General features: G+C 72.6%; 35 protein-coding genes. 22 read left to right on the top strand and 13 right to left on the bottom strand.

All coding sequences use genetic code 11. The features are described 5' to 3' along the window. The first annotated feature begins 164 nt into the window (after window positions 1-164). Window positions 165-1,208: a TerC family protein gene (locus J1M44_RS02055; protein ID WP_144824070.1), complete on the top strand. Its 1,044-nt coding sequence runs from the start codon at window positions 165-167 to the stop codon at window positions 1,206-1,208. A gap of 245 nt (window positions 1,209-1,453) precedes the next feature. After that, entirely contained in the window at window positions 1,454-2,713 is a 1,260-nt protein-coding gene (locus tag J1M44_RS02050; RefSeq protein WP_002855667.1) for a TerC family protein, read from the top strand. 53 nt (window positions 2,714-2,766) lie between these two features. Here the strand turns inward: J1M44_RS02050 and J1M44_RS02045 are convergent, their stop codons facing one another. Both J1M44_RS02045 and J1M44_RS02040 read right to left on the bottom strand, forming a co-directional pair. Further along, window positions 2,767-4,233: an alpha/beta fold hydrolase gene (locus J1M44_RS02045; RefSeq protein ID WP_206480465.1), complete on the bottom strand. Its 1,467-nt coding sequence runs from the start codon at window positions 4,231-4,233 to the stop codon at window positions 2,767-2,769. 32 nt (window positions 4,234-4,265) lie between these two features. Continuing rightward, window positions 4,266-6,899 (bottom strand): DEAD/DEAH box helicase, encoded by a 2,634-nt coding sequence (locus J1M44_RS02040; RefSeq protein ID WP_144824067.1) that lies wholly within the window; start codon window positions 6,897-6,899, stop codon window positions 4,266-4,268. A gap of 42 nt (window positions 6,900-6,941) precedes the next feature. Here J1M44_RS02040 and J1M44_RS02035 point away from each other — a divergent pair, with 42 nt between their 5' ends. Further along, a complete protein-coding gene (locus tag J1M44_RS02035) occupies window positions 6,942-7,865 on the top strand; it encodes a methyltransferase domain-containing protein (RefSeq protein ID WP_002855662.1) in 924 nt (307 codons plus the stop codon). 30 nt (window positions 7,866-7,895) lie between these two features. Here J1M44_RS02035 and J1M44_RS02030 read toward each other — a convergent pair whose 3' ends face one another. Further along, window positions 7,896-8,576 (bottom strand): MBL fold metallo-hydrolase, encoded by a 681-nt coding sequence (locus J1M44_RS02030; protein WP_002855661.1) that lies wholly within the window; start codon window positions 8,574-8,576, stop codon window positions 7,896-7,898. A 114-nt stretch (window positions 8,577-8,690) separates the two neighbouring features. Here J1M44_RS02030 and uvrA point away from each other — a divergent pair, with 114 nt between their 5' ends. The 11 genes from uvrA (at window position 8,691) to secG (ending at window position 21,577) form a co-directional block, all read left to right on the top strand. Further along, entirely contained in the window at window positions 8,691-11,675 is a 2,985-nt protein-coding gene (uvrA, locus tag J1M44_RS02025; protein ID WP_144824063.1) for an excinuclease ABC subunit UvrA, read from the top strand. Window positions 11,676-11,715: 40 nt separating this feature from the next. Then, window positions 11,716-12,387, top strand: coding sequence for a lysophospholipid acyltransferase family protein (locus J1M44_RS02020; protein WP_144824061.1), 672 nt, complete (start codon window positions 11,716-11,718; stop codon window positions 12,385-12,387). Then, window positions 12,380-14,305 carry an excinuclease ABC subunit UvrC gene (gene uvrC / locus J1M44_RS02015; protein ID WP_206480464.1) on the top strand — a complete coding sequence of 642 codons (1,926 nt, stop codon included), beginning with the start codon at window positions 12,380-12,382 and terminating at the stop codon, window positions 14,303-14,305. Before J1M44_RS02020 ends, uvrC begins: the two co-directional genes overlap by 8 nt. Next, window positions 14,302-15,198, top strand: a complete 897-nt coding sequence (rapZ, locus tag J1M44_RS02010; protein WP_206480463.1) for an RNase adapter RapZ — start codon at window positions 14,302-14,304, stop codon at window positions 15,196-15,198. The genes uvrC and rapZ overlap by 4 nt, the downstream gene beginning before the upstream one ends. Beyond that, window positions 15,195-16,241 carry a gluconeogenesis factor YvcK family protein gene (locus J1M44_RS02005; RefSeq protein ID WP_144824056.1) on the top strand — a complete coding sequence of 349 codons (1,047 nt, stop codon included), beginning with the start codon at window positions 15,195-15,197 and terminating at the stop codon, window positions 16,239-16,241. Before rapZ ends, J1M44_RS02005 begins: the two co-directional genes overlap by 4 nt. A gap of 31 nt (window positions 16,242-16,272) precedes the next feature. Continuing rightward, complete coding sequence (whiA, locus tag J1M44_RS02000) at window positions 16,273-17,238, top strand: DNA-binding protein WhiA (RefSeq protein ID WP_206480462.1); 966 nt, start codon at window positions 16,273-16,275, stop codon at window positions 17,236-17,238. Between the two features lie 149 nt (window positions 17,239-17,387). Next, window positions 17,388-18,014, top strand: coding sequence for a superoxide dismutase (locus J1M44_RS01995; RefSeq protein WP_010078719.1), 627 nt, complete (start codon window positions 17,388-17,390; stop codon window positions 18,012-18,014). A gap of 71 nt (window positions 18,015-18,085) precedes the next feature. Beyond that, the gene (gene gap / locus J1M44_RS01990; protein WP_002855649.1) at window positions 18,086-19,096 is read left to right on the top strand and encodes a type I glyceraldehyde-3-phosphate dehydrogenase; all 1,011 of its coding nucleotides are present in this window, start codon (window positions 18,086-18,088) and stop codon (window positions 19,094-19,096) included. A 106-nt stretch (window positions 19,097-19,202) separates the two neighbouring features. Then, complete coding sequence (locus J1M44_RS01985; protein WP_206480461.1) at window positions 19,203-20,450, top strand: phosphoglycerate kinase; 1,248 nt, start codon at window positions 19,203-19,205, stop codon at window positions 20,448-20,450. Between the two features lie 2 nt (window positions 20,451-20,452). Beyond that, window positions 20,453-21,244: a triose-phosphate isomerase gene (gene tpiA, locus J1M44_RS01980; protein WP_145031685.1), complete on the top strand. Its 792-nt coding sequence runs from the start codon at window positions 20,453-20,455 to the stop codon at window positions 21,242-21,244. 81 nt (window positions 21,245-21,325) lie between these two features. Then, the gene (gene secG, locus J1M44_RS01975) at window positions 21,326-21,577 is read left to right on the top strand and encodes a preprotein translocase subunit SecG (protein WP_002855646.1); all 252 of its coding nucleotides are present in this window, start codon (window positions 21,326-21,328) and stop codon (window positions 21,575-21,577) included. 93 nt (window positions 21,578-21,670) lie between these two features. Here the strand turns inward: secG and J1M44_RS01970 are convergent, their stop codons facing one another. The 5 genes from J1M44_RS01970 to tkt are packed head-to-tail and all read right to left on the bottom strand — an operon-like array spanning window position 21,671 to window position 29,171. Next, entirely contained in the window at window positions 21,671-22,612 is a 942-nt protein-coding gene (locus J1M44_RS01970) for a glucose-6-phosphate dehydrogenase assembly protein OpcA (protein WP_145031683.1), read from the bottom strand. Next, window positions 22,609-24,171 (bottom strand): glucose-6-phosphate dehydrogenase, encoded by a 1,563-nt coding sequence (gene zwf / locus J1M44_RS01965; RefSeq protein WP_002855642.1) that lies wholly within the window; start codon window positions 24,169-24,171, stop codon window positions 22,609-22,611. The genes J1M44_RS01970 and zwf overlap by 4 nt, the downstream gene beginning before the upstream one ends. Next, window positions 24,161-25,762, bottom strand: coding sequence for a glucose-6-phosphate isomerase (locus J1M44_RS01960; protein WP_206480460.1), 1,602 nt, complete (start codon window positions 25,760-25,762; stop codon window positions 24,161-24,163). The genes zwf and J1M44_RS01960 overlap by 11 nt, the downstream gene beginning before the upstream one ends. 55 nt (window positions 25,763-25,817) lie before the next feature. Continuing rightward, window positions 25,818-26,936, bottom strand: coding sequence for a transaldolase (gene tal / locus J1M44_RS01955; RefSeq protein ID WP_060774941.1), 1,119 nt, complete (start codon window positions 26,934-26,936; stop codon window positions 25,818-25,820). 60 nt (window positions 26,937-26,996) lie between these two features. Then, window positions 26,997-29,171, bottom strand: a complete 2,175-nt coding sequence (gene tkt, locus J1M44_RS01950) for a transketolase (protein ID WP_206480459.1) — start codon at window positions 29,169-29,171, stop codon at window positions 26,997-26,999. Between the two features lie 262 nt (window positions 29,172-29,433). Here tkt and J1M44_RS01945 point away from each other — a divergent pair, with 262 nt between their 5' ends. Beyond that, window positions 29,434-30,417 carry a heme o synthase gene (locus J1M44_RS01945; protein ID WP_002855638.1) on the top strand — a complete coding sequence of 328 codons (984 nt, stop codon included), beginning with the start codon at window positions 29,434-29,436 and terminating at the stop codon, window positions 30,415-30,417. Window positions 30,418-30,504: 87 nt separating this feature from the next. On the opposite strand, the gene J1M44_RS01940 is transcribed toward J1M44_RS01945, so the two are convergent. The 3 genes from J1M44_RS01940 to J1M44_RS01930 are packed head-to-tail and all read right to left on the bottom strand — an operon-like array spanning window position 30,505 to window position 33,302. After that, on the bottom strand, window positions 30,505-31,521 hold the full coding sequence (locus tag J1M44_RS01940; RefSeq protein ID WP_060774944.1) for a COX15/CtaA family protein: 1,017 nt from the start codon (window positions 31,519-31,521) through the stop codon (window positions 30,505-30,507). Window positions 31,522-31,563: 42 nt separating this feature from the next. Next, on the bottom strand, window positions 31,564-32,340 hold the full coding sequence (locus tag J1M44_RS01935) for an ABC transporter permease (RefSeq protein WP_206480458.1): 777 nt from the start codon (window positions 32,338-32,340) through the stop codon (window positions 31,564-31,566). Next, complete coding sequence (locus tag J1M44_RS01930; RefSeq protein WP_227448474.1) at window positions 32,337-33,302, bottom strand: ABC transporter ATP-binding protein; 966 nt, start codon at window positions 33,300-33,302, stop codon at window positions 32,337-32,339. Before J1M44_RS01930 ends, J1M44_RS01935 begins: the two co-directional genes overlap by 4 nt. 140 nt (window positions 33,303-33,442) lie before the next feature. Here J1M44_RS01930 and J1M44_RS01925 point away from each other — a divergent pair, with 140 nt between their 5' ends. The 5 genes from J1M44_RS01925 (at window position 33,443) to J1M44_RS01905 (ending at window position 38,066) form a co-directional block, all read left to right on the top strand. Further along, on the top strand, window positions 33,443-34,138 hold the full coding sequence (locus J1M44_RS01925; RefSeq protein ID WP_269601035.1) for a helix-turn-helix transcriptional regulator: 696 nt from the start codon (window positions 33,443-33,445) through the stop codon (window positions 34,136-34,138). 76 nt (window positions 34,139-34,214) lie between these two features. Beyond that, window positions 34,215-35,687: a Fe-S cluster assembly protein SufB gene (gene sufB / locus J1M44_RS01920; protein WP_049158418.1), complete on the top strand. Its 1,473-nt coding sequence runs from the start codon at window positions 34,215-34,217 to the stop codon at window positions 35,685-35,687. Between the two features lies 1 nt (window position 35,688). Then, window positions 35,689-36,927, top strand: a complete 1,239-nt coding sequence (gene sufD, locus J1M44_RS01915) for a Fe-S cluster assembly protein SufD (protein ID WP_206480457.1) — start codon at window positions 35,689-35,691, stop codon at window positions 36,925-36,927. A 46-nt stretch (window positions 36,928-36,973) separates the two neighbouring features. Continuing rightward, on the top strand, window positions 36,974-37,738 hold the full coding sequence (gene sufC / locus J1M44_RS01910) for a Fe-S cluster assembly ATPase SufC (protein WP_036315253.1): 765 nt from the start codon (window positions 36,974-36,976) through the stop codon (window positions 37,736-37,738). Between the two features lies 1 nt (window position 37,739). Next, window positions 37,740-38,066: a metal-sulfur cluster assembly factor gene (locus J1M44_RS01905; RefSeq protein WP_002855327.1), complete on the top strand. Its 327-nt coding sequence runs from the start codon at window positions 37,740-37,742 to the stop codon at window positions 38,064-38,066. A gap of 108 nt (window positions 38,067-38,174) precedes the next feature. Here J1M44_RS01905 and ypfJ read toward each other — a convergent pair whose 3' ends face one another. Next, the gene (ypfJ, locus tag J1M44_RS01900; RefSeq protein WP_206480456.1) at window positions 38,175-39,098 is read right to left on the bottom strand and encodes a KPN_02809 family neutral zinc metallopeptidase; all 924 of its coding nucleotides are present in this window, start codon (window positions 39,096-39,098) and stop codon (window positions 38,175-38,177) included. A 39-nt stretch (window positions 39,099-39,137) separates the two neighbouring features. On the opposite strand from ypfJ, the gene J1M44_RS01895 reads away from it, so the two are divergent. Next, window positions 39,138-39,281, top strand: a complete 144-nt coding sequence (locus J1M44_RS01895; RefSeq protein WP_446724867.1) for a hypothetical protein — start codon at window positions 39,138-39,140, stop codon at window positions 39,279-39,281. Window positions 39,282-39,410: 129 nt separating this feature from the next. Beyond that, window positions 39,411-41,009 carry a ribosomal protection-like ABC-F family protein gene (gene abc-f / locus J1M44_RS01890; protein ID WP_060774949.1) on the top strand — a complete coding sequence of 533 codons (1,599 nt, stop codon included), beginning with the start codon at window positions 39,411-39,413 and terminating at the stop codon, window positions 41,007-41,009. Between the two features lie 30 nt (window positions 41,010-41,039). On the opposite strand, the gene J1M44_RS01885 is transcribed toward abc-f, so the two are convergent. Further along, on the bottom strand, window positions 41,040-41,939 hold a 900-nt coding region (locus J1M44_RS01885), incomplete at its 5' end, for an SURF1 family cytochrome oxidase biogenesis protein (RefSeq protein WP_241252699.1).

Raw genomic sequence — 41,939 nt, 5'->3', positions numbered from 1 at the left:
TAGCGTGAGTCACGAGCGGGCTTCCTTCCGCGGATGAGTGGATGTCGCAATTCCCATCCTGCGGGGCGGAGCCCGCTCGTCTCATCTCAGCCCGTGCCTCGTGTCAAGAACCTCATGACCCACAACATCTAGACTGGCGCGGCCCTCACGAAAGGAACCCCTCCATGGACGTGCTCAGTCCCGTCTTCGAGACCACGACCCTTGTGGTCCTCGGCGTCATCCTCCTGCTCGACCTGCTGTACGTCGCGCGCCGCCCCCACGAGCCCTCCATGAGGGAGGCCGGCCTGTGGATCGGGTTCTACGTGGCGCTGGCGCTGGTCTTCGCGGGGCTGCTCTTCGCCCTGGGCGATGCGCAGCACGGCACCGAGTTCCTGGCCGGCTGGGTCACCGAGTACAGCCTCAGCGTGGACAACCTGTTCGTGTTCCTCATCATCATGGCCAAGTTCCAGGTGCCCCGCCGCTACCAGCAGGAGGTGCTGATGGTGGGCATCATCATCGCGCTGATCGCCCGCGCGGTGTTCATCGCGGTCGGCGCCGTCGCCATCGAGCACCTGACGTGGGTGTTCTACATCTTCGGCGCCTTCCTGCTCTGGACCGCCTGGCAGCAGCTCAAGGACGACGGCGAGGACGAGGAGTCCGAGCCGGGCGTCGTGGCCCGCCTGACCCGTCGCCTCAACGTGGCGCCGGACTACGACGGCAACCGACTGCGCACCACCGTGGACGGCCGGCGCATGTTCACCCCCATGGTGGTCGTGTTCATCACGATCGGCCTGACGGACGTGATGTTCGCGGTGGACTCCATCCCGGCGATCTTCGGCCTCACCCAGAACTGGTTCATCGTCCTGACCGCCAACATCTTCGCCCTCATGGGCCTGCGCCAGCTCTACTTCCTGCTGGGTGGGCTCATGGACCGTCTCGTGTTCCTCAAGCACGGGCTCGCGTTCATCCTCGCCTTCATCGGCGTCAAGCTCGTCTTCCACGCCCTGCACGAGAACGAGCTGCCCTTCATCAACGGCGGTCACCCGGTGACGGCCGTCCCGGAGATCTCCACGTTCGTCTCCCTCGGCGTCATCGTCGGCACCCTGGTGCTGGCCACCGTGGCGTCGCTGGTCTGGGGCCGCACCGAGCGGGCGTCCGACTCCCCGCTCACCGGCCAGGTCCAGCGCATGGACGACTACGCCGATCGGGCCCGCCGCGACGACCGCTGACCCGCCGCCCGCGCCAGCCTGCCCGACGACGCCCCGTTCCGCCCGCCGCGGAGCGGGGCGTCGTCGTGCGACGGGGTAGACTGACCGGCGACGTAGGGGAGTATCCCGAACACTGTGGACGTCAGCACGCCGCGGCCGCCGGGAGCGCGCCGCCGGCCGGACACAGGGGCCTGCACCGGAGAACCCACGGTGGGGCGGAGAGACTTGCGGCGCAGAACCGACCCCTGACGCCGAAAGGTGACCCTGTGGAAATCAATGGACTCACGTGGGGCTTGACGATCGCCCTGATCGTCGGACTCCTCGCATTCGACTACTTCGCCCACGTGCGCAAGGCGCACACGCCGACCATCAAGGAGGCCGCGGTCTGGTCGGGCGTCTACGTCGGCCTCGCGCTCGTCTTCGGCCTCGTGTTCTTCGCCTTCGGCGACACGCAGCACGCCGTGGAGTACTACACCGGCTACCTGCTGGAGAAGGCGCTCAGCGTCGACAACCTGTTCGTGTTCCTCGTGATCATGGCCAGCTTCCGGGTGCCGCGCGAGTACCAGCAGAAGGTGCTCCTGTTCGGCATCACCTTCGCGCTGATCTCGCGCACCCTGTTCATCCTGCTCGGCGCCGCCGTCATCGCCGCGTGGTCGGACGTGTTCTACCTCTTCGGCCTGTTCCTGCTGATCATCGCCGGCGGCCAGCTCAAGGGCGAGATGTCCGGCGACGCCGAGGGCGCCCAGGACGAGGCGGACAACGTGATGGTCCGCCTCGTCAAGCGGTTCCTGCCCGCCTCCGACCAGTTCGACGGCGAACGCCTCTTCACGACGGTGGACGGCAAGCGCCTCATGACGCCGATGCTGCTCGTGATGATCGCGATCGGCGCCACGGACATCCTCTTCGCCTTCGACTCCATCCCCGCGATCTTCGGCGTGACCCAGGAGGCGTACATCGTCTTCACCGCCACGGCCTTCTCCCTGATGGGCCTGCGCCAGCTGTACTTCCTGATCGACGGCCTGCTCGACCGCCTCGTCTACCTGGCCTACGGGCTCTCCGCGCTGCTGGCGTTCATCGGCGTCAAGCTCATCCTGCACGCGCTGCACGAGAACAACCTGCCGTTCATCAACGGCGGCGAGAACGTGCCGGTGGCGGAGATCCCCACGAACCTCTCGCTCGTCGTCGTGGTGGTCATCCTGGCCATCACCGTGCTCGTGTCCCTGTACTCGCCCAAGGGCCAGGCCCTGCGGGCGCTGCAGAACGCCGAGAAGTACTCGTACCGGTACTCGAAGCTGGCCGAGGACGCCGACCCGGCCGAGCGCGAGCGCGCCGCCGCCCTGATGGACCGCTGGACGGCCCGGGCCGAGGCCCTGGACCAGCGCTGGCGCGACCAGCTGCTCGAGCACAAGGACGCGTGGTCGGCGATCATCCGCACGGCCCACGAGACCCGGTTCGCGGATCCCCGTGACGACGACGCGCGCGGGGTCTCCGAGCAGATCGTGCGGCAGGACGGGCCCACCGTCTGAGCCGATCACGGCGCCGGGGGAGCACTCCGCCGGCGCCCGGGCCCCCGAGCCGGTCAGTCGACCGGGTCGGGGGCCGTCGTCGTCCCGGCGCCGTCCGGCGTGGTCATCGCCAGGAGCCGGTCGAGGATCGCCGGCCCGTCGTCGGCGATGCCGTCGTGGTGGAAGGCGCCGGTCTCCCACACCCGCAGGCCGCGGACGCGCCGCGCGGTCTCGATCGAGAGGTCCCGGTCCACGTACACGTCGTCCGCGTAGACGGCGGCGGCCACGGGGACGGTGTTCTGCGCCAGGGAGGCCACGTCGTAGAGCGGGCCCCACTGCGTGCGCTCGGCGAGCAGCCGCGCCGTGCCGGCCAGGGGCCGCAGCCGGGGGTCGACCTCGACGGACCAGGGCATGACGTGCTCGCCCGTGGGCAGCGGGACCGCGGTCACCTCCGGGTCGAAGTCCGGGTGCTCGGCGAGCATCCGGGACGCCGACCAGCCGGTGTCCGCCCGGCCGTCGGCCAGGTCCGCCGGCTGCGCGTAGATCGCCTCGTGCAGCACGGTGTAGAGCGGGTTGACGAGGCGGTCGTCCTGGTCGGCGACGGCGGCCAGGAACGTCTCGGACAGGCGCGGCGCGGGGCCGGTGCGGTCCACGGCCTCGGCGAGGACCCAGTGCAGGCGGTCCACGCGGGTGTTGCCGCCCAGCAGCATGCCCAGGGCCTGGGCCCGTCCCACGGTGAGCGGCCCGCCGCCGGGCAGGGGGACCGGGGCGCCCGCGGCCTCGGCGGCGCGGATCAGTCCCACGGCCTCCGACCACGCGTCGCGGTCGGCCGGGTGCCGGTCGAAGAACTCCTCGGCGCGGGCGCGCATCCGGGCGTAGGTGGCCCGGTAGACCCGGTCGGCGTGGCCGGTGAGCGGAGCGAGGCCGCCGGTCACCAGGCTGCGCTGCAGGCCCTCCGGGTGGAAGGAGAGGTAGCTCAGCGTGCAGAACCCGCCGAAGCTCTGGCCCAGCGTGGTCCACGGTCCGGCGCCGAGGGCGAGGCGCAGCATCTCGGCGTCCCGCACGATCGAGGGTGCCCGCAGGTGCACCAGGTGCTCGGCGCGGGCCTCGTCCGTGGCGAAGGCGCCCGGGGCGGTCAGGGTCGCCACGGTGGCCGGGGTCGAGCGCCCCGTGCCGCGCTGGTCCAGCAGCAGCACGCGGTGGCTCTGGGCCAACGCCCCGAGCCAGCCGCTCAGGCGCGCCGGGCGAGGCCCGGCACTGCCGGGGCCGCCCTGGAGGTACAGGGCCCAGGGACGCTCGCCCCCGGGGTCGTCCTTCGCCCGGATCTCGCGGGCGAAGACGGTCAGCGTGCCGCGGCCGTGCGGCCCGACGCCGGTGCCCGCCGCATCCTGCGCCTCGGCCTCGGCGAGGCCCAGCGCGTGGTCGATCGGCACCGTGAACCAGTGGTCCACCGTGACGGTACCGTCGTAGAGCTCGGTGCGCTCGCCCACGCGGTGGCGGGCCGGTTCGAGCGGGGCGAAGCCGCGCGGGTCGCCCGCCACGGGCCGTCCTGCCGCCCGGGCGTCCCCGGCGCTCACAGGCCCCACCCGGACTCGGGCGCGCCCACGGAGACCACCCGGATCACGGGGTGGCCCGCCTCGTCGGAGGCGTCCAGGTCGACCACGGCGTTGATCCCGTGGTCCAGGTCCCCGTCCGGGTCCTTCAGGACCTGCCGCACCGCCCACCAGCGCGGGCCGGCCAGCTCCAGCGGGGCGGCGACGTCGGGGGCCGCGGCCACGCGGAACAGCTCGGGGCCACGCGCGGCGGGGCCGTCGTCGATGTCCTCGTGGTCGTCGAAGTAGGCGTCGAGGGCGTCGGCCCAGTCGTCGGCGGACAGGTCGCCGGACAGGCGCGCGAGCGCCTCGTCCCGCTCGTCGCCGAACATGCGCACCCGCTGGAACATCGCGTTGCGGACCATCACCCGGAACACGGGCTCGTTGTCCGTCAGGCGAGGCGGCGCCGGCGGCTCGAGCGCCTCCATGTCCCGGCGCAGCTCGTCGATGTCCCCGGCCACCAGGTCCTCCCACTCCTCCAGGAGGGACGAGTCGGTCTGCTTCACCATCTCGTCGAGCCAGTCCAGCAGCACCTGGAGCTCCTCGGTGCGGGCCGCCTCGGGCACCGTGTGGCGCAGCGCCTTGACCGCGTCCGTGAGGTAGCGCAGCAGCACGCCCTCGGACCGGGCGATCCCGTAGAACCGCACGTAGTCGCCGAAGCCCATGGCCCGCTCGAACATGTCGCGCACCACGGACTTGGGGGTCAGCTCGAACTCGGCGAGCCACGGAGCGTCCTGCCGGTAGAGCTCGAACTGCTGCTCGAGGAGCTCGGCCAGCGGCCGCGGGTGGGTGATCTCGTCGAGGGCCCGCATGCGGTCGTTGTAGTCCATGCCCTCGGCCTTCATGGCGGCCACGGCCTCGCCCTTGGCGTGCTTGACCTGGGCCGAGAGCACCTGGCGCGGCGGGTCGAGGGTCGCCTCGATCACGGAGACGACGTCGAGCGCGTGGTCGGGATCGGCCGGGTCCAGCAGGTCGAGCGCGGCGAGGGCGAAGGGGGAGAGCGGCTGGTTGAGCGCGAAGTCCGGCTGCAGGTCCACCGTGAGGTCCACGGTGCGGCCCTCGGCGTCCGGCTCGGGCAGACGCTCGACGACGCCCGTGGCCAGCAGCTCCCGGAAGATCCCGAGCGCGCGGCGCATGAGCACCGCCTGGCGGGCCGGGGTCTCGTGGGTGCCGCGCAGCAGGCGCCGGACGGCGATCACCGGGTCGCCGGGCCGGTCGAGGATGTTCAGCAGCATGGAGTGCGTGATCCGCATGCGGGAGACCAGCGGCTCCGGCTCGGCCGAGACGAGGCGCTCGAACGTCGCCGGCCCCCACGAGACGAAGCCGGCGGGCGGGGTCTTGCGCTTGCCGGACTTCACGGACTGCTTCATGCGCTTGGCCCGCTCGGCCTCGTCCTTGACGTTCGCGAACTTCGCCGCGGCCTTGCGCTCGGCCGCCTTGTTCTCGATCACGTGCTCGGGGGCCTGGACCACCACGGTGCCGGAGGTGTCGAAGCCGGCCCGGCCCGCCCGGCCGGCGATCTGGTGGAACTCGCGGGCCTGGAGCAGGCGGGTCTTCTCGCCGTCGAACTTGGACAGCGCGGTGAGCAGCACGGTGCGGATCGGCACGTTGATCCCGACGCCGAGCGTGTCCGTGCCGCAGATGACCTTGAGCAGCCCGTCCTGGGCCAGCTTCTCCACGAGGCGGCGGTACTTGGGCAGCATGCCCGCGTGGTGCACGCCGATGCCCGCGCGGACGAGGCGGTTCAGGGTGTGCCCGAAGCCCGCGGAGAAGCGGAAGCCGGCGATCCGCGCGGCGATCGCCTCCTTCTCCTCCTTGGACGTCACCGAGATCGAGGACAGCCCCTGGGCCGTCTCCACGGCGTCCAGCTGCGAGAAGTGCACGATGTACACCGGTGCCTGGTGGGTGCTCACGAGCTCCTCGACCTTCTCCTGCAGCGGCACCTCGGACCACTCGAACGTCAGCGGGATCGGCCGCTCCGCGTGGGCGACGACGGCGACCTCGCGCCCGGTGCGCTCGATCAGGTCCGCCTCGAGGCGGGTCGTGTCGCCGAGGGTGGCCGACATCAGCAGGAACCGGGCCTGCGGCAGCTCGAGGAGGGGGACCTGCCAGGCCCAGCCACGGGAGGGGTCCGCGTAGTAGTGGAACTCGTCCATCACCACGGTGTCGATCTCCATGCCCGAGCCCTCGCGCAGCGCGCGGTTGGCCAGGATCTCGGCGGTGCAGCAGATGATCGGGGCGTCACCGTTGACGGTGGAGTCACCCGTGACCATGCCCACATTCTCCGCGCCGAACACGTCCACCAGCGCGAAGAACTTCTCCGAGACGAGCGCCTTGATCGGCGCCGTGTAGTAGGAGACGGCGTCGTGGGCGAGTGCGTCGGCGTGTGCAGCCAGCGCCACCAGGGACTTGCCGGAGCCGGTGGGCGTCGCCAGGATCACGTGCCGGCCCTGGACCAGCTCGAGGGCGGCCTCCTCCTGGGCGGGGTAGAGCGTGATGCCGCGGTCCTCGGTCCAGGCCGCGAAGGCCCCGAAGACGTCGTCGGCGTCCGGGGTCGGCGGGAGCGCGTCGATGCGGTCGGTCAGCGAGGGCGGGTTCGTGGCGGGAGAAGTCATCGCTCCCAGCGTATCGGCCGCTCCGCGCGATACGGTGCCGCCATGAGTCAGATCGCGCCTGAGAGCCCGCACCCGGACACCGACGCCGTCGTCGGGGACGTGACCGGACGACAGGGCGGGGGGTTCACCTGGGATCCCGCGCAGTACGAGGGCTTCGCCGAGCATCGCGCCCGCCCCTTCCACGACCTGGTGGGGCGCGTGCGCGCCGAGGCGCCGCGCGTCGTGGTGGATCTGGGCTGCGGCCCGGGGACCCTGACCCGGACGCTGGCCGAGCGCTGGCCGGACGCCGAGGTGATCGGTCTGGACGACTCGCCCGCGATGCTCGAGCGGGCCCGGGAGCAGGCGGCCCGCACGGGCGCCCCCGCCAACCTGCGCTTCGAGGCGGTCGACGCCTCGCAGTGGCGCCCGTCGCGGGCGACGGACGTCGTGGTGTCCAACGCGATGCTCCAGTGGATCCCGACGCACCGTCGCCTGATCCGGCGCTGGCTCGGGGACCTCACGCCGGGGGCCTGGTTCGCGGCGCAGATCCCGCGGCCCTACGAGCAGCCCTCCCACGCGGCGATCGTGGCGCTGGCCGAGGACCCGGCCTTCTCCGAGCCGCTGCACGGCGTGGCGACGACCCGCACCGTGGCGCCGCCCGAGGAGTACACACGGCTGTTCCTCGAGGCGGGGTGGTCCCCGGTCGTCTGGGAGACGGAGTACCAGCAGGTCCTGACGGGCGAGGACCCGGTGTTCCGGTGGACCTCCGGCGCGGCCCTGCGACCGAGCCTGCAGGCCCTGGCCCGCTGGGACGCCGAGGAGGGCTCCGCCGAGGGCGCCGGGCTGCTCGAGGCGTTCGTGGACCGGTACCGCGCCGCCATGCGCGAGGCGTACCCGCCTGTGCCCGGCGTCACAGCCGACGACGGCGGCCCGGTCACGATCTTCCCGGCCCGGCGCCTGTTCATGGTGGGGCAGAAGCCGGCCTGACGCCGGGCCCGGGGCCGCCCGGGCGGGCCGTCACCAGCCGCGCTCGGCCCACTCCGGCAGGTGGGGGCGCTCGGCGCCCAGGGTCGTGGAGGCGCCGTGGCCGGGGTGGACCACCACGTCGTCGTCGAACGCGTCGAAGATCCGTTCCGTGACGTCCGTGAACAGCTGACGGAACCGGCCGTCGTCGCCCTCGGTGTTGCCCACCCCGCCCGGGAAGAGGGAGTCGCCGGTGAAGAGCACGGCCGGCTCGTCCGCCTCGGGGCGGCACACCAGCGCGATCGACCCGGGCGTGTGGCCGCGCAGGGCCACCACCTCGAGCCGGAGCCCGTCCGCCCCCACGATGTCCCCGTGGCGCAGGCGCACGTCGGGGGCGACCCCCGTGTCCTCGGCGATCGCGTCGGCGTCGTCCTCGCCGGCCGCGGTGCGGGCCCCGGTCAGGGACGCCAGCGCCGGCAGCGCCCGCACGTGGTCCCAGTGTCGGTGCGTGGTGACGATCATCTCGAGGCGCGGCTCGCACGGGGTGTCGCCCGCGGCCGAGGCGATGAGGTCGCGGATGGCCTCGGCCTCGGCGGCGGCGTCGATCAGCACCTGCGCCCCCGTGGTCTTGGAGGTGAGCAGGTACACGTTGTTGTCCATCTCCGACACGGAGCAGGTGCGCACCGTGACGGCGGGCAGATCGTGCAGGAGGCGGTTCCGGGCGGTCTCGGGCATGCGCAACAGTGTACGGACGGGTCGGCGACGCGCCAGGGCGGGCCGGGCCGGCGGTCGGTTCGCCCACAGGCGAGACCCCGGTGTCGTGTCCGCGCCCGCCCCTATGCTGGCCGCGTGCCCAAGAACTCCTCCACCACCGTCTCCTCCGCCGTCGAGACCCATGCCGGCGGCCTCGCCTCCGGCCCCGGCGGCGCGCGCTCGGGCGAGCGGGACCGCATCGTCGTCCAGGGCGCCCGCGAGCACAACCTGAAGGACGTGGACGTCAGCTTCCCGCGGGACGCCATGGTCGTGTTCACGGGTCTGTCCGGCTCGGGCAAGTCCTCCCTGGCCTTCGACACGATCTTCGCCGAGGGCCAGCGGCGCTACGTCGAGTCGCTCTCCTCCTACGCCCGCATGTTCCTGGGCCGGGTGGACAAGCCGGACGTGGACTTCATCGAGGGCCTGTCCCCGGCCGTGTCCATCGACCAGAAGTCCACCAACCGCAACCCGCGCTCCACGGTGGGGACCATCACGGAGATCTACGACTACATGCGCCTGCTCTGGGCGCGCGTCGGGGTGCCGCACTGCCCGCAGTGCGGAGAGCCGGTGAGCCGGCAGACCCCGCAGCAGATCGTGGACCAGCTCGAGGAGCTGCCCGAGCGCACCCGCTTCCAGGTGCTCGCACCCGTCGTCCGCGGCCGCAAGGGCGAGTTCGTGGACCTGTTCAGGGACCTGTCCACGCAGGGCTTCGCCCGCGCCGTCGTGGACGGGGAGACCGTCCAGCTCTCGGACCCGCCCGTGCTGAAGAAGCAGGTCAAGCACACCATCGCCGTCGTCGTGGACCGCCTCGCCATGAAGGAGGGCATCCGCCAGCGCCTCACCGACTCGGTGGAGACCGCCCTGAAGCTGGCGGACGGCCTCGTCGTCGCCGAGTTCGTGGACGTGGAGCCGGTCGCCGAGAAGGCCAAGAAGAACACCGCGGAGTTCGGCGGGCGGGACGCCGAGGGCAACCCCCGGTACCGCTCGTTCTCCGAGAAGCTCTCCTGCCCCAACGGGCACGAGCAGACCGTGGACGAGATCGAGCCGCGCTCGTTCTCCTTCAACAACCCGTTCGGCGCGTGCCCCGAGTGCACCGGCATCGGCTCCCGCCTGCAGGTGGACCCGGACCTCGTCGTCGCCAACGACGAGCTGTCCCTGCGCGAGGGCGCCGTCGTGCCGTGGTCGCTGGGCAAGTCCACCTCGGACTACTGGCTGCGCGTGCTCGGCGGGCTGGGCAAGGAGGTGGGCTTCTCCCTGGACACCCCGTGGAAGGACCTGACGGAGGCGGAGCGCGACGCCGTCCTGAACGGCAAGGACTTCAAGGTGGAGGTGACGTTCCGCAACCGGTTCGGCCGCGAGCGCCGCTACACCACGGGCTTCGAGGGCGTCATCCCCTACGTGATGCGCAAGCACGGGGAGACCGAGTCGGACGGCGCCCGCGAGCGCTACGAGTCGTTCATGCGGGAGATCCCGTGCCCGGCGTGCCACGGGGCTCGCCTCAACCCCACGGTCCTGAACGTGCTCGTGGGCGGCCTGTCCATCGCGGACGCCACCCGCCTGCCCATGCGGGAGGCCATGGGGTTCTTCTCGGGGCTGCGGCTGACGGACCGGGAGCGGCAGATCGCGGACCAGGTGCTCAAGGAGATCCTGGCCCGGCTGGCGTTCCTGCTGGACGTCGGCCTCGAGTACCTCAACCTGGAGCGGCCGGCCGGCACCCTCTCCGGAGGCGAGGCCCAGCGCATCCGCCTGGCCACGCAGATCGGCTCCGGGCTGGTCGGTGTCCTCTACGTGCTCGACGAGCCGTCCATCGGCCTGCACCAGCGGGACAACCGCCGCCTCATCGAGACCCTCCTGCGCCTGCGGGACCTCGGCAACACCCTCATCGTCGTCGAGCACGACGAGGACACGATCGCCGAGGCGGACTGGATCGTGGACATCGGTCCCCGCGCGGGCGAGCACGGCGGCGAGGTCGTGCACTCGGGCTCCCTGGCGGATCTCAAGGCGAACACGCGGTCCGTCACCGGCGACTACCTCTCCGGCCGCCGCTCCATCGCGGTGCCGGAGCGGCGTCGCGTCCCGGAGAAGGGGCGCATGCTGACGGTCCGCGGCGCTCAGGAGAACAACCTGAAGGACGTCTCGGTGGAGGTCCCGCTCGGGGTCCTCACGGCCGTGACGGGCGTGTCCGGCTCCGGCAAGTCCACGCTGATCAACGAGATCCTCTACAAGGTCCTGGCCAACCGGCTCAACGGCGCCAAGCTCGTGCCCGGCCGGCACCGGTCCGTGGAGGGGCTCGAGCACCTGGACAAGGTGGTGCACGTGGACCAGAGCCCCATCGGGCGCACGCCGCGCTCCAACCCCGCCACCTACACGGGCGTGTTCGACGCGATCCGCAAGCTCTTCGCGGAGACCCCCGAGGCGAAGGTCCGGGGCTACCAGCAGGGCCGGTTCTCCTTCAACATCAAGGGCGGGCGGTGCGAGGCGTGCGCGGGCGACGGCACGCTGAAGATCGAGATGAACTTCCTGCCGGACGTCTACGTGCCGTGCGAGGTGTGCCACGGGGCCCGGTACAACCGGGAGACGCTCGAGGTCACCTACAAGGGCAAGAACATCGCCGAGGTCCTCGACATGCCGATCGAGGAGGCCGCGGACTTCTTCAGCGCGTACACCCGCATCTCGCGATACCTGGACACGCTCGTCGACGTCGGCCTGGGCTACGTCCGCCTGGGCCAGCCCGCCACCACGCTCTCGGGCGGCGAGGCCCAGCGCGTGAAGCTGGCGGCCGAGCTCCAGAAGCGCTCCAACGGCCGCACCATCTATGTGCTGGACGAGCCGACCACGGGGCTGCACTTCGACGACATCCGCAAGCTCCTGCACGTGCTCCAGTCCCTCGTGGACAAGGGCAACACGGTGCTCACCATCGAGCACAACCTCGACGTGATCAAGAGCGCGGACCACGTGATCGACCTCGGTCCCGAGGGCGGCTCCGGGGGCGGCACGATCGTGGCCACGGGCACGCCGGAGGAGGTCGCACGCGTCGCGGAGAGCCACACGGGCCGGTTCCTCGCGGAACTGCTCGCGTAGCATGGACCCCGCCCACGCAGGACGAGGACGAAGGAGTGCCATGGCGACGTCGGAGCCCGTGCGCAGGAGCGCCGCCGCGCTGCTGCGGCTCACCTGCCGCCCCGAGGTCGTCGGCATGGAGCATGTCCCCGCGCGGGGCCCCTTCGTCATGGCCTCCAACCACCTGTCCTTCTTCGACTCGGTGATCCTCCAGGCCCTCGCCCCCCGCCCGGTCCACTTCTTCGCCAAGGAGGAGTACTTCACGGGCACGGGCCTGCGGGGCCGGGCCCGGCGGCGGTTCTTCGAGTCCGTGGGCTCCGTGCCCGTCCGCCGGGACGAGCAGGCCGCCTCCGTGGCCGCGCTCGAGTCCCTCGTGGGCCTGCTCGAGTCCGGCCAGGGCGTCGGCATCTACCCGGAGGGCACCCGCAGCCGTGACGGCCGCCTCTACCGCGGCCGCACCGGTGCGGCCTGGCTGGCCCTGGCCACCGGCGCCCCCGTGGTGCCCGTGGGCCTCGTGGGCACGCAGCACCTCCAGCCGCCGGACACCAACGGCTTCCGTCCCCACCGGTTCTCCGTGCGCGTGGGCGCCCCCCTGGACTTCGGCCACCCCGGGCGTCGTCACACCCTGCCGCAGCGCCGCGACGCGACGGCGGCGATCATGGACGCCATCGGCGCGCTCTCGGGGCAGGAGCGCGTGGACGCGTACAACGCCACCCCGGGTGCCCGTGGCTGATCCGGCCTCCTACCGCCCGGCTCCGGGCGAGATCTCCACGTCCCCCGGCGTCTACCGCTTCCGCGACGCGGACGGACGCGTCGTCTACGTCGGCAAGGCGAAGAACCTGCGCGCGCGCCTGAACTCCTACTTCCAGGACCCGGCTCGGCTGGCCACCAAGACCCGGACCATGGTGTTCACGGCGGCCGCGGTCGAGTGGACCGTCGTCGGCTCCGAGCTGGAGGCCCTCCAGCTCGAGTACACCTGGATCAAGGAGTATCGCCCCCGGTTCAACATCATGTACCGGGACGACAAGTCGTACCCGTACCTGGCCGTGACCATGAACGAGCAGTTCCCGCGGGTCCAGGTGATGCGCGGCGACCGGAAGCCCGGCGTGAAGTACTTCGGCCCGTTCCACCCGGCCAAGGCGATCCGCGAGACCGTGGACCTGATGCTGCGCGTCTTCCCGGTCCGCACGTGCTCGGCGGGCGTGTTCAAGCGGGCCCGCGCCCAGGACCGCCCGTGCCTGCTCGGCTACATCGGCAAGTGCTCGGCGCCCTGCGTGGGCCGGATCAGCCCGGCGGACCATCGCGCGCTGGCCCAGGACTTCTGCGACTTCATGGCCGGGGACGCGAACCGGTTCATCGGCGAGCTGGAGAAGGCCATGGCCCGCGCCGTCGAGGAGCTGCGCTACGAGGACGCGGCACGGCTGCGGGACGACATCGCCGCGCTGCGCCGCGTGTTCGAGCGCAACGCCGTGGTGCTGCCGGAGAACACGGAGACGGACATCTTCGCCCTGCACGCGGACGAGCTGGAGGTCGCGGTGCAGGTGTTCCACGTCCGGCAGGGACGCATCCGCGGCCAACGCGGCTGGGTCATGGAGCGCGTGGAGGAAGTCGCCGAGCCGGAGATGGTCGCGCACCTGCTCCAGCAGGTCTACGGCGACCTCGAGGGGTCGGAGCGCATCCCGCACGAGATCCTCGTCCCGGTCGAGCCCGACGACGCCGCACAGCTCACCGAGTGGCTCTCGGGCCTGCGCGGATCCCGGGTCGCCGTGCGCGTGCCCCGGCGGGGCTCGAAGGCGGACCTCATGGAGACCGTCCGGGAGAACGCGGAGATGGCCCTCAAGCTGCACAAGTCGCGGCGGTCCGGGGACCTCACCACCCGCTCCGCCGCCCTGCGGGAGCTGCAGGAGGCCCTGGAGATCACCGAGCCCCTGCTGCGCATCGAGTGCTACGACATCTCCCACTCCCAGGGCACCAACGTGGTCGGCTCGATGGTCGTCATGGAGGACGGGCTGCCGAAGAAGAAGGACTACCGCCGCTTCAACGTCACGGGGGAGGCCGCCCGGGACGACACGGCGTCCCTGCGCGACGTCCTGCGGCGTCGTTTCGCCCGGCTGGCCAAGGAGCGCGCGGAGGGCGCCCCGCTCTCCGGTCAGGTCGAGGGGGACGATCAGGAGTCGGGGCGCCGCTTCGCATACCCGCCCTCGCTCGTGGTGGTCGACGGCGGCCCGCCCCAGGTGGCCGCGGCCGCGGCGGTCCTCGAGGAGCTCGGCCTGGACGACCTGCCCGTGGTCGGGCTGGCCAAGCGGCTCGAGGAGGTGTGGCTGCCGGGCGACGAGTTCCCGGTGGTCCTGCCGCGCACCTCGGAGGGCCTGTACCTGCTCCAGCGCATCCGCGACGAGTCGCACCGGTTCGCGATCGCCGGCCACCGCAGCCGGCGGTCCAAGGCGATGACCGTCTCCGCCCTGGACGGGATCCCGGGTCTGGGCCCGGCCAAGCGCACCGCGCTGCTGAACCACTTCGGCTCCGTCGCCGAGATCCGGGCCGCCGGCGTGGACCGGCTGACCGAGGTCGCCGGCATCGGGCCGCAGCTGGCCGAGGCCGTCCACACGGCGCTCACGGCCGACACGCCCGCGGATACAGTGGAGCCATGACCGAGGAGACCCTCCAGCCGGAGAAGCCGCCGACGTCGGAGGTGCTCGTGATCGCCGGCATGTCCGGCGCCGGACGGACCACCGCCGCGCACGCGCTCGAGGACCACGGCTGGGACGTGGTGGAGAACATGCCGCCGGCCCTGTTCGGCACGCTGGCCGAGCTCATCGCCCGCTCGCCGGAGGCGTTCCCGCGCCTGGCGATCGTGGTGGACGTGCGCTCGCGCTCCTACTTCGAGGAGCTGCACGCCGCCCTGCAGCACCTGGCCAACAGCGGGGTGGAGTACCGCACGGTGTTCCTCGATGCGGACGATCACGTGCTCCTCCGGCGCTTCGAGGCCGGCCGCCGCCCCCACCCGATGCAGGGCAACGCCCGGCTGCTGGACGGCATCCGCGCGGAGCGGGACGTCGTCGAGCCGCTCAAGGCGCGTGCCGACGTCGTGGTGGACACCACCGAGCTGAACGTGCACGGCCTGGCCACGGAGATCACCGAGCTGTTCACGGAGTCCGGCCCCGTCACGCTGCGCCTGACCATCATGAGCTTCGGGTTCAAGTACGGCGTCCCGGCGGACGCGAACTTCGTGGCGGACATGCGCTTCATCCCCAACCCCCACTGGGTGCCGGCGCTGCGCCCGCACACGGGCACGGAGGCCGCGGTCGCGGACTACGTGCTCTCCCGCCCCGGTGTGGAGGACTTCCTGCGCACGTACGTCGCCATGCTGGGGCCGGTGTTCGAGGGCTACCGGCGAGAGAACAAGCACTACGCCACGCTCGCCATCGGCTGCACGGGCGGCAAGCACCGCTCCGTGGCCGTCGCCGAGGAGCTCGCCCGGCGCCTGGCCCAGGTGCCCCACGTCACGGTGCACGTCCAGCACCGGGACATGGGGCGCGAATGACGTCCCCGCTCACCGGCCAACTGCCCCTGCCGCCCGGGATGGGCTCGGAAGGGCGCGGCGTGGGCGCCGGCATGTCCCGCCCCACGACCCGGGTCACCGCCCTCGGCGGCGGCCACGGCCTCTCCGCGTGCCTCGCGGCCCTGCGGCACGTGGCCGGGCACCTCACGGCCGTCGTCACGGTGGCGGACGACGGCGGCTCCTCCGGCACCATCCGCCGGGAGATGGCGGTGCTGCCGCCCGGCGACCTCCGCATGGCGCTGGCCGCCCTGTGCGACGACACCGACTGGGGTCGGACCTGGGCCCACGTCATGCAGCACCGCTTCCGCTCCACCGAGGTGCCCGCCGAGCAGGCCACCCTGGACAACCACGCGCTCGGGAACCTCCTGATCGTCGCCCTGTGGGAGCTGCTGGGCGACCCGGTGGACGGGCTGCGCTGGGCCGGCGCCCTGCTGCGGGCGCACGGCGAGGTCCTGCCGGTCTCGCGGGTGCCGCTGACCATCGGCGGGGACGTGCTCAGCGCCGGTCCGGACGGCCGGCTGCGCACCCGATGCGTGGAGGGCCAGGTGGCCCTCGCGGTCGCCGCGTTCGAGGGGCGCGTCACCGACGTCCGCCTGAGCCCGTCCGACGCCCCCGCCACCCCGGAGGCGCTCTCGGCGATCGAGCTGGCCGACTGGGTGGTGCTCGGACCCGGCTCGCTGTACACGTCGGTGCTGCCGCACCTGTTGATGCCGGAGGTGCGCTCGGCGCTCGCCGCCACCACCGCCCGGCGCCTCATGGTGCTGAACCTGCGCACGGGCGACCAGGAGACCACCGGCCTCGCCCACGCCGACCACCTCAAGGTGCTGCGCTCGTATGCGCCGGACCTCCGGCTGGACGTGGTGATCGCCGACGTGGACGCGGTCACCGACCGGGCGGCGGTGGAGGCCGAGGCGGCCCGCATGGGCGCGCGCGTGGCGTTCAGTAGAGTGAGCAGTGCCCAGGATCCCCAGGTCCACGACCCGCTGCGCCTGGCCGTCGCGATCGACGAGGCGATGACCCACTGACGCGCGCACCTCGCCGAGAAGGAGCACGAGCATGGCGCTGACCATGACCCTCAAGGAGGAGCTGGCCCGTGTGCCGGTCGCCGCGACCCCGGAGCGGCGGGCGGAGACGGCGGCGATGCTGCGGTTCGCCGGGGGCCTGCACCTCGTGGCCGGACGCGTCGTCGTCGAGGCCGAGCTGGACCACGGCGCCAGCGCGCGCCGCCTGCGCGCCGCCATCACCGAGCTGTACGGCCTGGCCCCGGAGATCGTGGTGGTCTCCGGCGGCAACCTGCGCCGGGGTCAGCGGTACGTGCTCCGGGTGGTGCGCGGGGGAGAGGACCTCGCCCGGCAGACCGGGCTCATCGACCAGCGGGGGCGGCCCGTGCGTGGCCTCGCGCCGGTCCTCGTCAGCGGGACGACGGCGGCCACCGCCGCCGTGTGGCGCGGGGCCCTGCTGGCCCACGGCTCCCTCACCGAACCCGGCCGTTCGGCGGCCCTCGAGGTGACCACGCCGGGCCCGGAGGCCGCCCTCGCCCTGGTGGGGGCCGCGCGTCGGCTCCACGTGGCGGCCAAGGCCCGCGAGGTGCGTCAGTCGGACCGCGTCGTGGTCCGCGACGGCGAGGCGATCGCCACGCTGCTGTCCGCCGTCGGCGCGGAGCAGACCGCGACCCTCTGGCGCGAGCGGCGCGAGCGCAAGGAGGTCCGGGCCACCGCCAACCGCCTGGCGAACTTCGACGACGCCAACCTGCGCCGCTCCGCCCAGGCCGCCGTCATGGCCGGGGCGAAGGTGGAGCGGGCCCTCGAGATCCTCGGCGACGAGGTGCCCGACCACCTCCGCTACGCGGGTCGGCTGCGCCTCGAGCACAAGCAGGCCTCCCTCGACGAGCTCGGCCGCCTCGCGGACCCGCCGATGACCAAGGACGCCGTCGCCGGGCGCATCCGCCGGCTGCTGGCCATGGCGGACAAGCGGGCCGCCGAGCGGGGCATCCCCGGGACGGACGCGGCCTCCGAGGGCTGAGCGCGGGATCACGGGCGACGGGATCTGGCCCCGTCGCTCCGCGCCCGATCACAATGGGGACGTACGGAATACGCCGCCGAGACGCGGGGTTGCCCGAGGTGGAGGCCGCGGGTGTCCTGCCCGCAGCCTCGCCCGATCAAGGAGGAAGCATGACCGAATACACCCTTCCGGAGCTGGACTACGACTACGCCGCGCTGGAGCCGCACATCTCGGCCCGCATCATGGAGCTGCACCACTCCAAGCACCACGCCACGTACGTCAAGGGCGCGAACACCGCCCTGGAGAAGCTGGCCGCCGCGCGTGAGGCCGGCGACTTCGGCTCCGTGAACCAGCTGTCGAAGGACCTCGCCTTCAACCTGGGCGGCCACACGAACCACTCGATCTTCTGGAAGAACCTCTCGCCGGAGGGCGGCGACAAGCCGACCGGCGAGCTGGCCGCCGCCATCGACGAGTACTTCGGCTCGTTCGACAAGTTCCAGGCCCACTTCACCGCCGCCGCCCTCGGCATCCAGGGCTCCGGCTGGGCCGTGCTGGCCTACGAGCCCATCGGCGGCAACCTGGTGATCGAGCAGTTCTACGACCAGCAGAACGGCGTGCCGGTCGCCACCATCCCGCTGTTCCAGCTGGACATGTGGGAGCACGCCTTCTACCTCGACTACCAGAACGTCAAGGCGGACTACGTCAAGGCGATCTGGAACATCGTGAACTGGGCCGACGTGCAGGCCCGCTTCGAGGCCGCCCGCGCCGGCGCCTCCGGCCTGATCCTCCCGGCCTGATCCACACCCCGCACCGCCCCACACCCACCGCCACGGGCACCACGCAACGAGAACCGACGAGAGGGACCACCATGACCAAGATCGCCATCAACGGCTACGGCCGCATCGGACGCAACATCGTGCGCGTGCTCAAGGACCGCGGCCACGAGAACCTCGAGCTGGTCGCGGTGAACGACCTCGCCGACCCCGAGGACCTGTTCTGGCTGACCAAGTACGACACCATCCTGGGCCGCTACCCGGGCGAGCTGGAGCGGACCGAGAAGGGGTTCCGCATCGACGGCCGCGACGTCGCGTTCTTCCAGGAGGCCGACCCGACGAAGCTGCCGTGGGGCGAGCTCGGCGTGGACCTGGTCATCGAGTGCACCGGCATCTTCACGACCGGCCCGAAGGCGCGGGCCCACCTCGACGCCGGGGCCAAGAAGGTCCTCATCTCCGCTCCCGCCAAGGAGGTCGACGGCACCTTCGTGATGGGCGTGAACGAGCACACCTACGACGCGGAGACGATGCACATCGTCTCGAACGCCTCGTGCACCACCAACTGCCTGGCCCCGATGGCGAAGGTCCTCAACGACGAGTTCGGCATCGTGGACGGCATCATGACCACGATCCACGCGTACACCAGCGACCAGAACCTGCACGACAACGTGCACAAGAAGGACCGCCGTCGGGCGCGCGCCGCCGCCCAGAACATGGTGCCCACCTCCACGGGCGCGGCGAAGGCCATCGGCGAGGTCATCCCCGAGCTGAAGGGCAAGCTCGACGGCTTCGCCATGCGGGTGCCGACCATCACCGGCTCGGCCACCGACCTGACCGTGGAGCTGACCCGCCACGTGGAGGTCGAGGAGATCAACGCGGCGTTCAAGAAGGCCGCGGAGTCCGGTCCGCTGCAGGGCCGCCTGGTCTACTCGGAGGACCCGATCGTGTCCTCGGACATCATCACCTCCCCGGCGGCGTGCACCTTCGACGCCCCGCTGACCAAGTCCATCGGCCAGACCGTGAAGATCATCGGCTGGTACGACAACGAGTACGGCTACACCTCCCAGCTCATGGACTTCGCGGACCTCATCGGCTCGAAGCTCTGAGCCCCACGGCGCCCGACGGCCCGGGCCGACGGTTCCCCCGTCGGCCCGGGCCGTCCGCCTAGACTGCACCGTGAACCGACCCCGCTCCGGCACCCCAGGAGGCATCATGCCCGCATCGACCCTCAACGATCTGCTCGAGGCCGGCGTCGCCGGCCGCACCGTGCTCATCCGGTCCGACCTGAACGTCCCGCTGGACGGGGACACCGTCACCGACGACGGCCGCATCCGCGCCTCGCTGCCCGCGATCCGGGACCTGGCCGAGGCCGGCGCCCGCGTGATCGTCATGGCCCACCTGGGCCGCCCCAAGGGTGAGCCGGACCCCGCGTACTCCCTCCGCCCCGTCGCCGCGCGCATGGCCGAGCTGCTGGGCACCGACGTCGCCCTGGCCGCGGACGTGACCGGGGACGACGCACGCGCCCAGGCCGCCGCCCTGCAGGACGGCCAGGTGCTGCTGCTGGAGAACGTGCGCTTCGACGCCCGCGAGACCTCCAAGGACGATGCCGAGCGCGCCGCACTCGCCGGCGAGATGGCGGCCCTGGCCGGCGAGGACGGCGCCTACGTGGGCGACGCCTTCGGCGCGGTCCACCGCAAGCACGCCTCCGTGTTCGACGTCGCGGCGCAGCTGCCGGCCTACCAGGGTCCGCTGGTCGCCGCCGAGCTCGAGGTGCTCACCCGCCTGACCGAGTCCCCGGAGCGGCCCTACGTCGTCGTGGTGGGCGGGTCGAAGGTCTCGGACAAGCTGGCCGTGATCGACAACCTGCTGGACAAGGCCGACACGCTGCTGATCGGCGGCGGCATGCTCTTCACCTTCCTCAAGGCGCAGGGCCACGAGGTGGGCGCCTCCCTGCTCGAGGAGGACCAGCTCGACACCGTCCGCGAGTACCTGCGCCGCTCCGAGGCCGGGGCCGCCCGCATCGTGCTCCCCACGGACATCGTGATGGCCTCCGGCTTCGCGGCCGACGCCGAGCACGAGGTCCTGGCTGTGGACGCCCTCACCTCAGGCGCGCACGGCGCGTCGGCCATGGGCTTGGACATCGGCCCCGAGACGGCCCGGGCGTTCGCGGAGCAGATCCGCGGCGCCCAGACCGTGTTCTGGAACGGCCCCATGGGCGTGTTCGAGTTCCCGGCCTTCGCGGAGGGCACCCGGGCGGTGGCCCAGGCCCTCACCGAGGCCTCCGCGGCCGGCGGCCTGTCGGTGGTCGGCGGCGGCGACTCCGCGGCGGCCGTGCGCACGCTCGGCTTCGCCGACGACGCGTTCGGCCACATCTCCACCGGTGGCGGCGCCTCCCTCGAATACCTCGAGGGCAAGGAGCTCCCGGGCGTCACCGCCCTGGCCGGCGAGGGGCGGGCGTGAGCATGGCGGAGCAGACCACGCGCGTGCCGCTGATCGCGGGCAACTGGAAGATGAACCTGGACCACCTCGAGGCCGTCACCCTGGTGCAGCGCCTCACGTGGCTCCTCACGGACGCAGACCATGACCAGGAGGCCGTGGAGGTCGCGGTGTTCCCGCCCTTCACGGACCTGCGGTCCGTGCAGACGCTCGTCACCGGCGACCGCCTGGACCTCGCCTACGGCGCGCAGGACCTCTCGCCTGAGGACGCCGGCGCCTACACGGGCGACGTCTCCGGCGCGTTCCTGGCGGCGCTGGGGTGCCGTTACGCGATCGTGGGCCACTCCGAGCGCCGCACCCTCCACGGGGAGGACGACGCCCTCGTCGCGCGCAAGGCCGCCGCGGCCCTGCGCCACGGCCTCACCCCGGTGATCTGCGTGGGCGAGGGCCAGGAGGTGCGCCAGGCCGGCCGGCACGTCGAGCACACGCTCGCCCAGCTGGAGGGCTCCATCGCGGGCCTGTCGGCGCAGGACGTGGCCGGCGTCGTCGTCGCCTACGAGCCCGTGTGGGCGATCGGCACGGGCGAGGTCGCCGGCCCTGAGGACGCGCAGCAGATGGGCGCGGCCCTGCGCGCCCGCGTGGCCGCACTGCACGGCGACGACGTCGCCGCCGGGCTGCGGATCCTCTACGGCGGCTCCGTGAAGTCCTCCAGCGCGCCGGCCCTGCTGGCGCAGCCGGACGTGGACGGCGCCCTCGTGGGCGGCGCCAGCCTCGACGCGGACGAGTTTGCTAAGATCGTCCGGTTCGACCAGGCCTGATCCGTCCGGCCCGACCGACCGCATTCTCCGTGACGGCCCCGGCACGCGCCGGGGCCGCACCTCGACCCGAGGAGCCCTCCCGTGGACGTCCTGACCCTGGCCCTGCAGATCCTCGTGGCCGTGCTCAGCGTGGTCATCGTGCTGCTCATCCTGCTGCACAAGGGCCGCGGCGGCGGCGTCTCGGACATGTTCGGCGGTGGCGTGACCACCTCGATGAGCTCCTCGGGCTCCGCCCAGCGCCTGCTCACCCGCCTGACCGTCGGCTCCGTGGTCGCCTGGGGTGTCGTCATCGCGCTGCTCGGCGTCCTGCCGCGTCTGACCCTGGAGTCCTGAGGCCGCCCCGCCGGGCCCCGACGCGAACGCCCCGTACGGATGATCCGTGCGGGGCGTTCGCGCGTCCCGGGCCGCTGCGGCGCCGGGCGCCCCTCAGCGCTCGGAGGCCTGCACGGGGGAGAGGTCCGTGCGCGGCAGGCCCCGGTGGAGCACGGCGCCGAAGACCTCGTCCGGGTCCAGCCGCCGCAGCTCCTCCGCCAGGCAATCCTGGTTCGTCCGGCGCGGCAGGGAGATGCGCTGCACCGGCCGACCCTGCTGATAGAGCCGGGCCACCTGCGAGTGCGAGCGGGAGAGCACCACGTCCCCGTCCGTGCACCGCAGGCGCACCGCACGGATCCCGTGGCCGGCCTTCGAGTGCGCGATCGTCACGGGCACCTTCAGGGCCAGGGTGAGCCACGCCGCCAGCAGCATGGTGCTGGGGGAGTCCGGCGCCCCGTCCACCGTCACCGAGCGCAGGGTGGCCACGTCGAGCGTGTCGAAGATGCCGGCCACCTGGATCCGCCACAGCGTCAGGCGCGTCCAGGCCAGATCGGTGTCCCCCTCATGGTGGCCCGCGCGCAGAGCCCACAGGGCGGGCTCGGCCATGGACGCCGAGGCCGTGTCCGTGATCCGGCGGTGGGCCAGGCGACCGAGCGGCGTCGCCGAGGGGACCTCGGGCGGCACCCCGGGCCACCACGCGACGATGGGCGCATCGGGCAGGAGCAGACCGGAGACCAGTGACTCGTCGGCGTGGGCGTTCTCCCCGGCGCACCACAGCACCACGACGTCGGAGGCGCCGGCGTCGCCGCCGACCCGGATCTCGGCGTCCAGGCGGGTGGGGGCCGCGGGGTCGCCCAGGGCCAGGACGATGATGCGGCACGGATGCTCCAGGGAGGCCGCATTGGCGGCCTGGACGGCGGACTCGATGCCGGCGTCGTCCGTGCTGATCACGAGGGTGAGGACGCGGCCGAGGGTCACGACCCCGCTCTTCTCGCGCAGCTGCGTGATGCGCTTGGCCACCTGGGAGGTGGTGGTGTCCTGCATGCGGATCTTCACGGGCGCCTCCAGCTTCGTCCGTCGCGGGCCATGAGGGCGTCGGCCGAGGGCGGGCCCCACGTGCCCGGGGCGTAGGGCTCGGGCTGGGTGCCCAGGCTCGCCCAGTGCTCCTCGAACGGGTCCACGATCCGCCAGGACAGCTCCACCTCGGCCTGACGCGGGAACAGCGGCGGCTCCCCGAGGAGCACGTCGAGGATGAGCCGTTCGTACGCCTCGGGGGAGTCCTCGGTGAAGGCGTGACCGTAGCCGAAGTCCATCGTGACGTCGCGGATCTCGGCCTGCGTGCCGGGCACCTTGGACGCGAAGCGGATGGTGACGCCCTCGTCCGGCTGCACCCGGATGACGATGACGTTCTGCCCGAACTCGTCCCCGTCGTGGACGGGGAACAGCAGGTGCGGGGGCTTCTTGAAGACGACGGCGATCTCGGTCACCCGCCGACCGAGGCGCTTGCCGGCCCGCAGGTAGAACGGGACGCCCTGCCAGCGGCGCGTGCGGATGCCCACCTTGAGCGCGGCGTACGTCTCCGTGACGGACGCCGGGTTGAAGCCCTCCTCGTCGAGGAAGCCTGTGACCCGCTCGCCGCCCTGCCAGCCGGAGGTGTACTGGCCGCGGGCGGAGGCCGCCGCGAGTCCCTCGGGCGTGTCCGGGACGGTCACGGCCTCGAGGACCTTCTCCTTCTCCGCGCGCAGGTGGTCCGCGTCGAACGAGATCGGCTCCTCCATCGCGGTGAACGCGAGCAGCTGCAGGAGGTGGTTCTGGATGACGTCGCGGGCCGCGCCCACGCCGTCGTAGTAGCTCGCCCGTCCGCCGATGCCGATGTCCTCGGCCATCGTGATCTGGACGTGGTCCACGTGCTCCGCGTTCCAGAGCGGCTCGAACATCCGGTTGGCGAACCGGAACGCGAGGATGTTCTGCACCGTCTCCTTGCCGAGGTAGTGGTCGATGCGGAACACCGCGTCCGAGGGGAAGACGCGCTCGATCACGGCGTTGAGCTCCTGCGCGCTGGCCAGGTCGTGGCCGAAGGGCTTCTCGATGACCACGCGGCGCCACGGGCCCTCGGCCGGCTGGGACCGGTCGGCCAGGCCCTGGTCGGCCAGGTGGCGGGAGACGGCCTCGAACCAGTCCGGCGGGATGGAGAGGTAGAACGCGGTGTTCCCGCGCGTGCCGCGTGAGGTCTCGAGCTCGGCGAGCACCTCGTCGAGACGGACGTAGGCCGCCTCGTCGTCGAACGCGCCGGAGACGAAGCGCAGGCCGCCCCGGAACTGGTCCCACACGGTCTCGTCGAACGTGGTCCGGGAGGAGGCCTCCACGGCGGCGCGCACGTAGTCGGCGAACTCTTCGTCGGACCAGTCGCGGCGGCCGAAGCCGACGAGGGAGAACGCCGGCGGCAGCAGGCCGCGCTGGGCCAGGTCGTACATGGCAGGCAGGAGCTTCTTCTTCGCCAGGTCGCCCGTCACGCCGAACAGCACGAGAGCCGACGGACCCGCGATGCGGGTCAGGCGCCGGTCACGGGGGTCACGCAGCGGGTTGCGGGGGACGGTCCGGGACTCACCGGCCACGGACGGCGCTCCTCAGGGCCTCGATGCCCGCGTCGCGGCGGCGCAGGTGCAGGGTGACCACGGGGCGGCCGAGATCGCCCAGCACCCGGGCGTCGCCCGCGGCCTGCGCGGCGATGAGCCTGCCCAGGGAGAACGGGCGGCCGGGCACCTCGAGGTCCAGGCCGGCGTCGCCGGTGATCTGCAGGAACACGCCGACGGCCGGGCCGCCCTTGTGGAACTGTCCCGTGGAGTGCAGGAACCGCGGCCCCCAGCCGAACGTGACCGGGCGGCCGACCAGGTCCGCCAGGTCCGCGCGCAGCACCTCGACCTCGGCGTCGTCATGACGGGAGAGGTAGGCGTGGACCGCCAGGTAGCCGTCCTCGGGCACCAGCGCCGCCGTGGCGCGCAGTACGCCGGCCAGGTCCGGGGCAGAGGTCACGGACGCCGGGCCGGAGACCTCGACGCCCTCCACCTCACCGTCGGCCGTCCGCTCGGCGGCGGGGCTGTCCAGCAGGGTGCGTGCGGCGGCCTTGGCGGCCTCCACGTCCGGCTGGTCGAAGGGGTTGATCCCGAGCAGGCGGCCGGCCACCGCGGTGGCCACCTCCCACAGCAGCAGCTGGGCGCCGAGCGAGCCGGCGACCTGCACGCCGTGGCCCGGGGCCGCGACGTCGTCCTCGCCGACGAGCTGCACCTGCAGCAGGTCGGGGGCGTCCCACGCGGTCTCGGGGTCGCCGGGGGCGACGACGACGGGCAGCAGCCCGGTGCCGTCCTTGCCCGTGGACTCGGCGATCAGCTGCTCGATCCAGGCCGGCAGTCCGGCGACGCCGGACCCGTGGTCGGCGAAGACGAGCTTGTCGCGCAGCGGCTGCGTGCCGCCCAGGGCCGCGCCGAGCTGCAGGCCCGGGTTGTCCTCGTCATCGGCCGTCAGCAGGTCGAGCACGGCCTCCGCGTCGTCCAGCAGGGCCGCGACGTCCACGCCGGCCAGGCCGGTGGGGACCAGACCGAACGCGGTGAGGGCCGAGAAGCGCCCGCCCACGGTCGGGTCCGCGGTGAAGACGGCGCGCCAGCCGGCGGACTCGCACGCGGCGTGCAGCGGTGAGCCCGGGTCCGTGACGGCGACCAGGCGGGTGCGGGGGTCGATCCCCGCGTCGCGGAACGCGGCCTCGACGACGCGGCGCTGCGAGTCGGTCTCCACGGTGGAGCCGGACTTGGAGGAGACCACCAGCACGGTCCGCTCGAGGTCGCGCTCGAGGGCACGGGAGACCTGCAGCGGGTCCGTGGAGTCCAGGACCTCGAGCTCGACGCCGGCCGTCGCCGCGATCACCTCGGGGGCCAGGGACGAACCCCCCATGCCCGCCAGGACCACGCGGTCCACGCCCTCGGCGCGCAGCTCCCGGGTCAGCTGGGCGATGTGCGGGACGAGGGCGCGGGAGTCCTCGAACAGGTCGATCCACCCGAGCCGCTTGGCGGCCTCGTCGCGGGCAAGCGCCCCCCACAGGTCGGCGTCCTGCGCCCCGAGGCGGGAGGCGACGCGGTCCTGGAGGAGGGCGGGCAGATGGCGGTCGATCGCCTCGAGGGCGGCTCCGGTGGCGGTGAGGCCGAGGGTGCTCATGGGGGGTCCTTCCGTGCGCGTGGCGAGCGGGCGGCGGTGTCGGGGGCGGGTGCGGTCAGCGGTGGGCGTCGAGCCCGGAGCGGACCGAGCCGAGCAGCTCGTCCCACGCGGCCTCGAACTTCTCCAGGCCCTCAGTCTCCAGCACGTCCACGACGTCCTGGTAGGACACGCCTGCCGCACCGACCGCGTCGAGCAGGGCGTCGGCGTCGGCATAGGCGCCCGTGACGGTGTCCGCCGTGATCACCCCGTGATCGGCGACCGCCTCGAGGGTCTTCTCCGGCAGGGTGGTCACGGTGTGCGGTGCCACGAGCTCGGTGACGTACAGCGTGTCCGGCAGGGCGGGGTCCTTGACGCCGGTGGAGGCCCACAGGGGCCGCTGCACGGGGGCGCCGGCCGCCTCGAGCAGGCGCCAGCGCTCCGAGTCCAGGGCCTGCTCGAAGGCGCGGTAGGCCAGGCGCGCGTTGGCGACGGCGGCCCGGCCGGTCAGCGCCTCGGCCTCGGGGGTGCCGATCGCGCGCAGCCGCGCGTCGACCTCCGTGTCCACACGGGAGACGAAGAAGGAGGCCACCGAGTGGAGGCGGCGGACGTCGTGCCCGTTCGCCCGGGCCTTCTCCAGGCCGGTGAGCCAGGCGTTGAGCACCCGGCGGTAGCGGGGCAGCGAGAAGATCAGGGTCACGTTCACGCTGATGCCCTCGCCGAGCACGTCCGCGATGGCGGACAGGCCCTCCACGGTCGCGGGGATCTTCACCATGAGGTTGGGACGGTCGACGGCCGCCGCCAGCTCACGGGCCTGGGCCACGGTGCCGGCGGCGTCGCGGGCCAGGCGCGGATCGACCTCGAGGGAGACGAACCCGTCCGCCCCGCCGGTGCGCTCGTGGACGGGCGCGAGCACGTCGGCGGCGCGGCGCACGTCCTCGGTCGTCAGGGCGACGACGGCCTCGTCCACCGAGGCGCCGGCCGCGGCGAGTTCGCGCAGCTGTCCCTGGTAGGCGCCCGCGTCCGCGAGGGCGACGGCGAAGATGGACGGGTTCGTGGTGACGCCGGTGACCGAGCGGGTGGCGATCAGCTCTTCGAGCGTGCCCTCGTCCAGCCGCGTGCGGGAGAGGTCGTCGAGCCAGATCGACACACCGGCCTGGGCCAGCGCGGCGGTGTTGGGGTTCTGCGGGGTGCTCATGGTCTGCGGGTGCCTTCCCTTCGGGGGTGGACGTGCTCGGGGCGCCGTGGGCGCCGGGCCTCAGAGGAGGCCGCGGGTCACCTCGGCGACGTGCTCGCCGGTGAATCCGTACTTCTCCATCAGGCGGGCGCCGTCGGCGGACTCGCCGTAGTGCTCGAGGCTCACGCGGGCGCCCGGGGAGGAGGCCGTCACCGTGTGCTCGAACCACGGCATCGCGACGCCGGCCTCGACGGAGACGCGGACCGGGGCGTCGGGGCCGTCGGGCAGGACCTCGGCCCGGTAGGCCTCCTCCTGCTCGGCGAACCACTCGAGGCACGGGGCGGAGACGACGCGGGTCGGGACGCCGTCGGCCTGCAGCAGCGCGCGGGCCCGCACGGCCACGGAGACCTCGGAACCGGTCGCGATCAGCAGCGCGCGGGCCGGCGTCGGCGCGCCGTCGGCATCCGTGGCGTCGACGAGGACGTAGGCGCCGCGGGCCACGCCCGAGGCGGGGGCGAAGCCGTCCGTGCCCCGGGGGAGCACGGGCAGGTTCTGCCGGGACAGGATGAGCCCGGCCGGGCGGTCCCGGAGCTCGAGCACCGTCCGCCACGCCCACGCGGTCTCGTTCGCGTCGGCCGGGCGGACGACGTCGAGCCCGGGGATGGCCCGCAGTGCGGCCAGGTGCTCCACCGGCTGGTGCGTGGGGCCGTCCTCGCCGAGGCCGATGGAGTCGTGCGTCCACACGTACGTGCTCGGGGTGCCCATGAGGGCGGCCAGGCGGACGGCGGGGCGCATGTAGTCGGAGAACGTCAGGAACGTGCCCATGTACGCGCGGGTCAGGCCACCGATCGTGATGCCGTTGACGATCGCCCCGGCCGCGAACTCGCGGATGCCGAAGTGCAGGGTGCGGCCGTGCTCGTCGCCCTGCCAGGTCGCCGTGGAGCGGCGGGCCGGGATGAAGGAGGGCTCGCCCTTCATGGTCGTGTTGTTCGACCCGGCGAGGTCGGCCGAGCCGCCCCAGAGCTCGGGCATGACCGGCGCGAGGGCCGTGAGCACCTCACCGGAGGCCGCGCGCGTGGCCAGGCCCTTCTCGTCCGCGTCCCAGGACGGGAACGCGTCCGCGAAGCCGGCGGGCAGCTCTCGTCCGGCCAATCGGTCGTACAGCCGCGCGTTCTCCGGGTTCGCCTCGCGCCAGGCCTGGAACGCCGCCTCCCACCCGCGGCGGTACTCGGCCGAGCGCTCGGCGATGGACCGGGCACCGGCCAGGAGCTCGGGGTCGACGTCGAAGGTCGTGGTCGGATCCAGCCCGAGGCCCTCCTTCAGGCCGGCGACCTCGTCCGTGCCGAGCTTGGAGCCGTGGATGCCACCGGTGTTCTGCTTCGTGGGGGAGGGCCAGCCGATCACGGTGCGCAGCTTGATCAGCGAGGGCCGGCCGGTCTCGGCCTTGGCCGCCACGAGGGCGTCGTACAGGGCCTCCACGTCCTCCGTGTACTCGGTCACGGCGTGGCCCTGGGCGCCGTTGGTCCAGTCGACCTCCTGCACGTGCCAGCCGTAGGCCTCGTAGCGGCGCACCACGTCCTCGGTGAACGCGACGTCCGTGTCGTCCTCGATCGAGATGCGGTTCGCGTCGTAGACGACCACCAGGTTCCCGAGCTCCTGGTGCCCGGCCAGCGAGGAGGCCTCGGCGGCGACGCCCTCCTGGATGTCCCCGTCGGAGGCGAGCACGAACACGTGGTGGTCGAACGGGGAGGTGCCGGGGGCGGCGTCGGGGTCCATCAGCCCGCGCACGCGGCGCTGCTCGTACGCGAAGCCGACGCCCATCGCCAGGCCCTGGCCCAGCGGACCCGTGGTCACCTCGACGCCGTGGGTGTGGCCGTACTCCGGGTGGCCCGGGGTCCTGGAGCCCTCGGTGCGCAGCGCCTGGATGTCCTCGATCTCGAGCCCGGCGCCCGCGGCGAACAGCTGCAGGTACTGGATGAGCGAGGCGTGGCCCGCGGAGAGGATGAAGCGGTCCCGGCCCTCCCAACGGTCGTCCGTGGGGTCCAGGTGCATGACGTTCTGGTACAGCTGCCACGCCACGGGGGCCAGCGAGATCGCGGTGCCGGGGTGGCCGTGCCCGGCCTTCTCCACGGCGTCCGCCGAGAGCGCCTTGAGCGTGTCCACCATCCGGCGGTCCTGCTCCGAGTAGACGAACCCGCGGGCCGGGGCCACCCGGTCCAGGGTCGGGGGGGTGGACGGCTGCGCGGCGTCGGTCACGGGTTCTCTCCTGGCGGATCGGGAGCGTCGGGGTGCGGCCCCGGCCGACGCTGGGGCGTCGCGGCGCGGGGCCGTCGTCCCAGCCTAGCCGCGCGACGGCGGGGCGGGCCCGACCGGGCGCCCCATGACATGGTTCGCCCCCGGGCGAACAGCCGTTGACACGAGTAGACTGGGTCAAGGCCTGCCCGCAGGCGGACCGCCCGAGTGGCCGATCCGAACCCCGGGACGGGCACGCCCACCGTCCCCTCACCGTGAGAAGCAGATGTCATCCTCCCTGGAGTCGCCGTCCGCCGCCCGCGTCGCCGCCGCCGAGCCCGGCGTCGTCGACCGGTCCCCGCTGCCCCTGCGCCGCAAGGTCCGGGCGTACGTCGAGCTGACGAAGCCTCGGGTGATCGAGCTGCTGCTGGTGACCACGCTGCCGACCATGATCTTCGCGCAGCGCGGCTTCCCGGATGTGCTCACCATGATCGCCACGCTCGTCGGCGGTGCGCTCGCCGCCGGCGCCTCCGGCACCTTCAACTGCTACATCGACCGGGACATCGACCGGGTCATGAAGCGCACCGAGAACCGGCCGCTCGTCACCGGCGAGGTCACCCCGCGCGGGGCCCTCGTGTTCGCGTGGGTGCAGACGGTCGTGTCCATCCTGATCCTCGGGTTCGGCGCCAACTGGCTGGCGGCCGGCCTGGGCGTGGCCGCCATCTTCTTCTACGTGGTCGTGTACTCGCTCGTGCTCAAGCGCCGCACGGAGCAGAACATCGTGTGGGGCGGCATCGCCGGCTGCTTCCCCGTGCTGATCGGCTGGGCGGCCGTGCGCGGGACCGTCGAGTGGCCGGCCATCGTGCTGTTCCTCGTGGTCTTCCTGTGGACGCCCCCGCACTACTGGCCGCTGTCCATGAAGTACAAGCGCGACTACCAGCAGGCCGACGTGCCGATGCTCGGCGCCATCGCCTCCGCGCGCCACGTCTCCAACCAGGTCGTGCTCTACGCGTGGGCCACCGTGGCGTGCTCCCTCCTGCTCGTGCCGATGGGCTGGGCCGGCATCGTCTACACCGCGGTCGCGCTCGTCGTCGGCGGCTGGTTCATCTGGGAGTCCCACGTGCTGCAGGTGCAGGCCCAGCGCGAGGACTTCGAGGACCGCAAGGCCATGAAGGTCTTCCACCTCTCCATCACCTACCTGACGCTGCTGTTCATCGCCCTGGCCGTGGACCCGTTCGTGGGTGCGCCGCTGATGCACTTCGGCGCCTGAGCGCCAGTCCGCCCCGGGCGCTCCCCGGGACGCAGACGACGACGGCCCCGCACCTGCCGGTGCGGGGCCGTTCGTGTGGGCGGGGCGTCAGCCCGCGGCGACGGTGCGCGTGGGGGCGGCGGCCTCGACCGCGGCGCCGGGTCCGGCCGTGACGTAGCGGGCGACCTGCCGGTCCCAGGCCTCCGTCGCGGACGCCACGAGCAGTGCCGAGCCGAGCATGTGCAGCAGGACCACGCCGATCGGCAGGCCCGTGAAGTGCTGGGTGTAGCCCACGGCGGCCTGGAACACGAGGGCGAGCAGGAGCCGCAGCACGGCGGCGCGCTGCAGGCGAGAGGCGCCGGCCGCGCGGCGCACCGTGAAGAACAGGACGAGGGCGGCCGCCAGGAGCAGGTACACCGGGACCACGTGGACCCGCGTGACCAGCAGCGGGTCGAACTCGTGGCGCGGCGAGCCGGGGTCGCCGGAGTGCGGGCCCGTGCCGGTCACCACGGTGCCCAGGTACACGGCGGCCCACGTCAGCGCGAACGCCGCCCACGCGGCGGCGCGGGACCGGCCTGTGGTGGCGCCGTCGACGAGGGGCACGCCCGCCCGGCCGGCGCGGCGCTCGGCGGCGATGCGCACGACGAGCAGGGTCGCCACGGCCACCATGATCGAGGACACGATGAAGTGACCGGCCACCCACCACGGGTTCAGATGCGTCAGGACCACGACGCCGCCCACGAGGGCCTGGGCGGGGATGCCGGCCAGCAGGCCCACGGAGAGCCAGAAGGGGCTCCGGTGGGTGCCGCGCAGGTTCCACAGGGAGAGGAACATGGCGGCGGCGATGACCACCAGGACGAACGTCAGCGTCCGGTTGCCGAATTCGATGTAGCCGTGGATGCCCATCTCCGGGGTGTTGGTGAGGGATTCGGGTGAGCACTTGGGCCACGTGGGGCAGCCCAGGCCGGAGCCGGTGAGGCGCACGGCGCCGCCGGTGACGATGATGCCGATCTCGGACGCCAGGGACGCCACAGCGAGGGCCATGGTGGCCTTCGTGAGGCGCTGCGGCAGGCGGGCGGCGAGCCCGGCCGGGGCGGTCCGGGCCGCGGGGGTGGTGGTGGACACGGTGTCCTTCCGATCGTTCGATGCAGGGGGACGGGGGACGGCTCAGGGCCGCCAGCGGAACCAGCGGAGCGCGGCCGCGACGGCCATGGCGCCCCACAGGGTGAGCACGAGCAGGGGGACGGGCGACCAGTCCCCGTCCAGGAGGGCGGCCCGCAGGGCCGTGCCCAGCGCGCCGGAGGGGAGCAGATCCACGCCGGGCACCCGGGCGGGGAACACCGTGCCGCCGACGGCGCCGAACAGCACCCACAGCAGGTTGGCGACGGCGAGGGTCGCCTCCGGCCGGGCCGTGCCGGCGAGCAGCAACCCCAGGGCCGTGAAGGCGGCGGCCCCCAGCGCCAGGGCGACGAGGGCCGGCAGGATCCCCTCGGGGTCCGGGCGCCAGCCGAGCGCCAGGCCGACGCCGCCGATCACGCTCACCTGCACCAGCAGGAGGGCCACCACCGCCAGGGCCTTGCCGGCGACGAGGCCGAGCGTGCCCAGCGGGGTGGTGGCCAGGGCGGCGAGCACGTCGTAGCGACGCTCGAAGCCCGTGGCGATCGCGGTGGCCGTGAACGCGGAGCTGATCACGGCCAGGGCGAGCACGCCGGGCACGGCCACGTCCAGGCCCGAGCGGCCGGGGGCGTCCAGCAGGCCGGTGACGTGCACGCCCACGAGCGCGAGCAGGGGCAACACCACGGTGACGAGGAGCTGCTCGCCGTTGCGCAGCGCGGTGCCGGTCTCATAGCCGGCCTGACGCAGGACGCGGGCGGCCAGCGGGGCGGCGCCCGCGTGGGCTCCGGTGCCGGCCGGGGCGCGGTGGTCGACGACGGGCGTGCTCATGCGGCGGTCTCCCGGAGGATCTGCTCGAGGCGCAGTCCGGCGCGCTCGAATCGGGTGGGCATCAGGGCGTGCTCCCGCCAGCTCGCCGCGAGGACGGCCAGGTCGTCCGGGCCGCGGACGCCGGCGACGCGCAGGCGGGCGGACTCGTCGAGGCCGGCCGCGCGCAGCGGCGCGGGCAGGGTGTCGGCCCAGGCGCGGACGGCGTCGGGGGAGGCGTCGCCGAAGTCCACGTCGACGACGTCGCCCTCGGCCACGCGCGTGAGCTCGGCCAGCGAGCCGGAGCGCACCACCCGGCCGGCGCGCAGGATGGCGACGTCGTCGGCGAGCCGCTCGGCGTCGTCGAGCAGGTGCGTGGTCAGCAGCACGGCGGCGCCGCGGTCGGTCTGCTCACGCACGACGTCGTGCACGACGGGCCGGGTCTCCGGGTCGAGGCCCGCGGTGGGCTCGTCGAGGAACAGCATGTCCGGCCGGCCGACGAGGGCGGCCGCGAGCGCGACGCGCTGGCGCTGGCCGCCGGAGAGGCGGCGCAGGGGGCGGCCGGCGACGTCGGCGATCAGCAGGCGCTCCAGCAGCGGCTCGACGGGCAGCGGGTCGCGGTACAGGGATGCCACGTGGCCGACGAAGCGGCGGGCGGGGATCGCGGGCGGCAGGCCCCCCTCCTGCCACATCACGCCGATGCGGGCGCGCAGGTCGGCGGAGGCCCGCCACGGGTCTGCGCCGAACACGCGCACGGATCCGGCGTCGGGCCGATCCATGCCGTGGCAGAGGCCGAGGGTGGTGGACTTGCCGGCCCCGTTGGGGCCGAGCAGCACCGTGACGGCGCCGGCACGGGCGATGAGGTCGACGCCCCGCAGGACGGGGGTGCGGGACCGGCCGCGGCCGAGGCTCCGGTGGACGTCGCTCAGGCGCAGGACGGGCTCGTCGCGCGGCACGGGATCCGGGGTCAGGGGAGGTCGGGGCACCGTGCCAGTCTAGTCCTCGGGCCCTGCGACCCCGGCTCGTGGGGCCGGGGGCGTCCGGGTCCGCGGCGGGTTCCGCCGCGGGCGTCATCAAGCCAGGTGAGCCTCACTTGAACCGTTCCAGATCAATAGGTCATGATGGCGTGGTGTATTCGGATCAGTCTGCGTCGCCCCCCGCTCCGGCCCCGGCCGAGGGCACGCGCGAGCGTGTGCTGCAGCTGGTCCTGACGCGTGGTCCCGTGAGCGCGGCCGAGATCGGTCGCGAGCTGGAGCTGACCGCCGCCGCCGTGCGCCGCCACCTGGACGCGCTCGAGGAGGACTCGCTCGTCGAGGTCAAGCGGGTCACCGCGGCCCGCGGCGCGGGACGGCCCTCCCGCCGCTACGTGGTCACGTCGCACGCGCAGGAGCACCTGCCCAAGGACCACCTCGCCGTCGCCCTGGACACCCTGGCCCGCCTCGAAGAGCTCGGCGGGGAGGAGGAGGTGCGCCGCGCCGCGCGCCACGCCTTCCGTGAGATCGAGGAGCGCTTCACGGTCGCCGTCGGCGGCCGGGAGACCGCGCTCCAGGAGCGCACCCGGATCCTCGCGCGGGTCCTCGACGAGGCCGGCTACGCCGGCACGCTGCGCCACTTCGGCGCGGGCCTGGCGCCCACCCTCCGCGCGGACCAGATCTGCCAGGGGCACTGCCCGTTCCAGGGAATTCCCGCCCGTCATCCGGAGTTCTGTGAAGAGGAGACCGCGCTGTTCGCCCGCCTGCTCGAGGTGGACGTGCGCCGGCTCTCGACCCTCGCCGCTGGCGCCCACGTGTGCACCACACATGTGCCGCTGGGCCGCGACTGAGCCGCGCGGGCCTCGCCCCGGCTCCCGCCGACCACCCGACCGACCCCGACCGCAGTGACTAGTGAGAGAGGCTGAGATGACCGACCAGATCGTCCAGCGGGACTCCGCGGAGACCGCCGACCCCGGCGTGATCCAGGAGATCCTCGACAAGAACCCCGAGCTCAACGCCATCGGCGCCTACCAGTACGGCTGGGCCGACTCCGACGCGGCCGGCGAGAAGGCCGTGCGTGGTCTGAATGAGGACGTCGTGCGCGACATCTCCGGCAAGAAGGACGAGCCGGAGTGGATGCGCAACCTGCGCCTCAAGGCCCTCAAGTACTTCGAGCGCAAGCCGATGCCGGCGTGGGGCCCGGACCTGTCGGGCATCGACTTCGACAACATCAAGTACTTCGTGCGCTCCACCGAGGGCCAGGCCAAGACCTGGGAGGACCTGCCCGAGGACATCCGCAACACCTACGAGCGCCTGGGCATCCCCGAGGCCGAGCGCGAGCGTCTCGTGGCCGGCGTCGCCGCCCAGTACGAGTCCGAGGTCGTCTACCACCAGATCCGCGAGGACCTGGAGGAGCAGGGCGTCGTGTTCCTCGACACCGACACCGCGCTCAAGGAGCACCCGGAGATCTTCGAGGAGTACTTCGGCACCGTGATCCCGGTCGGCGACAACAAGTTCGCCTCCCTGAACACGGCCGTGTGGTCCGGCGGCTCCTTCGTGTACGTGCCCAAGGGCGTGCACGTGGAGATCCCGCTGCAGGCCTACTTCCGCATCAACACGGAGAACATGGGCCAGTTCGAGCGGACGCTGATCATCGCGGACGAGGACTCGTACGTGCACTACATCGAGGGCTGCACCGCCCCGATCTACCAGTCCGACTCGCTGCACTCGGCCGTCGTCGAGATCGTGGTGAAGAAGAACGCCCGCGTGCGCTACACCACCATCCAGAACTGGTCCACGAACGTGTACAACCTCGTGACCAAGCGCGCCGTGGTCGAGGCCGGCGGCACCATGGAGTGGATCGACGGCAACATCGGCTCCAAGGTGACCATGAAGTACCCGGCGGTGTACCTGACCGGCGAGCACGCCACCGGCGAGACCCTCTCCGTCGCGTTCGCGGGCAAGGACCAGCACCAGGACACCGGCTCCAAGATGGTGCACATGGCCCCGCACACGAACTCCTCGATCGTGTCCAAGTCCGTGGCCCGCAGCGGCGGCCGCGCCGCCTATCGCGGCCTGGTGCAGATCGCCGAGGGCGCGAACGGCTCCGCCAACTCGGTGGTGTGCGACGCCCTGCTCGTGGACACGGTCTCCCGCTCCGACACGTACCCGTACATCGACATCCGCGAGGACGACGTGACCCTCGGCCACGAGGCCACCGTCTCGAAGGTGTCCGAGGAGCAGCTCTTCTACCTCATGAGCCGCGGCATGTCCGAGGACGAGGCCATGGCCATGATCGTGCGCGGCTTCATCGAGCCGATCGCCCGCGAGCTGCCCATGGAGTACGCGCTCGAGCTCAACAAGCTGATCGAACTGCAGATGGAAGGATCGGTGGGCTGACATGACCGACACCGTGGAGAACACCCAGCGGACCATGATCCCGGGCATGGGCGAGGAGGGCGAGAAGCTCACCGTCGCACAGAACCCGGCCGCCCGGGCCGGGGGCCGGGAGCGCAATGCCGCGGGCTCGCGCGCCGATCGCCTCAGCTCCTTCGAGCTGTCCGACTTCCCCGTGCTCACGGGGCGCGAGGAGGACTGGCGCTTCACCCCGCTCAAGCGCCTGGGCGGGCTGCACCTGCCCGAGGGCGACGACGCGCGCCTGACCGGTGCCGCGCCCGCCGTGACCGTGGCCGAGCAGGCCGGCGTCACGGTGGAGACCGTGACCCGCGACGACGCCCGCGTCGGCTCCGTCCTGACCCCGGACGACCGCGTGTCCGCCGCGGCCTGGAACTCGGTCTCCGAGGCCACCGTCGTGACGATCTCCGGTGAGGTCGCCGAGCCGGTGCGCATCGACGTCGTCGGCTCCTCCGCCGACCCGGCCGCGATGCACCTGACCGTGCTCGTGGAGGAGAACGCGCAGGCCGACGTCGTGATCGCCCACCGCGGCACCGCCGTGCTGGCCCAGAACGTCGAGTTCGACGTGCGCCGCGACGCCCGCCTGAACGTCGTCGCGCTGCAGGCCTGGGAGGGCGATGCCGTGCACGTCTCGGCCCAGCAGGCCTCGGTCGCCACGAACGCGCACTTCAAGCACGTGGCCGTGTCCTACGGCGGCGGCGTGGTGCGGCTGACCCCGACCGCGCGGTTCGCCGCGGAGCGCGGCGAGGCCGAGATGTACGGCCTGTACTTCGCCGACGCCGGTCAGCACCTCGAGAACCGCCTGTTCGTGGACCACAACCAGCCGGACTGCGTTTCGAACGTGCTCCACAAGGGCGCCCTGCAGGGCACGGACGCGCGCACCGTGTGGGTGGGCGATGTGCTGATCCGCAAGGAGGCCGAGGGCACGGACACGTACGAGAAGAACCAGAACCTGCTGCTCTCCGACGGGGCGCGCGCGGACTCGGTGCCGAACCTGGAGATCGAGACCGGCGTGATCGAGGGCGCGGGCCACGCGTCCGCGACCGGCCGCTTCGACGAGACCCAGCTGTTCTACCTGATGGCCCGCGGCATCTCCGAGACCGAGGCCCGCCGCCTGATCGTGCGCGGCTTCCTCAACGAGATCATCCAGAAGATCGGCATCGGCGACGTCGAGGACGAGCTGACCGCCGTCATGGAGGACGAGCTGCGCATCGCGCAGCTCTGACCGACGCCCCGCAGACCCCACCGCCTTCCACCCGAGGAGAACCACCATGGCAACCCTGCAGATCACCGACCTGCACGTGCAGATCGCGACCGAGAACGGCCCCAAGGAGATCCTGAAGGGCCTCTCCCTGACCATCGAGACGGGCGAGACCCACGCGATCATGGGCCCGAACGGCTCCGGCAAGTCCACCCTGGCCTCGACCATCGCCGGCCACCCGCGCTACGAGGTCACCTCCGGCTCCATCACCCTCGACGGCGAGGACGTGCTGGAGATGAGCGTCGACGAGCGCGCCCAGGCCGGCCTCTTCCTGGCCATGCAGTACCCCGTGGAGATCCCGGGCGTCACCATGACCAACTTCCTGCGCACCGCCAAGACCGCGCTCGACGGCCAGGCCCCCTCGCTGCGCACCTGGACCAAGGACGTCAAGGGCGCCTTCGAGGCCCTGCAGATCGACCCGGCGTTCATGAACCGCAACGTCAACGAGGGCTTCTCCGGCGGCGAGAAGAAGCGCGCCGAGATCCTCCAGCTCGAGCTGTTCAAGCCCACGTTCGCGATCCTCGACGAGACCGACTCCGGCCTCGACGTCGACGCGCTGCGCATCGTCTCCGAGGGCGTCAACCGCGCCCAGGCGCAGAACGAGATGGGCACCCTGCTGATCACCCACTACACGCGGATCCTCAACTACATCAAGCCGGACCACGTGCACGTGCTGGTGGACGGCCGCGTCGCCGAGTCCGGCGGCCCGGAGCTCGCCGAGCAGCTCGAGGCCGAGGGCTACGCCCGCTTCGAGAAGGCCGCGGCGGGGGCCTGAGATGACGGAGACCACGAACCAGGCGCCCACGGAGGACATCCGTGAGGCCCTCAAGGACGTCATCGACCCGGAGCTGGGCGTCAACGTCGTGGACCTGGGCCTGCTCTACGGGCTGCACTACGCCGACGACGGCGCGCTGCTCGTGGACATGACCCTGACCACCGCGGCCTGCCCGCTCACGGACGAGATCGAGGACCAGGTCTCCCGCGCGATCGGCACCATGGTGGACGAGTGGCGGCTGAACTGGGTCTGGATGCCCCCGTGGGGCCCCGAGCGGATCACCGAGGACGGCCGCGACCAGATGCGCGCCCTCGGCTTCAACATCTGATCCGGCCCGGACCACGACGGCGGCCCGCCTCCTTCTGCGCGAAGGTGACGGGCCGCCGTCGTGGTGGGGGAGTGCGGACGGGCCCGCAGGCGCCCCGGGGCTCCCGGCTCAGATGTCCAGGGAGGAGGCCCGGAACGTGTCGCACTGACGGATGTCCGGCTCCTGCTGGGAGCTCTGGTAGCCGCGCATGAACCAGGCCATGCGCTGCTCGGAGGTGCCGTGCGTGAACGCCTCGGGGTTCACCCGGCCGGTGTGGGTGGACTGGATGCGGTCATCGCCCACGGCGGAGGCCGCGTCGATGGCCTGGCGCAGCTGGTCCTGCGAGATCGGCTTCAGGAACGGCTCACCGGACTCGGGGTCCACGGTGGAGGTGGCGTGCCCGGCCCACATGCCGGCGAAGCAGTCGGCCTGCAGCTCCGCGCGCACGGCGCCGGAGGTCGGGCCGGTGGTCCCGTCCTTGGAGTGCTGCAGGTAGCCGGTGACCTGCTGGACGTGGTGGCCGTACTCGTGCGCCACGATGTACTCCTCCGCCAGCGGCCCGCCCTCGGCGCCGAAGTCGGTCTGCAGCGTCGCGAAGAACGCGGTGTCGAAGTACATGGACTCGTCCGCCGGGCAGTAGAACGGGCCCGTGGCCGAGGAGGCGCTGCCGCAGCCGGTGCTCACGCCGCCCTGGAACAGGGTGAGCTGCGGCTGGCGCCACTGGATGTCCGAGAACTGCGCGAGGTACTCGCCCCAGAACTCGTCCGCGGCCTCGGTGGTCGCGATGACGCGGCAGTCCGTGTTCTGGTTGGCGTCCGCACCGCTGGCGCACTCCTCGTCCGAGAGGGGCTGGCCCTGGCCGCCCGAGCCCGTCTGCTGCTGGTACTGACTCTGGCCGACGGACCCGCCGCCCGTGTCGATCCCGAGCTGCTCGGCCAGCCCGGGGGCGAAGATCGCGAGCAGCAACGCGAGCAGGCCGCCGCCACCGCCGATGGCGGAGCCGATGGCGGCGAGGCCGTAGCCGATCATGTTGAGCGAACCGTGCAGTTCCATGGTGTTCCTTTCACGAGGCCGAGGTGTCCGGCCTCCACCGTGGACCCCGAGTCCGGTGAGCCGTTCCTGAAGCCGATCTCGCAGGACCAGCTGCGCCAGGCCATCGACGCGGCCTCCGCCGTGGGCGATGACCGCATCCAGTCCACCCACACCGGCCGGCGTCGATCTGCACGTTCTCGTTGAAGCTCATGGGGCCAGAGTGTAGACGGACTAGACTGGCCCGGCACCGCACTGGCCCCCGCCCGTCGAGATCGGCCGGGCCCCGCCGGTGCACCCCTGTTCTTCCCTCGACCCCTGGAGTCTGACACCCCCATGCTGACCGTCACCGATGTCGAACTGCGCGTGGGCGCTCGTCTCCTCATGGACGAGGTGAACTTCCGGGTGGACAAGGGGGACAAGGTCGGCCTCGTGGGGCGCAACGGCGCCGGCAAGACGACGCTGACCAAGGTCCTGGCCGGCGGCGGGCAGCCCACGGCGGGCACCGTGACCCGGACCGGTCGCATCGGCTACCTGCCCCAGGACCCCAAGGTCGAGGACATGGACCAGTCCGGCCGCGACCGCATCCTCTCGGCCCGCGACCTGGACCAGACCATCCGCCGCATGCGCGAGGCCGAGGCCGGGATGGCCGCCGTCGACGACGCCGAGCGGGAGCGGGCGATGAACCGCTACTCCCGCCTGGAGGCGGAGTTCGAGGCCCGCGGCGGCTACGCTGCCGAGTCCGAGGCCGCCCGGATCACGTCCAACCTCGGCCTGCCGGACCGCGTCCTGGACCAGCCGCTGCACACCCTCTCCGGCGGCCAGCGCCGCCGCGTGGAGCTCGGCCGCATCCTCTTCTCCGACGCGGACATCATGCTGCTGGACGAGCCCACCAACCACCTCGACCACGACTCGATCGTGTGGCTGCGCGACTACCTGAAGACCTACTCCGGCGGCCTCCTGATGATCTCGCACGACGTGGAGCTCATGGAGATGACCGTGAACAAGGTCCTCTACCTGGACGCGAACCGGCAGACCATGGACGTCTACAACATGACGTGGAAGAACTACCTCGCCCAGCGCCAGCAGGACGAGGCGCGCCGCCGCCGGGAGTTCGCCAACGCGGAGAAGAAGGCCTCGGCCCTCATGGCCCAGGCCGAGAAGATGCGCGCCAAGGCGACCAAGGCCACCGCCGCGCAGAACATGATCAAGCGCGCGGAGCGGCTCATGCGCGGCGTCGAGGGCGAGCGCGCGGTCGACCGCGTGGCCGCGATCCGCTTCCCCACCCCGCAGGCCTCCGGCAAGACGCCGCTGCGCGCCGAGAACCTCTCCAAGTCCTACGGCTCGCTCGAGATCTTCACGGGAGTGGACCTGGCGATCGACCGCGGCTCGCGCGTGGTGATCCTGGGCTACAACGGCGCCGGCAAGACGACGCTGCTGCGCATGCTCGCCGGGGAGGAGACCCCGGACACCGGCGAGGTCCAGGCGGGCCACGGGCTGAAGCTGGGCTACTTCGCCCAGGAGCACGACACCCTGGACCAGGACGCGTCCGTCCTGGACAACATGCGCCACGCCGCCCCGCAGCTCGGCGACACCCAGGCGCGCACGCTGCTCGGCTCGTTCCTCTTCCAGGGCGACGACGTCGACAAGCCCGCCCGCGTCCTCTCCGGTGGCGAGAAGACCCGCCTGGCGCTGGCCACGCTCGTGGCCTCGAGTGCGAACGTGCTGCTGCTGGACGAGCCCACGAACAACCTCGACCCCGCCAGCCGCGAGGAGATCCTGAACGCGCTGCACCAGTACGAGGGCGCCGTGGTGCTCGTGACCCACGACGAGGGCGCCGTCGAGGCGCTCGACCCCGAGCGCGTGGTGCTGCTGCCGGACGGGGTCGAGGACCTCTGGAACGACGACTACAGGGACCTCATCACCCTCGCCTGAGTGCGCGGGCCGCCGAGGCGGGGGGCGGGCTCAGTCGAAGAGCGCGTCCTCGGCCTCCTCGTCCGTGAGCCGCCCGTCGCGTCGCCGGACCGGCTTGGCGCGGGGGACCCGGTGCGCGGAGAGCAGCCCGTCGTCCGCGGCGTCGTCGAGGGCGTCGGCCCGGTCGTTGCGGGCGCGCATCCACGCGGAGTACCCCCACACCCCGAAGCCCATGGCCGCGAACAGGTACCACTGGATCGCGTAGGACAGGTGCGGGCCCTCGTCGAGGGTGGGCTCGACGAGCTTCTGCGGCATCGGCTCCACCGCCGGGTCCTCCGTGACCATGATCCCGTAGGCAGTCCCGGCCACGGGTCCGCCCACGGCGTCGGCGATCTCGGCGAGGTCGATCGAGGGCACCTGACCGTCCGGGGCGTCGCGGTCCAGGGCCGGCTCCCCGGGCTTGACCCGCACCACGACCTCGGCGTGGCCGGCGGGCGGGGTCGGCACGGCGTCCGGACGCCCCGGGCTGTTGCCCACCGGGAGCCAGCCGCGGTCCACCACGACGACGGGGCCCTCGTCCGTCCGGAACGGCACGAGTACCTCGTAGCCGGGCTGGCCGGCCCGGGGGCGGTTGCGGACGATGAGCGTCTCGTCGACGAGGTACTCGCCGGTCAGTGTCACGGGCGTCCACTCGTCCTCGGTCTGGAACGCGGTGAACAGCCGCGAGGCCTCGGCGAACGGGACCGGGTCGTCGTCGTAGTTCTCCAGGACGCGGTTGACGCGGTGTTGGACCTCCACGCGGCGGTCCCACTGCCACTGGGCGAGCGCGTGGCACAGGAACGCGAAGAGGACGCACACCACGAAGCCGAGGATCCACGGGCCGGTGGCGAGGAAGCCGAAGCGCAGGGGCGGCAGGCGTTCGGCGTCGCGGGCGGTCGGGGCCGTCACGGG

It is taken from the genome of Micrococcus sp. KRD128 (assembly GCF_017168395.1).
Lineage (GTDB): Bacteria > Actinomycetota > Actinomycetes > Actinomycetales > Micrococcaceae > Micrococcus > Micrococcus luteus.
This window is presented reverse-complemented; position numbering and strand designations above follow the sequence as displayed.

Coding starts and splice junctions, on each gene's coding strand:
- J1M44_RS02055 (WP_144824070.1), top strand. CDS start 165: ATGGACGTGCTCAGTCCCGTCTTCGAGACCACGACCCTTGTGGTCCTC.
- J1M44_RS02040 (WP_144824067.1), bottom strand. CDS start 6,899: ATGACTTCTCCCGCCACGAACCCGCCCTCGCTGACCGACCGCATCGAC.
- J1M44_RS02035 (WP_002855662.1), top strand. CDS start 6,942: ATGAGTCAGATCGCGCCTGAGAGCCCGCACCCGGACACCGACGCCGTC.
- J1M44_RS02030 (WP_002855661.1), bottom strand. CDS start 8,576: ATGCCCGAGACCGCCCGGAACCGCCTCCTGCACGATCTGCCCGCCGTC.
- J1M44_RS02020 (WP_144824061.1), top strand. CDS start 11,716: ATGGCGACGTCGGAGCCCGTGCGCAGGAGCGCCGCCGCGCTGCTGCGG.
- rapZ (WP_206480463.1), top strand. CDS start 14,302: ATGACCGAGGAGACCCTCCAGCCGGAGAAGCCGCCGACGTCGGAGGTG.
- J1M44_RS02005 (WP_144824056.1), top strand. CDS start 15,195: ATGACGTCCCCGCTCACCGGCCAACTGCCCCTGCCGCCCGGGATGGGC.
- whiA (WP_206480462.1), top strand. CDS start 16,273: ATGGCGCTGACCATGACCCTCAAGGAGGAGCTGGCCCGTGTGCCGGTC.
- J1M44_RS01995 (WP_010078719.1), top strand. CDS start 17,388: ATGACCGAATACACCCTTCCGGAGCTGGACTACGACTACGCCGCGCTG.
- gap (WP_002855649.1), top strand. CDS start 18,086: ATGACCAAGATCGCCATCAACGGCTACGGCCGCATCGGACGCAACATC.
- J1M44_RS01985 (WP_206480461.1), top strand. CDS start 19,203: ATGCCCGCATCGACCCTCAACGATCTGCTCGAGGCCGGCGTCGCCGGC.
- tpiA (WP_145031685.1), top strand. CDS start 20,453: ATGGCGGAGCAGACCACGCGCGTGCCGCTGATCGCGGGCAACTGGAAG.
- J1M44_RS01960 (WP_206480460.1), bottom strand. CDS start 25,762: ATGAGCACCCTCGGCCTCACCGCCACCGGAGCCGCCCTCGAGGCGATC.
- tal (WP_060774941.1), bottom strand. CDS start 26,936: ATGAGCACCCCGCAGAACCCCAACACCGCCGCGCTGGCCCAGGCCGGT.
- J1M44_RS01945 (WP_002855638.1), top strand. CDS start 29,434: ATGTCATCCTCCCTGGAGTCGCCGTCCGCCGCCCGCGTCGCCGCCGCC.
- J1M44_RS01935 (WP_206480458.1), bottom strand. CDS start 32,340: ATGAGCACGCCCGTCGTCGACCACCGCGCCCCGGCCGGCACCGGAGCC.
- sufB (WP_049158418.1), top strand. CDS start 34,215: ATGACCGACCAGATCGTCCAGCGGGACTCCGCGGAGACCGCCGACCCC.
- sufD (WP_206480457.1), top strand. CDS start 35,689: ATGACCGACACCGTGGAGAACACCCAGCGGACCATGATCCCGGGCATG.
- sufC (WP_036315253.1), top strand. CDS start 36,974: ATGGCAACCCTGCAGATCACCGACCTGCACGTGCAGATCGCGACCGAG.
- J1M44_RS01905 (WP_002855327.1), top strand. CDS start 37,740: ATGACGGAGACCACGAACCAGGCGCCCACGGAGGACATCCGTGAGGCC.
- ypfJ (WP_206480456.1), bottom strand. CDS start 39,098: ATGGAACTGCACGGTTCGCTCAACATGATCGGCTACGGCCTCGCCGCC.
- abc-f (WP_060774949.1), top strand. CDS start 39,411: ATGCTGACCGTCACCGATGTCGAACTGCGCGTGGGCGCTCGTCTCCTC.